Annotated in this window: 55 protein-coding genes (2 of these 55 running past the window's edge); 21 read left to right on the top strand and 34 right to left on the bottom strand. The window is 69.5% G+C overall.

Annotated elements, in window-relative coordinates:
- Positions 1-126: the end of a two-component system sensor histidine kinase CseC gene (gene cseC, locus ABT115_RS12445; RefSeq protein WP_351787474.1), read on the top strand. The gene continues 1,257 nt to the left of window position 1, outside the view; only the last 126 of its 1,383 coding nucleotides appear in the window; the start codon falls outside the window, past its left edge; the stop codon is at positions 124-126.
- Positions 127-281: 155 nt separating this feature from the next.
- Here the strand turns inward: cseC and ABT115_RS12440 are convergent, their stop codons facing one another.
- Entirely contained in the window at positions 282-980 is a 699-nt protein-coding gene (locus tag ABT115_RS12440) for a M23 family metallopeptidase (protein ID WP_351787471.1), read from the bottom strand.
- Between the two features lie 588 nt (positions 981-1,568).
- Complete coding sequence (locus tag ABT115_RS12435; RefSeq protein WP_351787469.1) at positions 1,569-4,097, bottom strand: ATP-dependent Clp protease ATP-binding subunit; 2,529 nt, start codon at positions 4,095-4,097, stop codon at positions 1,569-1,571.
- A gap of 428 nt (positions 4,098-4,525) precedes the next feature.
- Between ABT115_RS12435 and ABT115_RS12430 the strand changes: the two genes are divergently transcribed.
- Positions 4,526-5,134: an SCO3374 family protein gene (locus ABT115_RS12430; protein ID WP_351787466.1), complete on the top strand. Its 609-nt coding sequence runs from the start codon at positions 4,526-4,528 to the stop codon at positions 5,132-5,134.
- On the opposite strand, the gene ABT115_RS12425 is transcribed toward ABT115_RS12430, so the two are convergent.
- From ABT115_RS12425 to ABT115_RS12375, 11 genes are all read right to left on the bottom strand, one after another.
- Positions 5,113-5,448: a histone-like nucleoid-structuring protein Lsr2 gene (locus ABT115_RS12425; RefSeq protein ID WP_351787463.1), complete on the bottom strand. Its 336-nt coding sequence runs from the start codon at positions 5,446-5,448 to the stop codon at positions 5,113-5,115. The two genes, ABT115_RS12430 and ABT115_RS12425, sit on opposite strands and share 22 nt — an antisense overlap.
- Before the next feature lie 144 nt (positions 5,449-5,592).
- A complete protein-coding gene (locus ABT115_RS12420) occupies positions 5,593-6,096 on the bottom strand; it encodes an amino-acid N-acetyltransferase (protein WP_351787555.1) in 504 nt (167 codons plus the stop codon).
- 63 nt (positions 6,097-6,159) lie between these two features.
- A complete protein-coding gene (locus ABT115_RS12415; RefSeq protein WP_351787460.1) occupies positions 6,160-6,648 on the bottom strand; it encodes a BlaI/MecI/CopY family transcriptional regulator in 489 nt (162 codons plus the stop codon).
- 110 nt (positions 6,649-6,758) lie between these two features.
- Positions 6,759-6,938 (bottom strand): hypothetical protein, encoded by a 180-nt coding sequence (locus ABT115_RS12410; RefSeq protein ID WP_351787457.1) that lies wholly within the window; start codon positions 6,936-6,938, stop codon positions 6,759-6,761.
- Between the two features lie 116 nt (positions 6,939-7,054).
- Positions 7,055-7,633, bottom strand: a complete 579-nt coding sequence (locus ABT115_RS12405) for a hypothetical protein (protein ID WP_351787454.1) — start codon at positions 7,631-7,633, stop codon at positions 7,055-7,057.
- 138 nt (positions 7,634-7,771) lie between these two features.
- Complete coding sequence (locus ABT115_RS12400; protein WP_114245204.1) at positions 7,772-8,569, bottom strand: type III pantothenate kinase; 798 nt, start codon at positions 8,567-8,569, stop codon at positions 7,772-7,774.
- Positions 8,569-9,612, bottom strand: coding sequence for a carboxylating nicotinate-nucleotide diphosphorylase (nadC, locus tag ABT115_RS12395; RefSeq protein WP_351787451.1), 1,044 nt, complete (start codon positions 9,610-9,612; stop codon positions 8,569-8,571). The genes ABT115_RS12400 and nadC overlap by 1 nt, the downstream gene beginning before the upstream one ends.
- Complete coding sequence (locus ABT115_RS12390) at positions 9,609-11,360, bottom strand: L-aspartate oxidase (protein WP_351787449.1); 1,752 nt, start codon at positions 11,358-11,360, stop codon at positions 9,609-9,611. Before ABT115_RS12390 ends, nadC begins: the two co-directional genes overlap by 4 nt.
- Positions 11,357-12,445, bottom strand: a complete 1,089-nt coding sequence (gene panC / locus ABT115_RS12385; protein WP_502969079.1) for a pantoate--beta-alanine ligase — start codon at positions 12,443-12,445, stop codon at positions 11,357-11,359. Before panC ends, ABT115_RS12390 begins: the two co-directional genes overlap by 4 nt.
- Positions 12,442-13,392 carry a Rossmann-like and DUF2520 domain-containing protein gene (locus tag ABT115_RS12380; RefSeq protein ID WP_351787446.1) on the bottom strand — a complete coding sequence of 317 codons (951 nt, stop codon included), beginning with the start codon at positions 13,390-13,392 and terminating at the stop codon, positions 12,442-12,444. Before ABT115_RS12380 ends, panC begins: the two co-directional genes overlap by 4 nt.
- Positions 13,393-13,621: 229 nt before the next feature.
- Positions 13,622-13,792, bottom strand: a complete 171-nt coding sequence (locus ABT115_RS12375) for a hypothetical protein (RefSeq protein WP_351787443.1) — start codon at positions 13,790-13,792, stop codon at positions 13,622-13,624.
- A gap of 105 nt (positions 13,793-13,897) precedes the next feature.
- Here ABT115_RS12375 and ABT115_RS12370 point away from each other — a divergent pair, with 105 nt between their 5' ends.
- Positions 13,898-15,010, top strand: a complete 1,113-nt coding sequence (locus ABT115_RS12370; protein ID WP_351787551.1) for a DUF5937 family protein — start codon at positions 13,898-13,900, stop codon at positions 15,008-15,010.
- Between the two features lie 90 nt (positions 15,011-15,100).
- Here the strand turns inward: ABT115_RS12370 and ABT115_RS12365 are convergent, their stop codons facing one another.
- On the bottom strand, positions 15,101-15,775 hold the full coding sequence (locus ABT115_RS12365) for a response regulator (protein ID WP_351787441.1): 675 nt from the start codon (positions 15,773-15,775) through the stop codon (positions 15,101-15,103).
- A gap of 49 nt (positions 15,776-15,824) precedes the next feature.
- On the bottom strand, positions 15,825-17,033 hold the full coding sequence (locus ABT115_RS12360; RefSeq protein WP_351787438.1) for a sensor histidine kinase: 1,209 nt from the start codon (positions 17,031-17,033) through the stop codon (positions 15,825-15,827).
- A gap of 96 nt (positions 17,034-17,129) precedes the next feature.
- On the opposite strand from ABT115_RS12360, the gene ABT115_RS12355 reads away from it, so the two are divergent.
- Positions 17,130-18,143 (top strand): SAM-dependent methyltransferase, encoded by a 1,014-nt coding sequence (locus ABT115_RS12355; protein ID WP_351787435.1) that lies wholly within the window; start codon positions 17,130-17,132, stop codon positions 18,141-18,143.
- A 43-nt stretch (positions 18,144-18,186) separates the two neighbouring features.
- Positions 18,187-19,329: an NADH-quinone oxidoreductase subunit D gene (locus ABT115_RS12350; RefSeq protein ID WP_351787432.1), complete on the top strand. Its 1,143-nt coding sequence runs from the start codon at positions 18,187-18,189 to the stop codon at positions 19,327-19,329.
- Between the two features lie 32 nt (positions 19,330-19,361).
- Here ABT115_RS12350 and ABT115_RS12345 read toward each other — a convergent pair whose 3' ends face one another.
- From ABT115_RS12345 to ABT115_RS12330, 4 genes are all read right to left on the bottom strand, one after another.
- Positions 19,362-20,372: a hypothetical protein gene (locus ABT115_RS12345; RefSeq protein WP_351787429.1), complete on the bottom strand. Its 1,011-nt coding sequence runs from the start codon at positions 20,370-20,372 to the stop codon at positions 19,362-19,364.
- A gap of 85 nt (positions 20,373-20,457) precedes the next feature.
- Positions 20,458-21,435, bottom strand: a complete 978-nt coding sequence (locus ABT115_RS12340) for an ABC transporter substrate-binding protein (protein WP_351787426.1) — start codon at positions 21,433-21,435, stop codon at positions 20,458-20,460.
- Between the two features lie 100 nt (positions 21,436-21,535).
- A complete protein-coding gene (locus ABT115_RS12335; RefSeq protein ID WP_351787423.1) occupies positions 21,536-22,210 on the bottom strand; it encodes an ABC transporter permease in 675 nt (224 codons plus the stop codon).
- A gap of 3 nt (positions 22,211-22,213) precedes the next feature.
- Positions 22,214-22,930, bottom strand: coding sequence for an ABC transporter permease (locus ABT115_RS12330; RefSeq protein WP_351787420.1), 717 nt, complete (start codon positions 22,928-22,930; stop codon positions 22,214-22,216).
- A 128-nt stretch (positions 22,931-23,058) separates the two neighbouring features.
- Between ABT115_RS12330 and ABT115_RS12325 the strand changes: the two genes are divergently transcribed.
- The gene (locus ABT115_RS12325) at positions 23,059-24,246 is read left to right on the top strand and encodes an ABC transporter ATP-binding protein (protein ID WP_351787417.1); all 1,188 of its coding nucleotides are present in this window, start codon (positions 23,059-23,061) and stop codon (positions 24,244-24,246) included.
- A gap of 49 nt (positions 24,247-24,295) precedes the next feature.
- Here the strand turns inward: ABT115_RS12325 and ABT115_RS12320 are convergent, their stop codons facing one another.
- Positions 24,296-25,417 carry an alpha/beta hydrolase gene (locus ABT115_RS12320; protein ID WP_351787414.1) on the bottom strand — a complete coding sequence of 374 codons (1,122 nt, stop codon included), beginning with the start codon at positions 25,415-25,417 and terminating at the stop codon, positions 24,296-24,298.
- Between the two features lie 138 nt (positions 25,418-25,555).
- On the opposite strand from ABT115_RS12320, the gene ABT115_RS12315 reads away from it, so the two are divergent.
- From ABT115_RS12315 to ABT115_RS12290, 6 genes are all read left to right on the top strand, one after another.
- Positions 25,556-27,397, top strand: a complete 1,842-nt coding sequence (locus ABT115_RS12315; RefSeq protein ID WP_351787411.1) for a phosphatidylglycerol lysyltransferase domain-containing protein — start codon at positions 25,556-25,558, stop codon at positions 27,395-27,397.
- Between the two features lie 31 nt (positions 27,398-27,428).
- Positions 27,429-28,289: a dihydropteroate synthase gene (gene folP, locus ABT115_RS12310; RefSeq protein WP_502969078.1), complete on the top strand. Its 861-nt coding sequence runs from the start codon at positions 27,429-27,431 to the stop codon at positions 28,287-28,289.
- On the top strand, positions 28,286-28,768 hold the full coding sequence (locus tag ABT115_RS12305) for a nuclear transport factor 2 family protein (protein WP_351787408.1): 483 nt from the start codon (positions 28,286-28,288) through the stop codon (positions 28,766-28,768). The genes folP and ABT115_RS12305 overlap by 4 nt, the downstream gene beginning before the upstream one ends.
- A gap of 193 nt (positions 28,769-28,961) precedes the next feature.
- Positions 28,962-29,321 (top strand): dihydroneopterin aldolase, encoded by a 360-nt coding sequence (gene folB, locus ABT115_RS12300; protein WP_351787405.1) that lies wholly within the window; start codon positions 28,962-28,964, stop codon positions 29,319-29,321.
- Positions 29,318-29,929, top strand: coding sequence for a 2-amino-4-hydroxy-6-hydroxymethyldihydropteridine diphosphokinase (gene folK / locus ABT115_RS12295; protein WP_351787403.1), 612 nt, complete (start codon positions 29,318-29,320; stop codon positions 29,927-29,929). Before folB ends, folK begins: the two co-directional genes overlap by 4 nt.
- 67 nt (positions 29,930-29,996) lie before the next feature.
- Positions 29,997-30,479, top strand: a complete 483-nt coding sequence (locus tag ABT115_RS12290) for a DUF3180 domain-containing protein (RefSeq protein WP_351787400.1) — start codon at positions 29,997-29,999, stop codon at positions 30,477-30,479.
- A 45-nt stretch (positions 30,480-30,524) separates the two neighbouring features.
- On the opposite strand, the gene folE is transcribed toward ABT115_RS12290, so the two are convergent.
- The 6 genes from folE to dacB all read right to left on the bottom strand — a co-directional run bounded on the left by folE (position 30,525) and on the right by dacB (position 38,152).
- Positions 30,525-31,130: a GTP cyclohydrolase I FolE gene (folE, locus tag ABT115_RS12285; protein WP_351787398.1), complete on the bottom strand. Its 606-nt coding sequence runs from the start codon at positions 31,128-31,130 to the stop codon at positions 30,525-30,527.
- A 156-nt stretch (positions 31,131-31,286) separates the two neighbouring features.
- On the bottom strand, positions 31,287-33,317 hold the full coding sequence (gene ftsH / locus ABT115_RS12280; protein ID WP_351787395.1) for an ATP-dependent zinc metalloprotease FtsH: 2,031 nt from the start codon (positions 33,315-33,317) through the stop codon (positions 31,287-31,289).
- A 224-nt stretch (positions 33,318-33,541) separates the two neighbouring features.
- The gene (gene hpt / locus ABT115_RS12275; RefSeq protein WP_266752243.1) at positions 33,542-34,081 is read right to left on the bottom strand and encodes a hypoxanthine phosphoribosyltransferase; all 540 of its coding nucleotides are present in this window, start codon (positions 34,079-34,081) and stop codon (positions 33,542-33,544) included.
- A gap of 101 nt (positions 34,082-34,182) precedes the next feature.
- On the bottom strand, positions 34,183-35,265 hold the full coding sequence (tilS, locus tag ABT115_RS12270) for a tRNA lysidine(34) synthetase TilS (protein ID WP_351787392.1): 1,083 nt from the start codon (positions 35,263-35,265) through the stop codon (positions 34,183-34,185).
- Between the two features lie 198 nt (positions 35,266-35,463).
- Positions 35,464-36,597, bottom strand: coding sequence for an Rv3626c family coenzyme F420 biosynthesis-associated protein (locus ABT115_RS12265; protein WP_351787389.1), 1,134 nt, complete (start codon positions 36,595-36,597; stop codon positions 35,464-35,466).
- Positions 36,598-36,646: 49 nt separating this feature from the next.
- Positions 36,647-38,152 (bottom strand): D-alanyl-D-alanine carboxypeptidase/D-alanyl-D-alanine endopeptidase, encoded by a 1,506-nt coding sequence (dacB, locus tag ABT115_RS12260; protein ID WP_351787386.1) that lies wholly within the window; start codon positions 38,150-38,152, stop codon positions 36,647-36,649.
- Positions 38,153-38,238: 86 nt separating this feature from the next.
- Between dacB and ABT115_RS12255 the strand changes: the two genes are divergently transcribed.
- Positions 38,239-38,733: an inorganic diphosphatase gene (locus ABT115_RS12255; RefSeq protein WP_003968257.1), complete on the top strand. Its 495-nt coding sequence runs from the start codon at positions 38,239-38,241 to the stop codon at positions 38,731-38,733.
- A gap of 307 nt (positions 38,734-39,040) precedes the next feature.
- Complete coding sequence (locus tag ABT115_RS12250) at positions 39,041-40,756, top strand: threonine/serine exporter family protein (protein ID WP_351787383.1); 1,716 nt, start codon at positions 39,041-39,043, stop codon at positions 40,754-40,756.
- 26 nt (positions 40,757-40,782) lie between these two features.
- Here ABT115_RS12250 and ABT115_RS12245 read toward each other — a convergent pair whose 3' ends face one another.
- Complete coding sequence (locus tag ABT115_RS12245; protein WP_351787380.1) at positions 40,783-41,496, bottom strand: DedA family protein; 714 nt, start codon at positions 41,494-41,496, stop codon at positions 40,783-40,785.
- Positions 41,497-41,870: 374 nt separating this feature from the next.
- Here ABT115_RS12245 and ABT115_RS12240 point away from each other — a divergent pair, with 374 nt between their 5' ends.
- The 3 genes from ABT115_RS12240 (at position 41,871) to gad (ending at position 45,422) form a co-directional block, all read left to right on the top strand.
- Positions 41,871-43,181, top strand: coding sequence for an ion channel protein (locus tag ABT115_RS12240; RefSeq protein WP_351787378.1), 1,311 nt, complete (start codon positions 41,871-41,873; stop codon positions 43,179-43,181).
- Positions 43,182-43,304: 123 nt separating this feature from the next.
- Positions 43,305-43,928, top strand: coding sequence for an NAD(P)H:quinone oxidoreductase (wrbA, locus tag ABT115_RS12235; protein ID WP_351787375.1), 624 nt, complete (start codon positions 43,305-43,307; stop codon positions 43,926-43,928).
- A 69-nt stretch (positions 43,929-43,997) separates the two neighbouring features.
- Positions 43,998-45,422 carry a glutamate decarboxylase gene (gene gad, locus ABT115_RS12230; protein ID WP_351787374.1) on the top strand — a complete coding sequence of 475 codons (1,425 nt, stop codon included), beginning with the start codon at positions 43,998-44,000 and terminating at the stop codon, positions 45,420-45,422.
- Between the two features lie 3 nt (positions 45,423-45,425).
- Here the strand turns inward: gad and ABT115_RS12225 are convergent, their stop codons facing one another.
- From ABT115_RS12225 to ABT115_RS12210, 4 genes are all read right to left on the bottom strand, one after another.
- Positions 45,426-46,067 (bottom strand): PadR family transcriptional regulator, encoded by a 642-nt coding sequence (locus ABT115_RS12225; protein WP_351787372.1) that lies wholly within the window; start codon positions 46,065-46,067, stop codon positions 45,426-45,428.
- 18 nt (positions 46,068-46,085) lie between these two features.
- Positions 46,086-46,637, bottom strand: coding sequence for a DinB family protein (locus tag ABT115_RS12220; protein ID WP_351787369.1), 552 nt, complete (start codon positions 46,635-46,637; stop codon positions 46,086-46,088).
- A gap of 92 nt (positions 46,638-46,729) precedes the next feature.
- Complete coding sequence (locus ABT115_RS12215) at positions 46,730-48,187, bottom strand: aldehyde dehydrogenase family protein (RefSeq protein WP_351787366.1); 1,458 nt, start codon at positions 48,185-48,187, stop codon at positions 46,730-46,732.
- Between the two features lie 54 nt (positions 48,188-48,241).
- Complete coding sequence (locus tag ABT115_RS12210; protein WP_351787363.1) at positions 48,242-49,105, bottom strand: Sco1979 family transcriptional regulator; 864 nt, start codon at positions 49,103-49,105, stop codon at positions 48,242-48,244.
- A 344-nt stretch (positions 49,106-49,449) separates the two neighbouring features.
- On the opposite strand from ABT115_RS12210, the gene ABT115_RS12205 reads away from it, so the two are divergent.
- Positions 49,450-49,941, top strand: coding sequence for an ATP-binding protein (locus ABT115_RS12205; RefSeq protein WP_351787360.1), 492 nt, complete (start codon positions 49,450-49,452; stop codon positions 49,939-49,941).
- A 70-nt stretch (positions 49,942-50,011) separates the two neighbouring features.
- On the opposite strand, the gene ABT115_RS12200 is transcribed toward ABT115_RS12205, so the two are convergent.
- The 3 genes from ABT115_RS12200 to ABT115_RS12190 all read right to left on the bottom strand — a co-directional run bounded on the left by ABT115_RS12200 (position 50,012) and on the right by ABT115_RS12190 (position 53,992).
- Complete coding sequence (locus tag ABT115_RS12200; protein WP_037690973.1) at positions 50,012-50,254, bottom strand: DUF397 domain-containing protein; 243 nt, start codon at positions 50,252-50,254, stop codon at positions 50,012-50,014.
- A 327-nt stretch (positions 50,255-50,581) separates the two neighbouring features.
- Positions 50,582-52,735 carry an FUSC family protein gene (locus ABT115_RS12195; RefSeq protein WP_351787357.1) on the bottom strand — a complete coding sequence of 718 codons (2,154 nt, stop codon included), beginning with the start codon at positions 52,733-52,735 and terminating at the stop codon, positions 50,582-50,584.
- A 66-nt stretch (positions 52,736-52,801) separates the two neighbouring features.
- On the bottom strand, positions 52,802-53,992 hold the full coding sequence (locus tag ABT115_RS12190) for a DUF2786 domain-containing protein (RefSeq protein WP_351787354.1): 1,191 nt from the start codon (positions 53,990-53,992) through the stop codon (positions 52,802-52,804).
- Positions 53,993-54,142: 150 nt separating this feature from the next.
- Between ABT115_RS12190 and ABT115_RS12185 the strand changes: the two genes are divergently transcribed.
- The 3 genes from ABT115_RS12185 to ABT115_RS12175 form a co-directional block, all read left to right on the top strand.
- Positions 54,143-54,355 (top strand): hypothetical protein, encoded by a 213-nt coding sequence (locus tag ABT115_RS12185; protein ID WP_351787351.1) that lies wholly within the window; start codon positions 54,143-54,145, stop codon positions 54,353-54,355.
- Between the two features lie 70 nt (positions 54,356-54,425).
- Positions 54,426-55,433, top strand: a complete 1,008-nt coding sequence (locus ABT115_RS12180; RefSeq protein ID WP_351787348.1) for a DUF1259 domain-containing protein — start codon at positions 54,426-54,428, stop codon at positions 55,431-55,433.
- A 232-nt stretch (positions 55,434-55,665) separates the two neighbouring features.
- Positions 55,666-55,965: the 5' portion of a cytochrome P450 gene (locus ABT115_RS12175; RefSeq protein WP_351787346.1), read on the top strand. The gene runs 906 nt beyond the window's last position; the window shows 300 of its 1,206 coding nt (coding positions 1-300); the start codon lies at positions 55,666-55,668; the stop codon falls past the right edge of the window.

Genomic DNA, 55,965 nt, shown 5'->3' with positions numbered 1-55,965 from the left:
TGGCTGCCCGAGCACGCACCGACGAACACCGGCAGCTTCCCGGTCCTTCGCCTGTCCGAACAGCGCACGCCGGACAGCTGCCACGGGGAGCGCACGGAGTCCGGCCGCAGGCAGTCCGGCGGCTGAACCGGATACGGGAGGAGGCTCCCGGCGCGCGCCGGAAGCCTCCTCCTACACGGCTCATGCCCGGGGCGCAAAGCCGTCCTCGAAGTCGCCTTCGATCTGGTCACCCGGGCGCACGGCCCGCGGTCCGCCGAGCAGCGGGGCGTGCCGGCCGTGGGTCAGACCGTGACGCCTTCCTTGTGCAGGAACGAGACCGGGTTGATCGCGGAACCGTAGTTCGGCGTGGTCCGGATCTCGAAGTGCACGTGCGGGCCGCTGGAGTTCCCGGTGTTGCCGGAGAGGGCGATCCTCTCGCCCGTCTTCACACTCTGGCCGATGTGCACATCTATCTGCGACAGGTGGGCGTACTGCGAGTACACGCCGTTGCCGTGGCTGATCACGATGGCATTGCCGTACGCGGGGCCGTCGCCGCCGCCGTTCGGACCGGCCTTCACCACGGTGCCGCTGTGCGTGGCCTGGACCTCGGTGCCGATCGGCACGGCAAAGTCCTGGCCGGAGTGCTTGTGGGCCCAGCGGGCGCCGTCATTGCCGAAGCTGGCGCTCAGCACGTAGTGGTGCACCGGTGTCTGCCAGGCGGCAGCCTTCCTGACGGCCGCCTGCTTGGCCGCCGCAACTTCGGCCTTGGCCGCCTTGGCCGCCTCGGCCGCCTTGCCCTGCATGGCCGCCTGCTTGGCGACCGATTCGGCCGCGCCGGTATTGATCAGGCTCGCGGCGTTGGGGGAACCCGCCGTGCCGGCCGCGAACGCAGCGCCCGCGCCGAGAACCATCGCCGTTCCCAGACCGGCTGCCACCACGGCGCCACGGACACGGGACAGGGACGGGCGGCGAGAGTGCTGGAACGAGACGCGCTTCGACATAAGCGGAGAACCTCCGGGGATGACTGGACCCGACGCTTCCGCCGGGCTGGCCATCCCTTGGTAACCCGCACTCCCTCCGATGCTCAAACACCCCATCTACGAACAAATGCCGTAGAAGAAGTCTCGAGAGTCCGCCGAAAAGGGTTTGGCACGCACCGCTTACGAACTTGTCGGAACTCTTTTTTCGGACAGGTTTAACCCCAGCTCAAAACGGCTTGAATCGGACTAAACATAGCGATTCGGGCTTCCCTCTCTCCGCTCCGGAAGCCCTTCCCTGCCCAGAGGCAAAGGCCCTTGCTGTGATCACGACGCTTTCACCTATGACCCCTAGTAGGCCCCGAACGGGCTGTGCGCCTTATCACTTCCGGGGAACCAAAGGCCGTCCGATTCGGGACCTTCGGCCTGCACCCCGACTGCGGCCGACCCGGCGACCAGCTCAGCTGACCGCGCAGCACCGCGGCGCGGGCGGCACGGGCGGCACGGGCGGCACGGCGGCATGGCGGCATGGCGGCATGGCAAAAGGGGCTGCCCCGGACCGTTCTCACGGTTCCGGGGCAGCCCCTTCAGATGCTCAGTCGCTCGGCGCCGTTACACGTCCTTCGACATGTTCGGGCCTGCGCCGCCTGCCGCCTGCTCGATCGGGGGGACATCGGGCAGAGCCGACTTCTCCTCGCCGCGGAAGGTGAACGCCTTCTCCTCACCCTCGCCCTCGGTGCCGACGACCACGATGTGACCGGGGCGCAGCTCACCGAAGAGGATCTTCTCGGAGAGGATGTCCTCGATCTCGCGCTGGATCGTCCGGCGCAGCGGCCGGGCGCCCATGACGGGGTCGTAGCCCTTCTTCGCCAGGAGCGACTTGGCTTCCGAGCTCAGCTCGATGCCCATGTCGCGGTCCTTCAGGCGCTCGTCCACCTTGGCCAGCATGAGGTCGACGATCTGGATGATGTCTTCCTCGGTGAGCTGGTGGAAGACGACCGTGTCGTCGACACGGTTGAGGAACTCGGGGCGGAAGTGCTGCTTGAGCTCTTCGTTGACCTTGTTCTTCATCCGCTCGTAGCCGGTCTTGACGTCGCCCTGGGCGGCGAAGCCCAGGTTGAAGCCCTTGGAGATGTCCCGGGTCCCGAGGTTGGTCGTCATGATGATGACCGTGTTCTTGAAGTCCACGACCCGGCCCTGGGAGTCGGTCAGGCGACCGTCTTCCAGAATCTGGAGCAGGGAATTGAAGATATCGGGGTGGGCCTTCTCGACCTCGTCGAAGAGGACGACGGAGAACGGCTTGCGGCGCACCTTCTCGGTGAGCTGGCCGCCCTCTTCGTAACCCACGTAGCCGGGCGGAGAACCGAAGAGGCGGGAAACCGTGTGCTTCTCGCTGAACTCCGACATGTCGAGGGCGATCAGCGCGTCCTCGTCGCCGAAAAGGAATTCGGCGAGCGTCTTGGAGAGCTCCGTCTTACCGACACCGGACGGGCCGGCGAAGATGAACGAGCCACCGGGGCGCTTCGGGTCCTTCAGGCCGGCTCGCGTACGGCGGATCGCCTGCGAGAGGGCCTTGATGGCGTCCTTCTGGCCGATGACGCGCTTGTGGAGCTCGTCCTCCATGCGCAGCAGACGGGAGGACTCCTCCTCCGTCAGCTTGAAGACCGGAATACCGGTCGCGGTGGCCAGGACTTCGGCGATCAGCTCGCCGTCGACCTCGGCCACGACGTCCATGTCGCCGGCCTTCCACTCCTTCTCGCGCTTGGTCTTCGCGGCGAGAAGCTGCTTCTCCTTGTCGCGCAGGGACGCGGCCTTCTCGAAGTCCTGCGAGTCGATCGCGGACTCCTTGTCGCGGCGTACGCCCGCGATCTTCTCGTCGAACTCACGGAGGTCCGGCGGCGCGGTCATCCGGCGGATACGCATCCGAGAACCGGCCTCGTCGATCAGGTCGATCGCCTTGTCCGGCAGGAAGCGGTCGGAGATGTACCGGTCCGCCAGCGTCGCGGCCTGGACCAGCGCCTCGTCCGTGATGGAGACACGGTGGTGGGCCTCGTAGCGGTCGCGCAGACCCTTGAGGATCTCGATGGTGTGCGGCAGCGACGGCTCCGCGACCTGGATGGGCTGGAAGCGGCGCTCGAGAGCGGCGTCCTTCTCCAGGTGCTTGCGGTACTCGTCGAGCGTCGTGGCACCGATGGTCTGCAGCTCACCGCGGGCCAGCATGGGCTTGAGGATGCTGGCGGCGTCGATCGCGCCCTCGGCGGCGCCCGCACCCACCAGGGTGTGGAGCTCGTCGATGAACAGGATGATGTCGCCACGGGTGCGGATCTCCTTGAGGACCTTCTTCAGGCGCTCCTCGAAGTCACCGCGGTAGCGGGATCCGGCGACCAGCGCACCGAGGTCGAGGGTGTAGAGGTGCTTGTCCTTGAGGGTCTCGGGCACCTCGCCCTTGACGATTGCCTGCGCCAGTCCTTCGACGACCGCCGTCTTGCCGACGCCGGGCTCGCCGATGAGAACCGGGTTGTTCTTGGTACGGCGGGACAGCACCTGCATGACCCGCTCGATCTCCTTCTCGCGCCCGATGACCGGGTCGAGCTTGGATTCGCGAGCGGCCTGGGTGAGATTCCGGCCGAACTGGTCGAGCACCAGGGACGTGGAGGGCGTGCCTTCCGCGGGGCCGCCCGCGGTTGCCGCCTCCTTGCCGCCCGAGTAGCCGGAGAGCAGCTGGATGACCTGCTGCCGCACCCGGTTCAGGTCGGCACCCAGCTTCACGAGGACCTGGGCGGCGACGCCCTCGCCCTCGCGGATCAGGCCGAGCAGGATGTGCTCGGTGCCGATGTAGTTGTGGCCGAGCTGGAGGGCCTCGCGGAGCGACAGCTCCAGGACCTTCTTGGCCCGGGGGGTGAAGGGGATGTGCCCGGACGGAGCCTGCTGGCCCTGGCCGATGATCTCCTCCACCTGCTGGCGGACCGCCTCGAGCGAAATCCCGAGGCTCTCCAGGGCCTTAGCGGCGACACCCTCACCCTCGTGGATAAGGCCCAGGAGGATGTGCTCGGTGCCGATGTAGTTGTGGTTGAGCATCCGGGCTTCTTCCTGAGCCAGGACGACAACCCGCCGCGCGCGGTCGGTGAACCTCTCGAACATCGTTAATCGCTCCTCAGAGCGGTCAGGCAGTAAGGGGTCGGTCCCCTCCCTGTCCTTCCGCAGCTTAGTCCCGCAAGCGGGGACCGCTCATTCCAACTGCCGACACCGTCCTTGGCCTCCTGCCCCGAACGCCGACATCTGCTCCAACCCGATGGTGCGAGACGATGTTCCCGCAGGCCAGGCGGATACCCCTTTCGCCAGTACGCCGATGGCGAACGTGAGATGCCCGAGCCTGCGTGTCGCCCCTCCCCACTAAGGATGTCTTACCCGCAATTACAGACAGACCATGCGGCTCATGCCGGTCCCCTCCGCTACGGGCGAACATCTTCGCGCTTCCGAATACGTCTCTACACCCACATTTCAGGCACAATGTGCGCCCGCACGCGAACTCTGCGTAACTCCAGGGGTGGCTCGGCCGTTCTTCCGACATGGCCATCACCGTCCCGCCCACCCTGCCGTCGCTCGCCGACGAGCGGGAGGGCCACGCCGAGTGCGCACGGTGGGCGCAGTGGTACGAGAGCGAACTCGGCTGGGCGACGGAGGGCACCACGCCGGTGCACCTGCTGACCGGGCTGCGGTTCGACGTCCTGGAGGTGCCTGCGGCCGCCGGTCACGCGGCACTGCGGCGGGTGGGCCGCACCGGACCGGTGGCGCTGGCCGGTGCGCGGATGAGCCTGCTGGTGGCAGCGGGAAGCGCCGACGAGCTGCCCGGGCTGCTCGACTGGCTGGAGTGGGGCGGGGTCCCCCTCTCGCTGACCGCCATCGGTACGGGCGGTCGAATCACTGCGCCGACGCCGCCCGGTCGGGTGGCGGGCCGGTCAGGGGCCGCTGTTTGGTTGCGGCCCCCCGGGCTGCGGCACGAGGGAGAGCCGGAACTTCCGGCCCTCGTCGGCCTCGGGAGCAGGGGTGGGGATGCTCCCGATCTCGTACGGCTCGTGGACGCGGTGGCGACGGAATGCCACCGGGCCCGGTTGATGCGCGCCCGAACGGGGCGGTCGACCGATGAGGCGACAGCTCAGCCGTTGGCCTTCTCGTAAGCCTCACGGATCTCCGCGGGAACACGGCCGCGGTCATTCACATTGTGGCCGTTCTCGCGCGCCCACTTACGGATCTCCGCGGTGTCCTTGTTGCCGCCCGTACCAGCGCGGCCCTTGCCGCGGCCGGCCGCCGCGCGGCCACCTGTACGCCGGCCACCCTTGGTGTACGGCTCAAGAAGGCCACGGAGCTTGTCCGCGTTGCTCGTGGTGAGGTCGATCTCGTACGTCTTGCCATCCAGAGCGAACGTGACCGTCTCGTCCGCCTCGCCACCGTCGAGGTCGTCGACAAGAAGGACCTGAACCTTCTGTGCCACCGGATTTCCTTTCATCGAAAATGCAGTACGCGGAAAGGAAACCGCTTTTCCCCGAAAAACACAAACCCCCGGGAGAGGTTCAGGATCCCGAGAAGACGGGAAACGTGCGCGATTCGGACATAGGGTTACGGCCTCTTCTGGCGGTCACAGGTGCAGAAGCATCCGGCTGTTACCCAAGGTGTTCGGCTTCACTCGTTCGAGACCCAGGAACTCTGCTACGCCCTCGTCATAGGAACGCAGCAGCTCGCTGTAGACATCTCCGTTGACCGGTGTCTCTCCGATCTCCACGAAGCCGTGCTTCGCGAAGAAGTCGACTTCGAAGGTGAGACAGAAAACCCGCCGCACACCCAGCCAACGGGCGGTCTGCAACAACTTGTCCAGTACTTGATGCCCGACTCCGGCACCCCTGATGCCGTGATCGACTGCGAGAGTACGCACTTCGGCGAGGTCTTCCCACATCACATGCAGTGCACCGCAGCCGACGACCCTGGCGTCATCGTCGCGTTCCGCGATCCAGAACTCCTGGATGTCCTCGTAAAGCGTCACCGTTGCTTTGTCGAGCAGGATGCCTTCACGCACGTACCCGTCGAGGAGACGGCGCACCGATGGCACATCGCTGGTCCTGGCACGGCGGACAGTGATGGCCATGTTTATAACCGACGGCTCGGTACGGAAATCGGTATGCGGAAGCTCTGAGGACATGCCCAGACGCTATCGCCCGGTCTCCGACTCCGCGTCATCGGCCGCTTCTCCGGCCGGTTCATCAGTCGGCTCATCGGCCACTTGACGGGTCGCTTCATCCGCCCCTCCGTCGGACGGCAGCTCGGGGGCCCCGTGCAGGTTGGGCAGAACGATACGCATGGCGTCGCGGAGGGCCTCACGCTGCTCTGCGGACATCATGCCGAAGAAGGCGACAAGAGCGGCGGCGGGGTTGTCGCTGTGCGACCAGGCTTCGTTCATCAGTGCGGCCGAGTAGGCGGCTCGGGTGGAGACCGCCGTATATCGATATGCGCGGCCGTCGACTTCCCTGCGCACCCAGCCCTTCTGATGGAGATTGTCCATTACCGTCATGACGGTGGTGTAGGCGATGGAGCGTTCCCGCTGAAGGTCCTCAAGGACTTCCCGCACGGTGACCGGACGGTTCCATTGCCAGACCCGCGTCATCACGGCGTCTTCCAGATCTCCCAATTGGCGGGGCACAATGTCACTTTAGTGCCAGATGCCGGGAATGCTCGGCTATTTATGCAGCAAAAGGGCGCACGACTCTTGACAAGTCGTGCGCCCTTCGCGCGCTGCGGGATCCGGGGAAGTCAGACGCCGTCGGTATGCGGCGCCCGCTGCGCCGCTTCGGCACGGGCGATCGCCATGTCCACGGCCGCGTCCTCCTTGGCCTTGTTTGGGCCGCCCTGACTCTTGATCATCGTCACGACGAGGCCGATGAAGAAGGCGGCCATCACCACGGGGGGCACGAGCGCGGCTACGTATTCCATGGCGTCCAAAGTAGCAAGGCCGGATACCGGCTTCCGCGCACCCCCTCCGCGTTGCGGCACTAACGGCTGTCCCGCAATTCCCTGGCGGGCGCGACGGGACAGCCCTTAGCCTGCGGCTAGCCCGCGGCCCGCTGCTGTGGCGGCGGGACCGGGCGGCGGGGCGGGAAGACCTCCGAGGGCTTCGGCGCCGGGCGCCCGGATGGCGGGACCGGCCGGGACGGGGCCGCCGGGGTCTTCGGCCGCTCGGGTTCGGCGTCAGCGGCCCGGCCGCCAGGCAGGGCGAGGAGCCGGCTGCGTGGTGCGGGGGCTGTCGGCGGCATGGCACGTCCGGCGAGGCGGGCCCGTGCCGACCGCTCCGCGAGCGCCTGGCAGCGCTCCAGGAGCGCTGCGGCCACCGGCTTGTGGCGCAGGGCGCGCAGCGCGGCGAGGTCATCGGGACAGGGGGCGTATCCGCCCGCCAGGGCGTCCTGGAGCAGCTCCAGATAGCCGCTGACGGAGCCGGGGAGGGCGTTGCGGTAGCGGACGAGGTCGGCGAGGAGGAACGCGCGCAGCCGTCCCGCCTCGCCGACCGCCTCGTCCACGGCGCCCGCCAGTCGCAGGCAGTCCTGGACTTCCTCGTCGGGCAGGGGCATGGGGTGAAGGGCGATGGCGAGGGCGCGTCGGAGCACACGCAGCTCGTCCGCGCTGAAAGCCATGCCGCCGCGTGATCCGTAAGGCGTGGGCATAACGCGACAATACGTGCTAAATGGACAAAATCGGCTTAACTGGCAGTCGGCGGCGCGTCGGCGGTCCCCGTGCCGCCGAACCTCACCACAGGTGCCGCCCCGCATCCGCTACATCCGGGACACGTTCCGCTCGTACACCAGACGCAGGCCGATGAGGGTGAGCCAGGGCTCGTGCTCGTCGATGACGGAGGACTCGCCCAACACCATCGGCGCAAGGCCGCCCGTCGCGATGACGGTGACGTCGTCGGGGTCGGCCGCCAACTCCTTCTTCATCCGCGCGACGACACCGTCGACCTGGCCCGCGAAGCCGTAGATGATGCCCGACTGCATCGCCTCGACGGTGTTCTTGCCGATCACGCTGCGCGGCCGGGCCAGCTCGATCTTGCGTAGCTGGGCGCCCTTGACGCCCAGTGCCTCGACCGAGATCTCGATGCCGGGGGCGATGACACCGCCGGTGTACTCGCCGCGGGCGGAGACCGCGTCGAAAGTGGTGGCAGTGCCGAAGTCGACGACGATCGCCGGACCGCCGTACAGGTCGACGGCGGCCACCGCGTTGATGATGCGGTCCGCGCCGACCTCCTTCGGGTTGTCCATCAGGATCGGCACCCCGGTCTTGATGCCCGGCTCGACAAGGACCGCGGGGACGTCGCCGTAGTAGCGGCGGGTCACCTCGCGCAGCTCGTGCAGGACGGCCGGGACCGTGGAGCAGATCGCGATGCCCTCGATGCCGTCGCCCAGCTCCTCGCCGAGCAGCGGGTGCATGCCCATCAGGCCCTGGAGCAGCACCGCGAGCTCGTCCGCGGTGCGGCGGGCGTCAGTGGAGATCCGCCAGTGCTCGACGATCTCCTCACCGTCGAACAGGCCGAGGACGGTGTGAGTGTTGCCGACGTCGATGGTGAGCAGCATCAGAGGCCGGCCCCGTCGGTGTCGCGGAAGTCCAGGCCGATGTCGAGGATCGGCGAGGAGTGGGTGAGCGCGCCGACCGCCAGGTAGTCGACGCCCGCTTCCGCGTAGGCGCGTGCGGTGTCGAGCGAGAGCCGGCCGGAGGACTCCAGGACCGCGCGGCCGCCTACCAGGGCGACTGCCTCGGCCGTCTGCAGCGGCGTGAAGTTGTCCAGCAGGATCAGGTCGGCGCCCGCGCCGAGGACCTCGCGGACCTGTTGCAGGGTGTCGACCTCGACCTCGATCGGTACGTCCGGGAACTCGTCCCGTACCCGCTTGAAGGCCTCGGCCACGCCGCCCGCCGCGACGACGTGGTTGTCCTTGACCAGCGCCGCGTCCGACAGCGACATGCGGTGGTTGACGCCGCCGCCGCAGCGCACCGCGTACTTCTCCATGGCACGCAGGCCCGGGGTGGTCTTGCGGGTGTCGCGGACCTTGGCCTTCGTGCCTTCGAGCACATCGGCCCAGGCGCGGGTGGCGGTCGCGATGCCGGAGAGCCTGCACAGCAGGTTGAGCGCGCTGCGCTCGCCGGTGAGCAGGTCGCGGGTGCGGGTGGTGACGGTCAGCAGCTTCTGGCCGGGGGCGACGCGGTCGCCGTCCTCGACATGTCGCTCCACCTCGAACTCGTCCGTGCAGACGACGGACAGGACGGCCTCGGCGACGCGTAGACCGGCCACGACGCCCGCCTCACGGGCGATGAAGTCTCCGGTGGTCACCGCGTCCTCGGCCACGGTCGCAACCGTGGTGACGTCGGCACCGCCGTCAAGGTCCTCCTTGATGGCGACGTGCGCGATGTCCTCGACCAGGACCGGGTCCAGGCCCGCGTCGGCGAGGAGCTGGGCGAGACCGGGGTCGAGGCCGCACTCCAGGGGGCCCGGCTCGTAGAGCTCGTCCCCGCCGCAGCCGCAGCCGTCCCCGCAGCCGCCCGCGGACGGTGCGGGCGCACCGATCTGGATCAGCGGTACGTCCACAGGTGTGGGGGGCGGATTCTCTTCGGACGTGCTCACGGTGACGGCTCCTCGGTGACGTCGGCGGGGTGAATCAGTGGTGCTGCTGCGCAGTCTGGTGCCTGCGTCGGGCGTACGGGCCCGAATGCCTCGGTCTCCGTCCGACGGAGGACCAGTTCACGCTCCGGGGTGAGCCGGACGACGAGGTGGCGGCGCCAGTTCTCGTCGTCCGGCTCGGGCCGGTCCTCGCGCCAGTGACAGCCACGGGTCTCCTCGCGCAGGCAGGCGGCGGCGACCAGGACGCGCGAGACGAGAAGCAGGTTGGTGGCCTCCCATGCCTCGACGCCGGGTACCGCGGCCTTGGCCCCGGCGGCGGCCCCGGCGGCCCCGGCAGCGCTGTTGTGCAGGGCCTCCAGCTCCTCGGCGGCGGCGGCCAGGCTCTCGGCGGAACGGAGGACTCCGGCTCCCCTGGTCATGATCCGCTGGATCGTGCCGCGTGCCTCGGGGGCGAGCAGCGGCGAGGGGGCGGGAAGGGTGCCGACTGTCGCGGCGCCCGCGCTGGGCCGGTCCTCGACGATGTCCGCCGCGATGCGCTCGGCGAAGACGAGGCCCTCCAGGAGGGAGTTGGACGCCAGCCGGTTCGCGCCGTGCACGCCGGTGCAGGCGACCTCGCCGCAGGCGTACAGACCGGGCACGGTCGTGCGTCCCCGCAGGTCGGTGCGGATGCCGCCGGAGGCATAGTGCGCGGCGGGGGCGACCGGGACGGGTTCGGTGATCGGATCGATGCCGTTGGCGCGGCAGGCCGCCAGGATGGTGGGGAAGCGCTGTTCCCACATCTCGGCGCCGAAGTGGCGGGCGTCGAGATACATGTGCTCGGTGCCGTGCAGCTGCATCTGGCGCGTGATGGCCTTGGCGACGATGTCGCGCGGGGCCAGTTCCGCCAGTTCGTGCTGCCCGGCCATGAAGCGCGTACCGGACGCGTCGACGAGATGGGCGCCCTCGCCCCGTACCGCCTCGGACACCAGGGGCTGCTGCCCCTCGGAGCCGGCGCCGAGGAAGAGGACCGTCGGGTGGAACTGGACGAATTCGAGGTCGGAGACCTCCGCACCGGCCCGCAGCGCCAGCGCCACGCCGTCGCCGGTGGATACCGCCGGGTTGGTGGTGGCGGAGAAGACCTGGCCCATGCCGCCGGTGGCGAGAACCACCGCGGGGGCGCGGACCGCACCGACGCCGTCGTGCTGGCCCTCGCCCATGACGTGCAGGGTGACGCCCGCGGTACGGCCTTCGGCATCGGTCAGGAGATCCAGGACCAGTGCGTTCTCAACGGTGTGCAGGGCGGCTTCGCGGACCGCTTCGACCAGGGCGCGGGAGATCTCGGCGCCCGTCGCGTCACCGCCCGCGTGGGCGATACGGCGGCGGTGGTGGCCGCCCTCGCGGGTCAGCGCTATGTCGCCGCTGTCCGTGGTGTCGAAGTGGGCGCCGGTCTCGATCAGCCGACGTACGGCGTCGGGGCCCTCGGTGACCAGGGTCCGTACCGCGTCCTCGTCGCACAGGCCCGCGCCCGCGACCAGGGTGTCGTCCAGATGCTGCCCGGGGGTGTCGCCGTCGCCGAGGGCCGCCGCGATGCCACCCTGCGCCCAGCGGGTGGAGCCGTCGTCGAGGCGGGCCTTGGTGACGACGACGGTGGCGAGGCCCGCGGCTGCGCAGCGCAGCGCGGTGGTGAGACCGGCCACGCCGGAGCCGACCACCACGACGTCGGCGTCGATGGACCAGCCGGGGGCCGGGGCGGTCAGCCGTATTCCGGTCACGTGGTGGCTCCGAAGGTCAGCGGGATGTTGTCGATGAGGCGGGTCTTGCCGACCTTCGCGGCGATGGCGAGGAGCGCGTCACCGGTGGAGCAGTCGTCGGGGATCTCGGTGAAGTCCGCCGGGTCCACGAGCGCGAGGTAGTCCAGGGCCAGCGGCGGCTGTTCGGCGGCCGCGTCGTCAAGGATCAGCTGCGCGGCGACGCGTACGGCCGCGGGTCCGTCCACGGGGCGGGCCAGCGCCACTGCCTGGGTGTCGGCGGCCGCGCGGGTCTCGCCGAGCGCGGTGAGCGCGGCGGCCCTGCCGGTGCTCGCCGCGGTGGTCTGCGCGCGGGCGTGCAGCGCCTGCTGGGCGGCGAGCCGGTCGCGCGCCGCGAACAGGGCCCGGGACAGGGCGAGGGCGGTGTGCCGTTCCTCGGCGTCCAGGAAGCGGTTGCGGCTGGAGAGCGCGAGGCCGTCCGGTTCGCGGACCGTCTCCACGCCGACGATCTCCACTGGGAAGTTCAGATCGCGCACCATGCGGCGGATCAGCGCCAACTGCTGGGCGTCCTTCTGCCCGAAGAACGCGGTATCGGGGCGGGTGAGGTGCAGCATCTTGGCGACGACGGTCAGCATCCCGTCGAAGTGCCCGGGGCGAAAGGCCCCTTCGAGCCGCTCGCCCATCGGGCCCGCGGAAATCCTGACCTGCGGTTCGCCGCCGGGGTAGACCTCGTCGACGGAGGGCGCGAAGACCGCGTCCGCCCCGGCGGCGCCCGCGACGGCGAGATCGGCTTCGAGGGTACGGGGGTAGCGCTCCAGGTCGGCGGCCTCGCCGAACTGCAGCGGGTTGACGAAGACGGTGACGACGACCTGGCCGTCCGGGCCCGCGGCCGCGCGGGCGGTACGGATCAGGGTGGCGTGGCCCTCGTGCAGGGCGCCCATGGTCATGACGACGGCGCGCTGCCCCTTGAGGGGAGCGAACGCGGCGAGTTCGGCGGCCGTACAGAGAAGGGTGGCCGCGGGGGCGGTGCCGGGTGGGGCGGCGGGGTGGGGCGCGCCGGGCGTGTGGGTGGTGCCGGGCATGGCGGGCATGCCGGTCCTGTTTGTCATCGGGGCTCCTGTGATCCGGTGCCGCCCGTGGTGCCGGGGCCGTCGGCCAGGACTCCGAGCAGGTCCTCGGCCAGTTCCGGCTTGAGCATGCCGTGGGCGAGTGCGCGGTCGGCGGTGGCGCGGGCCATCGCGACATAGCCGGCCACGGCCTGCGGAGCGTGCCTTTGCAGCTCGCCGATGTGCGCGGCGACCGTACCCGCGTCGCCGCGGGCCACGGGGCCGGTCAGCGCGGCATCGCCGGAGCGCAGGGCGTTGTCGAGCGCGGCGCCGAGGAGGGGGCCGAGCATCCGGTCGGGGGCGGCGACCCCGGCCGTACGCAACAGCTCCATCGACTGGGCGACCAGGGTGACCAGGTGGTTCGCGCCGAGGGCGAGCGCCGCGTGGTAGAGCGGGCGGGACTCCTCCGCGATCCATTCGGGCTCGCCGCCCATCTCGATGACCAGCGCCTCGGCCGCGAGCCTCAGCTCCTCGGGGGCGGTCACGCCGAAGGAGCAGCCGGCCAGCCGCTGGACGTCGACGGAGGTGCCGGTGAACGTCATCGCCGGGTGCAGGGCGAGCGGCAGGGCACCGCCCCGCAGAGCCGGGTCCAGCACCTTCGTTCCGTACCGCCCCGACGTGTGGACGATCAGCTGTCCCGGCCGCACCGCGCCGGTCTCGGCGAGACCCTCGACCAGGCCGGGCAGGGCGTCGTCGGGGACGGTCAGCAGCACCAGCTCGGCACGCGCGAGGACCTCGGCGGGCGGCACCAGCGGCACGTCGGGAAGCAGCGCGGCAGCCCTGCGCACGGACGCGTCGGAGACGCCCGACACGGCTACCGGCCGGTGCCCGGCGAGCTGCAGGGACGCGGCGAGAGCGGGGCCGACGCGGCCCGCGCCCACGACGCCGACTGTGAGGCGGGCGGGGCGGTCCCTCGCGTCGAGGGGCTCCTTGGGGGTTGTTTCATTCACGCGGCGATGGCCTTCCGTTCCAGTCCGCGGGGGGTACCGGACGATTTCTCTGCATGCTACGCCAGCGTTTCGTCCGAGTTCCTGGCTGTCCACAGCCTGTGGGAAAAGTATGGGCGGGGGCATGGCCCCGGGCCCAGGTGAGGCCGGAAGTTGTGCGGGCCCGAGCTGCGCTCTGCGTAATGCGAGCTGCGCTCTGCGTAATGATCGTCCTTCGCCGAGTCTTCCGCCCTCAGGCGCCGGACGGGCTGGAATCGCCGGGCCGGGCGGACCACGTGCGGCGGCAGTGATCACGGATGGCCCGCAGCACGGACCAGTCGTACCGGCCCGGCAGTGGCGGCTGCAGTTCCCCGTGCTGAGCTGCGCGATGGCTGTCGATCATGTGCTGCTGAATGGCGTCCATGGCCTCAGCGTGGGCCTCTCCCGGCTCGTCCGGCCCGTCGATTGACGATCACCGTCAAACGGCGCGTGGCCTTCTGCGCTCACCCCGCACCATGGAGGGGTGAGCGTGCACATCGATATCGCGGGGCTGGCGCCCGAGCGCATCATTTTCGAGCCCTCCCCCCTCGCCGAGCTGGGGCTGGCCCTGCACGCCCTCTCCGAGCCGGGGCACCACCCGGGCCTGCACGGCTGGGCTACGGCGACCGCCAGCGCGCTGGAGCCCGATCTCGCCGACCGGCTGCACGAGGCCGACTTCCTGTGGCGCAACACGTTCTCGGACGTCTTCCTGCCGTTCGCCGGAGTCCGTGGCGGCAACGGCAGGACGGGGGCGAATCTCGCCGAGGACCTGGACATCCTCGACCGGCTGGACGACGAGCGGTTCGCCGCCGCCGCCCTGGAGTTCACCTGCTCCAGGCTGTACGCAAAGGGCGCGCCCTCCCCGCTCAGCAACGCGACGATGCGTGCCCGCGCCCTGGACCTGGCGGCGACGCGCGGCCCCCAGCAGGTGGAGTTCACCAAGCAGCTGCTGGCCGACCCCGCCTCCGTACGCCGCTGGATCCGGCGCCTCTTCGAAGACTGCGACCAGGCATTCTTCGCCGACACCTGGAGGCGGGTACACGTCCAGCTGGTCGCCGACGCCCGGCACAAGACGGATCTGCTGCGCCGCAAGGGGCTCGGCGAGGCGATAGGCGCGGTGTCCACGGCACTGTCGCTCGACGAGGCCGGAATCCGGATCAGCGCTGACAAGCTGCTCGAGGGCCGGACCAACGCGGCCGACCCGGCCGCCGGCCCCGGGCTCACCCTCATCCCGTCCGCCTTCGGCTGGCCGCACCTGAATCTGCTGCACGCGCCGGGCTGGCGCCCGGTGATCCACTACCCGGTGCACCACCCCGAGCTGCCCTCCCCCGCCTCCGTGGAGCTGCTCCAGCTGCGGATGGAGGCGCTGGCCCACCCGATGCGGATGCGTCTGTGCCGACACCTCGCCCGTTCCGCTTTCACGACCGGCGAACTCGCCGATTCGCACAACATCACGGCGCCCGAGGTCTCCCGGCATCTCACGGTGCTGAAGAAGGCGGGCCTGGTCACCACCCGGCGGCGCGGCCGGTACGTGCTGCACCAGCTGGACCTGACCGTGGTGGCACGGCTCGGCAGCGACTTCCTGGGGGGCATCCTGCGCTGAGCGGCTGTCGGGTGGCCTCCGAGCGGACGTGCTTGATCCCCGTCCGGTCCGGGCACGCCGCACCCAGTGCCGCAGCGCGCTGTCTTGGTGTCAGCCCGCCCCGCCGCCGGCCCGGACCAGCCCCGTCTCGTACGCGAGGACGACGACCTGCACCCGGTCGCGCAGGCTCAGCTTGGTGAGGATGCGGCCCACGTGCGTCTTCACGGTCGCCTCGGAGAGCACCAGGCGGGCCGCGATCTCGCCGTTCGACAGGCCCTGCGCGACCAGCAGCATCACTTCGCGTTCGCGTTCGGTGAGCTTGCCGGTGCCCTTGTGCTGCGGTTCGCTGTTGCCGCTCGGCAGCAACGGTGAGAAGCGGTCGAGCAGCCGACGGGTGGTGGACGGGGCGACGACGGCGTCGCCGCTGTGCACGGAGCGGATCGCGGCCAGCAGTTCGGCGGGCGGCACATCCTTGAGCATGAAGCCGCTGGCCCCGGCCTTCAGCCCGGAGAAGGCGTACTCGTCGAGGTCGAACGTGGTCAGGATGAGCACCCTGGGCGCATCCGGCTGCGCACAGATGCGACGGGTGGCCTCGACCCCGTCCAGCCTCGGCATCCGGACATCCATCAGCACCACATCGACGGGGGTGGCGCGCAGGATCTCGATCGCCTCCGCGCCGTCGCCGGCCTCGGCCACGACCTCCATGTCCGGCTGGGCGGCGAGCACCATCCGGAAGCCGGTGCGCAGCAGCACCTGATCGTCGACGAGCATCACGCGGATTGCCATGAGGTGTCCTGTCTCCTGTCTGTCCGGCAAAATTCCGAAAAAACACGCTCTAGTCGGCCGGCTTGAGCGGCAGCAGTGCGCTGATCCGGAACCCGCCGCCGGGCCGCGGCCCGGCGTCCAGCGTGCCGCCGACCATGCCGACCCGCTCGCGCATACCGATCATTCCGTGGCCCGCGCCGTCGGCGCCGCCGTCCTCGTACAGCTCGTGCGCCACACCCCGCCCGTCGTCCTCGACCAGCAGCCCGAGCCCGTCGTCGAAGTAGACCAGCCGCACACTGGCCCCGGCGTCCGGGCCGCCGTGCTTGCGGGTGTTGGTCAGGGCCTCCTGCACGATGCGGTACGCGGTCAGCTCGACCCCGCTGGGCAGCGGGCGCGGGGTGCCCTCGACCTTGAAGTCCACTGCCAGCCCGGTCTGCCTGACCTGCTCGATGAGGTCTTCGATCTGCTCGACGTCGGGCTGCGGGACGTACTCCCCGCTCTCCCTGGTGTCACCGGTCCGCAGCACCCCGAGCAGCCGCCGCATCTCGGCGAGAGCCTGCCTGCCGGTGCTGGAGATGGTCTCCAGGGCCTGCCGGGCCTGGTCGGGCGCCGCGTCCATGACGTACGCCGCACCGTCGGCCTGCACCACCATCACCGAGACGTTGTGCGCGACGACATCGTGGAGTTCGCGGGCGATACGGGCCCGCTCGGCGGCCACCGCGACCTTCGACTGCGCCTCGCGCTCCCGCTCCAGCCGGGCCGCGCGCTCCTCCAACTGGCTGAAGTAGGCGCGCCGGGTCCGCATCGAGTCGCCGAGCACCCAGGCGAGCACGAACGGCACGGTCATCACCATGACCACGAAAATCTGCTGGGGCCAGCTGTTCTCCGGTACGTCCTGCGGCCAGCGCAGTTGGGAGAGACCGGCCGCGCTCAGGCTGCAGATCAGTGCGAGCCGGGACGCCCAGCGCGCCCCGACGGTGGCCACGGTGAAGGTGATCATCAGCATGGCGAAGTTCGCGACGTTCGGTCCGACACCGAACACGAGTTGTGCGACGCCCAGCGCCACGGCGAGCAGCAGCATCTTCTCGGGTGCTCGTCGGCGCAGCGCGACGACACAGCAGAGGCCGATGACGATCGGTGCTGCGGCGATGCGCTCCGTGCCGGTCCGCTGGGCGTGGTCAGTCACCATCGACATGCCGGAGAGCCCGAGGAGGAAGACAGCCCAGAAGCTGTCGACGCCCGTCGGGTGTCTGCGGATGAAGTCGTAGAGGCGCTGCACGCGACCCAGCGTAGGGACAGGCGGCAGGTGCATGGGTCAGCCGAAGGGCCGATCCAGCTGCTGGGACCGTACTCCCCAAGGTGGAGACTTGGAATCGTGACCGATGAGTGGCGTGGCTGGCAGGAGGCGACAGAGACCGCTTTGTACGGAGTCGGGGGGTTCTACCGGAGCCCCGAAGGGCCGGCGGGCCACTTCCGTACCTCCGTCCACGCATCCGCGCTGTTCGCCTCCGCCGTCGCTCGGCTGCTGGTCAAAACGGCACGGGAGCTGGGCACCGAATCTGTCGACCTGGTGGACCTGGGGGCGGGACGGGGCGAACTACTGACAGGGGTACTGGCGGCGCTGCCTGCCGTGGGCGCCGAGGGTCTCGCCGTACGGGCGTACGCCGTGGAGATCGCCGCTCGCCCGGCCGGTCTGGACCCCGGGATCGAGTGGTGCGCCGAACCGCCGCCGGGGACGCACGGCCTGTTGTTCGCCAATGAGTGGCTGGACAACGTCCCGGCCGACGTCGCCGAGACCGACGCGGACGGCGTGGAACGGTATGTCCTCGTACGGACGGCGGACGGTACGGAACGGCTGGGGGAGCCGGTGACCGGGGCCGACGCCGAGTGGCTGCGCCGCTGGTGGCCGTCGGCCGGACCGGGCAGCCGCGCGGAGATCGGCCGCCCGCGCGACGAGGCCTGGGCACGGGCGGTGTCCACGCTGTCCGAGGGGCTCGCGGTGGCGGTGGACTACGCCCACGTACGGGAGGCACGGCCCCCCTTCGGCACCCTGACCGGCTTCCGGTCCGGCCGCGAGGTGCGGCCGGTGCCGGACGGCAGCTGCGACCTCACCTCGCACGTGGCGCTGGACGCGTGCGCGGCGGCGGTGGACACCGGGGTCGGCGCACCGCCCGAGGTGCTGACGCAGCGCGAGGCGCTGCGCCGCCTCGGCATCAACGGGGAGCGCCCACCACTGACCCTGGCGTCGACCGATCCCGCCGGATACGTACGGGCCCTCGCCTCGGCGGGCGAGGCAGCGGAACTGATGGCCCAGGGCGGCCTGGGCGACTTCGGCTGGCTGATGCAACGGCGCGGGCCGGAGAACCGGTTCCGACGGCCTCTGAGCTGAGACTGAGGCGCGGAGCCCCATGCGCTCAGGGAATACTGGCCGTATGACGGAGACGACAGTCGGCATCGGCGGCGCAGCGGAGAGCACCGACATGGTGCTCAACATCGGCCCCCAGCACCCCTCCACCCACGGCGTGCTCCGTCTGCGCATCGTCCTCGACGGCGAACGCATCCAGCACGCCGAACCGGTCATCGGCTACATGCACCGCGGCGCGGAGAAGCTGTTCGAGGCCCGCGACTACCGGCAGATCGTGATGCTCGCCAACCGCCACGACTGGCTGTCGGCGTTCTCCAACGAGCTGGGCGTCGTGATGGCCGTCGAACGCATGCTCGGCATGGAGGTCCCGGAGCGCGCGGTCTGGACACGTACCCTGCTGGCCGAGCTGAACCGGGTCCTGAACCATCTGATGTTCCTCGGTTCGTACCCGCTCGAACTCGGCGGGATCACTCCGGTGTTCTACGCGTTCCGCGAGCGTGAGGAGCTGCAGGCCGTGATGGAGGAGGTCTCCGGTGGCCGGATGCACTACATGTTCAACCGGGTCGGCGGCCTCAAGGAGGACCTTCCCGCGGGCTGGCTCGGCCGCGCCCGGGACGCCGTCGCCTCGGTCCGGTCCCGGATGGACGTGTACGACGACCTGGTGCTCGGCAACGAGATCTTCCGGGGCCGCACCCGCGGTGTGGGTGTGCTGTCCGCCGGGACCGTCCACGCGTACGGGGTGTCCGGGCCGATCGCCCGCGCCTCGGGGGTCGACTTCGATCTGCGGCGCGACGAGCCGTATCTCGCGTACGGGCAGCTCCAGGACACCCTCAAGGTCGTCACCCGCACCGAGGGCGACTGCCTGGCCCGATTCGAGTGCCTGCTGGAACAGACGCACAACGCCCTGGATCTGGCGGACGCCTGCCTGGACCGGTTGGCCGGCCTCGCGCCCGGCCCGATCAACCAGCGGCTGCCCAAGGTGCTGAAGGCCCCCGAGGGCCACACCTACGCCTGGACCGAGAACCCGCTCGGCATCAACGGCTACTACCTGGTGTCCAAGGGCGAGAAGACCCCGTACCGGCTGAAGCTCCGCTCCGCCTCGTACAACAACATCCAGGCGCTCACCGAGCTGCTGCCGGGCACGCTGGTCGCCGACATGGTGGCGGTCCTGGGCTCGCTCTTCTTCGTCGTCGGCGACATCGACAAGTAGGCCGGCAGCCGACCCGCGCAGCGCCTGCGTGCCTACGAGATCGCGCTCCGCAGCTCCGCCACGTCCAGCTGCTCGGTCTCGTCGTGCGCGGTCAGGTCGATGACCTTGCCAGCGGTCCCGTTCCCGGCCGTGCCGGTGCGGTGCGCGGCCAGCGCCTCCTCGCCCACCACGTCCGCGAGATCCTCGTTCTGCGCGGACTCGATCGCGGCGCGCGTCTTCTGCGTACCGAAGAAGTCGAAGCTGCCCTGCGGCACCGGATGACGGCGGGACGCAGCGTACGGGGCGACGGCGCTGGCGGCCGGCACGGTGCGCGCCGCAGGCAGCGCGGCGGACGTCCGGGCCGCGGGAAGGACGATCGGCGGGCAAAGGTGCTGCGCCCCGGACTCGTCCGCGGCCGCCGCGTGCTTCCCCTGCCGCTCCTCCGCCTCCCGGGCCCGCTCCGCGAGATCCCGATTCCTGGCCTGCTCGGCGGTACGGCGCGCCTCCTGGAGTGCCCCGTTGCGTGAGAGGTCCTCCAGCGCCTGGGCGGCACGCAGATAGGCAGACGGTGTCGGCGTACTGCGTGCGGCAGGCAGCTCCCGGGGCGCGGCGGCTTCGAGCGCGAGCTGCCTGCGGCCCTCCAGCGCACTGGCCCGCTCGGTCTCGGCGTTGGCGTACCGCCGCAGCAGCGCGGCGTGCTCCCCGCGCAGACCGGCGAGCTCCACGCGCTTACGGCGCAGCTTGGTCTCCAGCCGTACGCGCATCTCCCGCGACTCCTCCAGGTCGGCCTCGAGTTCGGCCATGCGCTCCTCGGCCCGCAATTCGTCGCCGGCGCGAGCACGCGTCAGCTCCGCGACACGACGGCCCGCTTCCCGGTCCCAGCTGCGCATCAGACACGCACCGGTCACGGCAGCGGCCGCCGCGGCGGCCACCAGACCGCGCAGGACCAGGGGCTCGGCGAGCAGCCAGGCGCCCGCGGCACAGAGGATCGAGACTCCGGCGACGGCCGAAGGCGGAAGAATTCTGTGCAGAGGTGGCGAATGGCGATGACGTCCACGTGGCATGGCCTGAAATTTACCGTGTGTACGGGCCGCTTGGGGGGCCGCCCGCCAATCTGTTCCCGGCCGGTTACCTGGCAGCCCCCAATCTTTACTTCTTGATGAGGCCCTTCGACTGCAGATACTCCTTCGCCGCGTCGGCGGGCTTTGCACGCTCGGCGTCGACCTTGCGGTTCAGTTCCGCCAGATCCTCGGTCGTAAGGGCCTTGGTGAGCTTGCCGAGTGCGTCGGCAATGCCCTGGGAACCCGCGTCCTTGGCATTGACGACCGGCAGAACGTTGTCCGCGTTCTGGAGCTTCTTGTCGTCCTCCAGGAACACCAGGCCGTAACTGTCCAGCACCGCGTCCGTGGTGGTGGTGAGGACCAGTTGGTCCTTGCCGTCCTTGACCGCCTGCTTGGACTGTGGCGTACCGACTCCCTTGGGGTCGACACCGGTGACATTGATGCCGTACGTCTTCTTCAGGCCCGGTGCGCAGAACGGCCGCACTTCGCACTCGTCACCCGCCGCGATCTTCACTTCGGCCTTTGACCTGCCGAGATCCGAAAGCGTCTTGAGCTTGTTCTCGGTGGCGAATTCCCTGGTCACCGCGAAGGCGTTCTGGTCGACGGCACCGCCACCCGGGAGCACCTTCAGCCCACGCGGGGTGGCCAGCTTCTCCAGCGCCGCGACCGTGGTGGCCGCGTCACCGGAGGCGACCGGCTTCTTCTCGGCCTCCTTCGCCCCGTTCACCTTGGCATTGAGGAATTCGGCGAGCGTCGCGGCATATTCGGGGACGACATCGATCTCGCCCTTCTCCAGGGACGGTTCGTACAGTTCCCGGTTGGCCACCGTGGTGACCGAGGTGCTGTATCCGGCGTCACCCAGGATCTGCGCGTACAGCTCCGCGAGCACCTTGGACTCGGTGAAGGAGGCTGCGCCGACGACGAGCGACCCCTTCTCGCCGGAGCCGCCGGATGATGCCGAGCCCCCCTTGTCCTTCTCCAGGCTGTCGCCACCACAGGCGGCGAGCGAGCCGGTCAGCGCGACCATGCCGATGACCGCGCCCGCTATTCGCGAGGTTTTGCTCATGAGTTGTTCTCCGTCCGCAGCAACAGGGTCTGTCCGAAATGGGATCCGGGGATCGAGGGGCTGTGCCGGCGTGGGCCCGACGCGCGGTCGCGCCGCACCGTCATGCCGTCCTGCGGCGGCGCAGCGGTGACAGCATCCGGTCCAGGCCCACCAGCACCGCCTCCACCAGCAGGGCGAGCACGGCGACCAGCAGCGCTCCCGCGACCACCTGCGGCGTGTTGTACGTGTTGAACCCGGCGGTGATGATCCGGCCGAGACCGCCCTGGCCGACCATTGCGGCGATCGTCGCCGTGGCGACCACCTGGACCGCGGCCGAGCGCAGCCCGGTCATGATCATCGGGTAGGCCAGCGGGAGTTCGACCCGCACGAAGAGCTGGCCCCCGGACATTCCCATGCCCCGTGCCGCCTCGGCCACCGACCGGTCGACCTCTGTCATCCCGACATAGGCGTTGGTGAGCAGTGGCGGCACGGCGAACAGCACCAGCGCGATGATCGTCGGCAGATATCCGGCGTCGCGCAGCGGCGAGACCATGAACAGGGCCAGCACCGCGAAGACCGGGATCGCCCGCCCCACATTGGAGATGTTGACGGCCAGCGCGCCCCCCTTCCCGATATGCCCGAGGTACAGCGCGATCGGCAGGGCTGTGGCGCAGGCCAGGAGGAGCGCGACGCCGCTGACGTACAGATGCTCGCCGAGCCGGTGGGCCACCCCGCTCTCCCCCGACCAGTTGGCGCCGGTGGTGAGCCAGGTCCAGGCCTCGCCGAGAACTCCCATGGCTCAGACCGCCTTTGCCATGGCGCCCGCACCGGCACCCGCGTGAGTGGCGCGTATTCGGGTCCAGGGGGTCAGCAGCCGCTGGAGGCCCAGCAGCAGCAGATCAGCGACAACCGCAAGCAGTACGCACAGGACCGAGGCAGTGAGCACCTGGGCCTTGAAGAAGCTGGGCAGAGCATCCCCTATGAGGTTGCCGAGGCCGCCCCTGCCGATGATCGATCCGACCGTCGTCAGCGCGATGGTCGAGACCGTCGCGATCCGCACCCCGGCCAACAACGCGGGCGTGGCAAGGGGCAGTTCGACTTCCCACAGCAGCCGGAGCGGCCCGTACCCCATTCCCTTCGCGGCTTCCTTCGCTTCCTGCGGGACCGCTTCGAGGCCCGCCAGGATGTTCCGTACGAGAATGGTCAGCGAATACAGCACCAGGCCGGTGACGACCAGTGCCGCGGAAAGTCCGAACAGCGGCAGCAGCAGCGAGAACATGGCGAGCGAAGGCACGGTGTAGAGCACCGTCGTCAGCCCGAGGACCGGTCCGGTGAAGCGGCGGTTGCGGCGGGCGAGCAGCGCCAGCGGAAAGGCCACCAGGAGTCCGATCAGCACCGAGACCGCGGTGATCCAGATGTGTTGGAACGTCGCATCGGTCAACTCCTGGCTACGGGACCGGAGATACTCCCCGCAGATCCAGTCGTTCGTCACCATGCAGTTCTCTGCGGCAGCCATCCGTCCCCCCTCCGAATACCGCCTCGTACCGATGTTCTGGTGACCCTATCCTCGACCACTGACAATCACCGAGGCCTGCGTATTCCAGCAACATGTCCTTCACAGAACACGCGCGACAATGGGGAGCCATGATCCGTTTCGAGCATGTCACCAAGCGGTACGCGGATGGCACCACCGCCGTCGACGACCTTTCCTTCGAGGTCGCCGAGGGTGAACTGGTCACGCTCGTCGGACCGTCGGGCTGCGGCAAGACGACCACCATGAAGATGGTGAACCGGTTGATCGAACCGACCGAGGGCCGGATATTCCTCGACGGGGACGACATATCCGCCATCGACCCCGTCCAGCTGCGCCGCCGTATCGGCTATGTGATCCAGCAGGTGGGGCTCTTCCCGCACCGTACAGTCCTGGAAAACACCGCGACCGTTCCTCATCTCCTCGGCTGGAAACGGGGAAAGGGCCGTGAGCGCGCGGCGGAACTCCTCGACCTTGTCGGACTCGATCCTTCCGTCTATGGCGACCGCTATCCGGAACAGCTCTCCGGCGGTCAGCGTCAACGCGTCGGCGTGGCACGGGCGCTGGCCGCCGATCCCCCTGTGCTGCTGATGGACGAACCCTTCGGCGCCGTCGACCCGGTCGTACGGGAACGGCTGCAGAACGAATTCCTGAAGCTCCAGGCGCAGGTCCGTAAAACCGTGCTGTTCGTCACGCACGACATCGAGGAAGCGGTCCGGCTCGGTGACCGTATCGCCGTCTACGGGCAGGGTTCCATCGAGCAGTTCGACTCCCCGGCGACCGTGCTCGGCGCCCCCTCCACCCCCTATGTCGCGGACTTCGTCGGTGCCGACCGCGGCCTCAAGCGACTCTCCGTGACCCCCATCGAGGAGGGTGACCTCGACCATCCGCCGGTCGTCCACCTCGACGACTCCCTGGCGAGGGCGACCGAGCGGCTGAGGGCCGAAGGGGCGCGCTGGGCCGTCGTGCTGGACGGCGAGCACAATCTGCACGGCTGGATCGCCGCCGACGGCTTCACCACCGGGACCAAGGGCACGGTGCGCGCCCACGCCCGCAGGATGGAGGCGTGGCTGCCCGTCGGCGCCCCGCTCAAGCAGGCGTTCGCCACCATGCTCCAGCACGACGCGGGCTGGATCGCCGTCATCGACAGGGAGAGCAACGGACGCTTCCTCGGCGTGCTCACCCCGGCCCGGCTCCATGAGGCATTGCGCCGCTCGATCGACGCGGACGCCCAGGACGTCCCGCGTGCCGACGTGGCTGTCGAGACGGTGGAGAGCGTCACCAGGACAGCCGCACTGTGAGCCGGGAGCCGGGACGCCGCCGCCCCTGAGCTTAGTGCCGGTCGCAGCACTAGTTCTCGCTGAGTCGGCTGCTCATCCAGTCCAGCGCCGAAGGGATCTCCCGTCGCCAGGTGTTGAAGTTGTGCCCGCCGCTTTCGAGCACGATCGACGAGACCTGGGCGGGCGGCTTCACCTTGGCGATGAACTGCCGCGTGGCGCGGTAGTTCCCCTCGCCTTGCTTGGAGGTCGTGACGAGGAAGGACGAGTCGGGCTGCGGCAGATTGTCCAGGCTCCACATCAGATCGGAGCGGTCACGCGCCCCCTGGTCGCCGTGGAAGAGGTCGCCGGTCGTCGGGTCCTCGGCCGCCTTGTAGTACGCGGAGAGCCCGGCGCTCGCGGCAAATCGGTCCGGGTGGTGGAACCCGATCTTCAGCGCACAGTAGCCGCCGGTCGAATTACCCATGATTCCCCAGTTACGGGCCGACTTGCCGACCCGGTACGCATCCGAGACCGCCCGCGGCAGATCCTCGGCGAAGAAGGTCTCGGTCTGCGGTCCGTCCTTGATGTCCACGCACTCGGTGTCCCGCGGCGGCGCAACCGTCGGTCGGAGCATCACCAGGATCATCGGCTGCGCCCGGCCGGCCCTCACCCGTTCGTGTGCCGTTCGCGGGTACTGAAGACCCTTCAGAAGATTCTCCGAGACGCCCGGGTAGCCGGTGAGGACGACGACCGCGGGGAATTTCCGGCGGGCGAACGCCGGCTGGAAATACTCCGGCGGCAGATACACATACGCCGAACTCTCGATCTTCGACTTCCGCCCCGCGATCACGACCTTGTCGATCCGGCCGCCGATCGTGGGCCGCGCACCACCCGGCACGTCAGGCCGTTCTATCCCGACCTGCACGATGTTCTTGGATGCCTGCGTTCCGGCCGCGTGGTCCGTGACCACGCCCAGATCCTGCTTCTGGCCGAACAGATCGGCCCAGGAGCCGTAGAAAAGGAACGAGTTGTTGGCCACCAGAGCGACGGAGACGAAGACCGTCACCTGAGTCGCCAGCAGCAGTCCGACCCTGCCGAACACCGCGGAAACACTGCGCCGGGCCAACCGCGGCCAGAGCCAGACCGTGGCCGCGAAGAACACCACGGCCAGCATGATGGCCAGGGCCAGAAATGTCCTGCTGGTAAGACCCATGGGGGTGAGCTTTCTTGTCTGGAAAATTCCGGTCGGCGGATGAACCCTCGCCCCGGAAGCCTCGTCCTACAGATCGCACATCGTCCAAAGGGCCTCGGCCGAAGGACTCAAGAATCTCTCGCGGAACCACGGGAAGCGATGTCTGTCACGCTAGATGGGGATAAATCAGGATCGGTTCCGAAGCCTGTACGCAAATTCGTACGCGGCCCGCGCCCCGAATCCGTACCGGCGCTGGTCGGTACCGCCTGCACCGCCGTCGGCCTGATCGATATCGCTGCGGGCGTCTTTCCCCGCTTCCGGCACAGCCGGATGCACACTCTCGCCGAGGTGCTCCCCGGCGCCCTCGGGCCGTTCACCGCAGCCCTCTCGCTGAGCGCAGGCGTCCTGCTGCTGCTCCTCGCCCACGGCCTCAAGCGGCGCAAGCGGCGGGCCTGGCGGGCGGCCGTCGTACTGCTGCCGGCCGGTGCGCTGGCACAGTTGGTCTACCGGCACTCGGTCACCGGCACGCTCGTCTCACTGGCGCTCTGCCTGCTGCTGGTCCGCCACCGCGGTGAATTCGCCGCACTTCCGGACCCCAGGAGCCGCTGGCGGGCCCTGGCCAACTTCGTTCTCCTCGGTGCGGGTTCACTGGGCCTGGGCCTGATCATCGTCAGCGTCCACCCCGGCCGGGTCGTGGGGAGCCCCAGCATCGCCGACCGACTCCAGCACGTGCTGTACGGGCTGTTCGGCTTCGAGGGCCCCGTCGAGTACGCCGAAGTCACCTCCTGGACCGTGGCGTACTCGCTCGGCGCCCTCGGTCTGCTGACCGCCGTCACCACCATCTACCTCGCCTTCCGCCCCGAGCACCCGGCCGCCCGCCTCACCCAGGACGACGAGGCCCGGCTGCGCGCCCTGCTGGAGAAGCACGGCGGCCGCGACTCGCTCGGCCACTTCGCGCTCCGCCGCGACAAGGGCGTCGTTTTCTCCCCCAGTGGCAAGGCCGCCGTCTGCTACCGCGTCGTGTCCGGGGTGATGCTGGCGAGCGGCGACCCGGTAGGCGACGTGGAGGCCTGGCCAGGCGCCATCGAGCGCTTCATGGACGAGGCCAAGGCCCACTCCTGGACCCCTGCCGTAATGGGCTGCAGCGAGACCGGCGGCGAGGTCTGGACCCGCGAGACCGGACTCGACGCACTGGAACTCGGCGACGAGGCGGTGGTGGATGTCGCGGATTTCTCGCTCGCCGGGCGTGCGATGCGCAACGTACGCCAGATGGTGAAGCGCATTGAACGTCTCGGCTACGAGACCCGGGTCCGGCGTGCCCGCGACATCGGCGAGGCCGAGCTGACCCGGATCCGGCGCGCCGCCGCCGACTGGCGCGGCACCGACAACGAGCGCGGCTTCTCCATGGCGCTCGGCCGGATGGGCGACCCAGCCGACGGGGACTGCATCATCGCCACCGCCCACAAGGCCGACGAGCACACCGCCGACTCCCCGTACGGCGATCTGAAGGCTGTGATCCACTTCGTCCCGTGGGGCAGGGACGGCATGTCGCTCGATCTGATGCGCCGCGACCGCGCCGCCGACCCGGGCATGAACGAGCTGCTGATCGTCGCCGCCCTGCAGGCCTCATCCCGGCTCTCCGTCGAGCGCGTCTCGCTGAACTTCGCGATGTTCCGCTCGGCTCTCGCCCGCGGCGAGAAGCTGGGCGCGGGACCGGTGCTGCGGATCTGGCGCGGACTGCTGATCTTTCTGTCGCGCTGGTTCCAGATCGAGTCGCTGTACAAGTTCAACGCCAAGTTCCGGCCTCGCTGGGAGCCTCGTTTCGTCGTCTACCGCACCGCCCGTGATCTGCCCCGCATCTCCCTCGCGGCCATGCAGGCCGAGGGTTTCGTGAGCCTCGCGCTGCCCCGCCCCTTCGCCCGCCGATTCCCGGCCCGTCTGCCGCGCCCCTGCGCCCACACCCGGGCGCCGGGGCAGGAGCACCACGCCCGCGCGGCGTAACAGCACGCTGTACGGGGCCTACGCTGGTCGCATGAGTACGTTGCGTGGACGAGGCACGGTCCAAGGTCTGCCGGAATGGGACCGCTGCGCGGTCATGGGTGTCGTCAATGTGACTCCGGACTCCTTCTCCGACGGCGGCCGCTGGTTCGACACCACGGCCGCGGTCAAACACGGCCTCGACCTGGTCGCCGAGGGCGCCGACCTGATCGATGTCGGCGGCGAGTCGACCCGCCCCGGCGCCAGCCGGGTGGACGCGTCGGAGGAGTTGCGGCGCGTGGTTCCGGTGGTCAAGGGCCTGGCGTCCGAAGGGGTCACGGTCTCCGTGGACACCATGCGGGCCCGTGTCGCCGAGGAGTCGCTCGCGGCCGGAGCCGCCCTGGTCAACGATGTGAGCGGTGGCCTCGCCGACCCGGACATGGTCGGGGTCGTCGCCGCGGCCGGCGCGCCGTTCGTCGTGATGCACTGGCGTGGCTTCAGCGAGTCCATGAACAGCCGGGCGGTGTACGAGGACGTCGTCGCCGAGGTCGTCGCGGAGCTGCGGGAGCGGATGGACGCCGTGGTCGCCAGCGGCGTCGCCCCGGAACGGATCGTGATCGACCCCGGTCTCGGCTTCGCCAAGGACGCCGGCCACGACCTCTCGCTGGTCGCCCACCTCGACGAACTGGGTGCCCTGGGCCGCCCGCTGTTGGTCGCCGCCTCCCGCAAGCGCTTCCTCGGCCATGTGCTGGCCGGCGAGGGCGCCGCACCGCCGCCCGCCCGCGAACGCGACGCCGCCACTGCGGCGGTCTCCGCGCTCTCCGCCCGCGCCGGTGCCTGGGCCGTCCGGGTCCACGAGGTACGGGCCACGGCCGATGCCGTACGGGTCGCGCGCGCCGTCGAGGGAGCCGCGTGAGCGGGCCCCGCGACGAGCACGCGGAGGCGGCCGCCGACATCGCGGCCGTCGAGCAGGCCAACACCGCCTTCTACGAGGCGATGGAGCGCGGCGACCTCGACGAGCTCTCCGGGCTCTGGCTGCCGGGCGAGGACCTCACCGTCTCCTGCGTCCACCCCGGCTGGCCGGTGCTCACCGGCCGCGGTGAGGTGTTGCGCAGTTACGCCCTGATCATGGCGAACACCGAGTACATCCAGTTCTTCCTGACCGATGTCGGGGTCTCGATGACCGGCGACACTGCCTTGGTGACCTGTACGGAGAACATCCTCAGCGGCGGCCCCGCGGAGGACGGCAACGCGCTCGGGCCGCTGGTCGGCCAACTCGTCGTGGCCACCAATGTGTTCCGGCGCACGCCGGACGGCTGGAAGCTCTGGTCCCACCACGGCTCGCCCGTCCTCACCGAATCCGGTGAAGACGAGGACGAGGACACCTCCTCCTGACCGAAGCATCCGCCCGACGGGGGGTTCAAAATCCGGGACTGCGGGTAAAAGCGGCTACCGGCCCCGCAAGGCCGTGTCCATAGCCCCTCGGGCGAGCCCTGTCAGTGCTCGCAGGTAGATTCGAAGAAGAGCACCCAGCCGTCCGCACGCGGCCCCGTGTCTCTACGCCCAACGACAGTCAGGAGTGATTCGCGTGGATCGTGTCGCGCTGCGCGGCCTCAAGGCCCGTGGACACCATGGCGTCTTCCCGCGGGAACGGGAAGAGGGCCAGACGTTCATCGTGGACCTGGTGCTCGGCCTCGACACCCGCCCAGCGGCAGCCGCCGACGACCTGACGAAGACCGTGCACTACGGCATCGTCGCGGAGGAAGTCGTCGAGGTGGTGCAGGGGGAACCGGTGGATCTGATCGAAACGCTCGCGGAGCGCATCGCGCAGAAGTGCCTCAAGCACGAAGGAGTCGAGGAGGTGGAGGTGGTGGTGCACAAGCCGGATGCGCCGATCACCGTCCCCTTCGACGATGTGACCATCACCATCACCCGGAGCCGAATATGACTGCATTTTCTGCCGAGGGGCAGAGCGACCCGACCGTACAGCCGGTTCCCGCCTCCGTGGTCGAGCAGGTGGACGCCGCCGACATCACCCTCTCCAACCCCAAACGCGCCGTGATCTCCCTGGGCTCCAATCTCGGCAACCGCCTGGAGACCCTCCAGGGCGCCATAGACGCCCTGGAAGACACCCCCGGTCTGCGGGTCAAAGCGGTCTCGCCGGTGTACGAGACGGAGCCCTGGGGCGTCGCTCCCGGCTCCCAGCCCTCGTACTTCAACGCGCTGATCGTCGTGAAGACGACGCTCCCTCCGTCCTCCCTCCTGGAGCGCGGCCAGGCCATCGAAGAGGCCTTCGACCGGGTCCGTGAGGAGCGCTGGGGCCCGCGCACCATCGACGTCGACATCGTGGCGTACGCGGATGTCGTCTCCGACGACCCGGCGCTCACCCTCCCCCACCCCCGGGCCCATGAGCGCGCCTTCGTGCTCGCCCCGTGGCACGACATCGACCCCGAGGCCCAGCTGCCCGGCGTCGGCCCCGTCGCGGAGCTGCTGGCCGGTACCGGCCGTGAGGGCGTACTGCCCCGGGCCGATCTGGAACTCCGTCTGCCCGAGTAGTCGTTAGGCTCAACGGAAACGGACCACTGGCGACACTCACCACTGGCGGCGAAGGGCGGATCACTCGGTGAAGCAACTACGGCTCGGGGTACTGGTCGGCCTCTTCGCCGCGGCCGGGGTGCTCTCCTGGGGCGGTGCCCGCCTCTGGGACTCCTTGGGCAGCCTGCCGAGCGTTCCTCTCGCCGCGCCGATCGTGCTCGCGGTGATCGCCGCCATTCTGCTCGCGACGGCCCTGTCCATCCGTTCCCGGCTGCGCGCCCAGCGTGAGCGCCGACCGGGAGCCAAGGGTGTCGAGCCACTGATGGCGGCCCGTGCAGTCGTGTTCGGCCAGGCCAGCGCGCTGGTCGTCTCCCTGGTCTCCGGGATGTACGGCGGCACGGGCGTCTTCCTGCTCGGCTCCCTCGACATTCCGGCCCGCCGCGATCAGGCGATCTACGCGGGCTTGGCGGTCCTGGCCGGCATCGCGGTGGTCGCCGCGGCCCTCTGGCTGGAGCGCATCTGCAAGCTCCCGGAGGACGAGGACAACGACAAGAGCTCGGCGGCCGCATAGCGGTCACCGAGCTCTCCCCTCACAGCCGCTCCGGAGCTGAGGTCGTCAGCTCGCCATGATCAGGCTCATGGCCTCGGCACGCGTCGCGGGTTCGCGGAGCTGGCCGCGTACCGCCGAGGTCAGCGTCTTCGCACCCGGCTTGCGGATGCCGCGCATCGACATGCACATGTGCTCGCACTCGACGACGACGACGACCCCGCGCGGTTCCAGGATCTCCATGAGCGAATCGGCGATCTGCGTGGTGAGCCGCTCCTGGACCTGCGGGCGCCGGGCGTAGACATCGACGAGGCGGGCCAGCTTCGACAGACCGGTGATCTTGCCGCTGGTGGCCGGGATGTACCCGACATGCGCGACGCCCCGGAACGGCACCAGGTGGTGTTCACAGGTGCTGAACACCTCGATGTCCTTGACCAGCACCATCTCGTCGTGGCCGAGGTCGAACGTGGTCGTCAAGACGTCCTCGGGCTCCTGGTAGAGGCCCGCGAATATTTCCTTGTACGCCCGTGCCACCCGCCCCGGCGTCTCGCGCAGTCCCTCACGGTCCGGGTCCTCGCCCACGGCGAGGAGGAGTTCGCGCACAGCGGCCTCTGCCCGCTTCTCGTCGAACTCACCGATCGGACCCTGGCCGTCCGACGTCACCGGGTCGGTCATCTGTGCCTCGTTTTCCTCTGAGCTATCACCCGCACATACCTCCGCACGGGCGTACGAAAAAGCCGCGCCCCCACAGGCTAGAACCTGCGAGGGCGCGGCATCCATTCCGGGCCCGGTGCGGCCCCGTGACAGGGGCCACACCGGGGTCGCAGGACCTCAGCTCTCGGAGCGGTCCTCCGGCAGCACCTCGGTCGCCGGGACGGAGTCCGTGGGGATGACCGAACCGTTGGCCGTGGCGGCACCGTTGGTGAGGGCGAGCTCCTTCGGCGAGAGCACCGGCGGCCGCGTCGACGGGGTGCGTCGGGCGGAACCGGTCCATGCCGGACGGGACGGGCGCTTCACGATCGGGGCGAAGATCTCGGCGATCTCCTCCTTGCCGAGCGTCTCCTTCTCGAGGAGCTGGACGACCAGGGCGTCCAGCACGTCGCGGTTCTCGACGAGGATCTCCCACGCGTCGTTGTGCGCGGTCTCGATGAGCTTCTTGACCTCTTCGTCGACGAGGGCCGCGACCTCTTCCGAGTAGTCGCGCTGGTGGCCCATCTCACGGCCCACGAAGGGCTCGGTGTTGTCGCCGCCGAACTTGATCGCGCCGAGCCGCTCCGTCATGCCGTACTGCGTGACCATCGCGCGGGCCGTCGCAGTGGCCTTCTCGATGTCGTTCGCAGCGCCGGTGGTCGGGTCGTGGAAGACCAGCTCCTCGGCCGCGCGCCCGCCCAGCATGTAGGCCAGCTGGTCGAGCATCTCGTTGCGCGTCGTGGAGTACTTGTCCTCCTCCGGGAGCACCATCGTGTAACCAAGGGCGCGGCCGCGGGAGAGGATCGTGATCTTGTGGACCGGGTCCGACTGGGGAGAAGCCGCCGCGACCAGGGCGTGTCCGCCCTCGTGGTACGCGGTGATCTTCTTCTCCTTCTCGGACATGATCCGGGTCCGCTTCTGCGGACCTGCCACGACGCGGTCGATGGCCTCGTCGAGCATCTTGTTGTCGATCAGCTTCAGGTTGCCACGCGCCGTGAGGAGCGCCGCTTCGTTCAGCACGTTCGACAGGTCGGCACCGGTGAAGCCGGGCGTACGACGGGCAACGGCGCCGAGGTCGACGTCCTTCGCGACCGGCTTGCCCTTCTGGTGCACCTTGAGAATCTCGAGACGGCCCTGCATGTCCGGCCGGTCGACCGCGATCTGCCGGTCGAAACGGCCCGGTCGCAGCAGCGCCGGGTCGAGGATGTCCGGCCGGTTCGTGGCGGCGATCAGGATGACGCCGCCCTTCACGTCGAAGCCGTCCATCTCGACGAGCAGCTGGTTCAGCGTCTGCTCGCGCTCGTCGTGACCGCCGCCCATTCCGGCGCCGCGGTGCCGGCCGACGGCGTCGATCTCGTCGACGAAGACGATCGCCGGGGCATTCGCCTTGGCCTGCTCGAAGAGGTCACGGACCCGGCTGGCGCCGACACCGACAAACATCTCGACGAAGTCGGAACCGGAGATCGAGTAGAACGGGACGCCCGCCTCGCCCGCGACGGCGCGCGCGAGCAGCGTCTTGCCCGTACCGGGAGGCCCGTACAGCAGAACGCCCTTGGGGATCTTGGCGCCGACGGCCTGGAACTTCGCCGGCTCCTGGAGGAACTCCTTGATCTCCTGGAGCTCCTCGACGGCCTCGTCCGACCCCGCCACATCGGCGAACGTCGTCTTCGGGGTGTCCTTGGTGATCAGCTTGGCCTTGGACTTCCCGAACTGCATGACCCGGGAGCCGCCGCCCTGCATCTGATTCATCAGGAACAGGAAGACAACCACGATCAGGACGAAGGGCAGCAGCGAGAGCAGGATCGAGATGAACGGGGACTGCTTCGACGGCGCGACAGTGTAGCCCTTGTCGATCTTGCCGCTCTCGAACTTCTGCTGCAGCGTGTCGGCCAGCTGGACACCCTGGTCGCCGATGTAGCTCGCCTGGAACTTGCTGCCGGATTCGCCCGGAAGCTTCTGCCCCTTGTTCAACTCGATCTTGATGATCTGTTCGTCACCGGTGGTCAGCTTGGCCTGCGCCACCTGGTCCTTGCTGATCGCCTGGACCACCTTGCCGGTGTCCACCGATTTGTAGCCGCCCGACGAGCCGACGACCTGCATCAACACGACCACGGCGAGGACGGCCAGCACGATCCACATGACCGGCCCACGGAAGTATCGCTTCACGTCCATCCATACGGGGCGATGACGCCCCGTCCCTCCTGCCCGTAGGTAAATGCTGCTGTGAGAAAAGACTGTTCTTCGGACGGTACCCCAGCATTGTCGCCTGTGACCGCCGGGTGCGTCTGTCAAAACCCGCCTTCAATGGCTCAACGGCGGGAATCCGGTGAAAGGTTCCCAGCCGTCCGCCCGGTCGGGCCGGGCACCCCGGCCGGGCGTCAGACGCCGGGAGGCGGTCAGCCCCCGTATACGTGCGGGGCGAGCGTGCCGACGAAGGGGAGGTTGCGGTACTTCTCCGCGTAATCCAGCCCGTATCCGACGACGAACTCGTTGGGGATGTCGAAACCGACCCACTTGCAGTCGAGCGCGACCTTGGCCGCGTCCGGCTTGCGCAACAGGGTGCAGATCTCCAGGGACGCCGGCTCACGCGAGCCGAGGTTCGACATCAGCCAGGACAGCGTCAGGCCCGAGTCGATGATGTCCTCGACGATCAGGACGTGCTTGCCCTTGATGTCGGTGTCCAGGTCCTTGAGGATCCGGACCACTCCGGAGGACTGGGTGCCCGCGCCGTACGACGAGACGGCCATCCAGTCCATGGTGACGGGGGTGGACAGCGCGCGCGCCAGGTCCGCCATCACCATCACTGCGCCCTTGAGGACGCCGACGATGAGCAGGTCCCTGCCCGCGTACTCCGCGTCGATCTTCGCGGCCAGCTCGACGAGCTTCGCGTCGATCTCTTCCTTGGTGAGGAGCACCGACTGAAGGTCGGTGCCCATGTCCTTCTCGTTCACCCACGTCTCTTTCTCTGCCTGCCGGAAACCGGGGTGGTGCCCCGGCCCCTGGGCGGTCGCTCGCCTGCGTGTCAGCCGCTCGTGCTTCAGCTCTGCCGAATCACCAGTCTGCCACCCTGCCGCATGGCTTCGACCCGGCCAGGCAGGTTGATGGCCCGCTGGCCGCGCCAGCCAGTGATCAGACGGTCGACTTCCTCGATGTGCCGGGCGAAGAGCGAACCGGCCGGGGAGCCTGCCTCCACGGCGGCCCGGCGCAGTACCCGGCGGCGTACGGCGGGCGGCAGCGCGTACAGCTTGGCGCACTCCAGCCGGCCCGCGTCGTCCCGTACGGCGTGGTCGGCCTCGGCGGCCCAGGTGTCCAGGGCGTCGGCGTCGTCACGGGAGAGCTGCGCCGTACGGGCCAGGGCCTCGACGACCCCTTTGCCCAGGGCCTTCTCCAGGGCCGGCAGGCCCTCGTGGCGCAGCCGGGAGCGGGTGTAGGCGGGATCGATGTTGTGCGGGTCGTCCCAGACGGGCAGCGACTGGACGAGGCAGGCCTTGCGGGCGGTCTGCCGGTCGAGCTGGAGGAAGGGGCGGCGGTAGCGGCCGGCCGGGCCGGATGCGGCTGCCATGCCGGAGAGCGAGCGGATGCCGGAGCCGCGGGCGAGGCCCAGCAGTACCGTCTCCGCCTGGTCGTCACGGGTGTGGCCGAGCAGGACGGCGGCGGCGCCGTGCCGGTCGGCCGCCGCGTCCAGGGCGGCGTAGCGGGCGTCGCGGGCCGCGGCCTCGGGTCCGCCCTCCTGGCCGACCTGCACGGCGACGGACTCGACCGGGTCGAGGTGCATGGCGGTGAGGCGGTCGACGACCTCGGCGGCCCGGGTGTCGGATCCGTCCTGGAGGCCGTGGTCGACGGTGATGCCGCCGGCCCGGACGTCGAGTTTGCGGGCCTCGAAGGCGAGGGCGGAGGCGAGTGCCATGGAATCGGCGCCGCCGGAGCATGCCACCAGCACCAGCGGGGTGCCGGGGCGTTCGGGGAGTGCGACGCGCTGCCTGCCCGCACCGGCTTCGGCGAGCTCGGGGTGCGGGGTGCGCCGGGTGTGCTCGGCGCTCCGGGCGTTTTCTGTGAGTACGTCGTGGAGTACGCGGCGAACCGCCAGGCGTATCGCCGCGACCGCAGGATGGGGACCCATGTCCGGTGCCCTTCGTGAAGTTTTGGGAGGTGCCTCGGAGTGCCGGGACAGGAAGAGTGCCGTCACTCAGAGTGCATCGATGGTGACAGAGGCAAGCCGTCCATCGAGCATTGCACGCCTTCCCATGCCCCTAGGGTCCCTCGGATGGGTGATTACCGGCGCGTTCGTGTCCGTCGCCCGCCGTCCGGCCCGGCGTGATCAGGACTCTGCCCTACGGTGCACCCTCGCGATCCAGTCCGTCGGCTTCGCGATCTCCGCCTTGGTCGGGAGGGTGTTCGGCGAGGTCCAGACACGGTTGAAGCCGTCCATGCCGACCTCGTCGACCACGGCACGGACGAATCGCTCGCCGTCGCGGTACTGACGCAATTTGGCATCGAGTCCGAGAAGCTTGCGCAGCGCCTGGTCGAGGCGGCTCGCACCGCGCGCCCTGCGCTGCTGGAACTTCTCCCGGATCTCGCCGACGGAGGAGACGACCTCGGGGCCGACGCCGTCCATCACGTAGTCGGCATGGCCTTCGAGCAGGGACATCACGGCGGTGAGCCGGCCGAGGATCTGGCGCTGAGCGGGTGTCTGGACGAGTTCGACCAGGCTGCGGCCGCCGTCCTCGCCGTCCTCGCCCTCGGGGCGGCCTCCGGCCAGGGACTGGGCGGCCTCGCGGAGCCGTTCCAGCACGGTCATCGGGTCGACGTCGGTCTCTTCGAGGAATGACTGGATTTCGCCCTGCAGATGGTCGCGGAGCCAGGGCACACCGGTGAACTGGGTGCGGTGAGTCTCCTCATGGAGCGCCACCCAGAGCCGGAAGTCGTGCGGGTCGACGTCGAGTTCGCGCTCGACGTGCACGATGTTCGGGGCGACGAGCAGCAGCCTGCCGCCGCCGTCGGCCGAGGCCGGGAGCTCACGGGTGACGGGGGCGAACGTTTCGTACTGGCCGAGGACCCGGGAGGCCAGGAACGACAGCAGCATCCCCACCTCGACGCCGGTCACCTTGCCGCCGACCGCGCCGAGCACGGCGCCGCCGGGGCCGTTGCCGCGCCGGTCCTGCATCTTGCCCAGCAGCGGGCGGAGCAGTTCGCGGAAGCCCGCGACATTGGCCTTGATCCAGCCGGGCCGGTCCACGACCAGGACCGGGGTGTCCTCCGGTTCGGTCCCCTCGGGGATCAGCCGGGTGAAGGAACGGACATGCTCCTCCGCGGCCCCGGCATGCCGACGCAGCTCCGCGACGACCTCGCGGGCCTCCTCGCGGCTGATCTCGGGTCCCGGCCGCACTAGTCGGGTCGCGGTCGCGACCGCGAGATTCCAGTCGACCATCTCGGCACCACCGATGCTCGTCATGTGTCAACCGTACGTGCTCGGGTGCGTCCGCGGTGTGGAGTCGACCGGCTCATCGGGTGGGGGCGGCGAGGCTGGTGGCAAGGGCGTCGAGGGAGGACTGGGCCTGGGACGGGGACGTCGTACCGGATGCCAGGAAGGCGAAGGCGAGCAGTCGGCCCTGCTCGTCGACGACCGTCCCGGCGAGGGTGTTCACACCGGTGAGGGTGCCGGTCTTGGCGCGGATCAGGCCGGTGCCTGCGGACTTCTGGGTGTAGCGGTCGCTGAGGGTGCCGGTGAACCCTGCCACCGGGAGGCCGGTGAGGACGGGGCGCAGTTCGGGGTGATCCGGGTCGGCCGCGCGGGCGAGCAGGCCGGCCAGCAGTCCGGCGGTGACCTTGTCCTTGCGGTTCAGTCCGCTTCCGTCGGCGAAGTTCGCGCCCTTCAGCGGCAGGTGAAGCTTCTTGAGCTGTGCGGTGACGGCCCGCCGGCCGCCTTCGAAGTCGGCCCGTTCGCCCGCGGCCAGGGCGGTCTGCCGGGCGAGCGCCTCGGCGATGTCGTTGTCGCTGTTGGTCAGGGTCCGTTCGACCAGGGCGGAGAGCGGGGCGGAGAGGTGCTTGGCGACCGGCCGGGACTTGGCGGCCGGCCGGCCGGGCGCCGGACCGGACCGGGTGGCGATCCCGGCGTCGTCGAGCAGCTCGCCGAAGGTCCGGGCGGTGTCACGGGCCGGGTCGTCGCTGCGTGGGGCGGGCCCGCTGTCGGAGCTGTCGAGCCTGCCCTCGTCGGTCATCAGGGCGCTGACGGGCGCGATGTTCTCGTTGGGGCCGATCGGATGCCGTGCCGGGCCGGAATAACGGGAGGTGTCGTACGTGAGGCGGACCGACTTCACACCCCGGTCCTTCAGGGCGCGGGCGGTGTCGGCGGCCAGCGCGCGCAGGGCGGCCTTGTCGAGGGTGGGGTCGCCGCCGCCGACCAGGGTGATGCTGCGGGAGTCGGGGGACGCCCGGACCGTCGTGGCGATGCGGTGGTCGGGGCCGAGCGCGCTCAGGGCGGCGACCGTGGTGGCGATCTTGACGGTGGAGGCGGGCGTCATGGGCGTGTCGGCGCCCTGGCCGTACAGCCGCTCGCCGGTGGCGGTGTCGATGACGACGGCGGTGCGCACGGTACCCAGAGCGGGGGCCTTCAGCAGCGGGCCGAGGGTGGCACTGAGGGTGGCCGCTTCGCCGTCCGGGGCGTCGCGGGCGTCCGGGGCGGCGTTGTCGACGACGGAGGAGAGGGGCGCGAGGACGGCCGGGGCGCTGGGCGCGGGCTTCGGTGCAAGTGGTGCACCGGGTTCGTGATGTACGCCACCTGTGGGGATCCGGGCGGCGGCCCAGTCCTGCTCGGCCTTACGCTGACCCGAGTCCCAGGGGCCGGCGGCAAGGACGACGCCGGCTGCGAGCGCCAGGCCGAGGCCGGCGGAGACAGCCGTGAACTGCCGATCGTTCAGTCCCTTCAACCTGATCACGCTGCCCGGCCGGGTGAGCCTGCTCAGCTTGTCGAGCGGATCGACCGACGGTCTTTTCACCGGCTCGTCCACCGTTGACCAGCCCCTTTCGCGAGCACACATCTGCGTGGGGGACACTTAATCACCAGTCGTATGTCTTGATCATGGAGGAGCCACCCGTGGAGTTCGACGTCACCATCGAGATCCCGAAGGGTTCGCGGAACAAGTACGAGGTGGACCACGAGACCGGTCGGATCCGCCTGGACCGTCGACTCTTCACTTCGACCAGCTACCCGGCGGACTACGGCTTCGTCGAGAACACCCTCGGCGAGGACGGCGACCCGCTGGACGCGCTGGTCATCCTGGACGAGCCGACCTTCCCCGGCTGCCTCATCAAGTGCCGCGCCATCGGCATGTTCCGGATGACGGACGAGGCCGGCGGCGACGACAAGCTGCTGTGCGTGCCGGCCTCCGACCCCCGGGTGGAGCACCTGCGCGACATCCACCACGTGTCGGAGTTCGACCGCCTGGAGATCCAGCACTTCTTCGAGGTCTACAAGGACCTGGAGCCCGGCAAGTCCGTCGAGGGCGCCGACTGGGTTGGCCGCGCCGAGGCCGAGGCCGAGATCGAGGCCTCCTACAAGCGCCTTGAGGCACAGGGCGGCGCGCACTGACCCAAGGGGTCGCGGCCGGATTCCGGCCGAGGTACATCGCACGGTTCCGTTCATGGTTCCGTGCCAGAGCTGGGCGGCACTCCTTCCGACGGGGTGCCGCCCGTCTCGTATGCCCGTCGGCTCCGCGTGCCCTGTCCGTTCCGCGCGCCCTGCCCGTTCCGCGCGCCCTGCCCGTTCCGCGCGCCCTGTCCGTTCCGCATGTCTGTCCGTGCCGTGGGTCCGCCCTCATCGCATCCGCACCCTTGTCCGTGGCCATACTGGGCAGAAGCGCAACCGAAGACGCGCAGCCGATGAGGAGCGAGGTCGAGTGGTGGCGGAACCGGGCGGTCCGGAGGACCAGAAGCCCCAGTCCGACGAGGCGCGCAGCGCCTTCGTCCCGCCGGCCGGGGTGGGGAGGCCCGCGGCTGCCTCCGACGACGACCATCCGACGTCGGAATTCGCTGTTCCGGCCGGTCTGACGGCCGAACTCCAGGGGTCGGGGAAAGGTTCCGTTTCGGGCTCCGGATCCGGTTCCGGTCCGGCCTCCGGCTCGGACACGATCGGCTCCGCCTTCGCCCCGCCGCGCGTCTACGGCGCCCAGCACCCGCCGCCCGCCTTCACTCCGGCGCACGGCACCCCGTTGATCCGGCTGACCGAGGAAGCCCCTTGGCAGGACCGGATGCGCACGATGCTGCGGATGCCGGTCGCCGAGCGCCCGGCACCCGAACCGATGCAGAAGTCCGACGAGGTGGGTCCCGCGGTGCCGCGCGTGCTCGACCTGACGCTGCGTATCGGGGAGCTGCTGCTCGCCGGCGGTGAGGGCGCCGAGGACGTCGAAGCGGCGATGTTCGCGGTGACCCGCAGCTACGGCCTGGACCGCTGCGAGCCCACGGTCACCTTCACTCTGTTGTCGATCTCGCACCAGCCGTCGCTGGTCGACGACCCGGTGACGGCGAGCCGCACCGTACGCCGTCGCGGCACCGACTACACCCGGCTGGCCGCCGTCTTCCGGCTCATCGACGACATCACCACCGAGGATGTCGAGGTCTCACTGGAGGAGGCCTACCGGCGCCTGGCGGAGATCCGGCGCAACCGGCATCCGTACTCCGGCTGGGTGCTGACGCTGGCCGGCGGCGGTCTCGCGGGGGCGGGATCGGTACTGGTGGGCGGCGACGCGCTGGTGTTCGTGGTGGCCGCGATCGGCGCGATGCTCGGCGACCGGCTCGCCTGGCTCTGTGCCGGGCGGGGGCTGCCGGAGTTCTACCAGTTCGTGGCGGCGGCGATGCCGCCCGCCGCAATGGGCGTCGCGCTGACCCTCACCCACTGGTCGGACGTACGGCCCTCCGCGGTGATCACCGGTGGGCTGTTCGCCCTGCTGCCGGGGCGGGCCCTGGTGGCGGGCGTGCAGGACGGGCTGACCGGCTACTACATCACCGCCGCCGCGCGCCTGCTCGAAGTCATGTACCTCTTCATCGGCATCGTCGTCGGTGTGCTGCTCGTGCTGTACATGGGGCTTCAGCTGGGGGCCCAGCTCAACCCCGAGGCCGGGTTCATCGCCCACGACCGGCCGGTGGTGCAGATCCTGGCTTCGATGGCGCTCTGTTTCGCCTTCGCGATCCTGCTCCAGCAGGACCGGTCCACGGTGCTCGCGGTGACCCTCAACGGCGGTGTGGCCTGGGTGATCTACGGGGCGATGGCCAGGACCGGCAACATCTCGCCGGTGCTCGCGACAGCGACGGCGGCCGGCCTGGTGGGCCTGTTCGGGCAGCTGTTCTCGCGCTACCGGTACACCTCGTCACTGCCGTTCATCACGGCGGCGATCGGCCCGCTCCTGCCCGGCTCGGCAACGTACTTCGGTCTGCTGGGCGTGGCACAGGGCAATGTGAACGCCGGGCTCGCCTCGCTGTCGACTGCGGCAGCGACAGCGCTGGCCATCGCGATCGGGGTGAATCTGGGAAGCGAGATCTCCCGGCTGTTCATGCGGGTGCCGGGGGCGGTCGGCGGGGCGAATCGCCGCGCGGCCAAGCGGACGCGCGGCTTCTGAGGCTGCCGCCGGTACGGCTCGGCCTCTCAGCGCTTGGCGTGGCGGCCGCGCTGACCGGAGGCCGGGCCTCCATCGGCGGCCGGGCCGTGGTCCTCGCCGCCGCCGGGCGCTGGTTCCTTCTTCGACTTGGAGCGGGCCCGCAGGTACTCGATCGCGATCGGCAGCACCGAGATGAGCACGATCAGGATGAGTATCGCCTCGATGTGCTCGCGCACGAAGTCGATCTTGCCGAGGCCCGCGCCGAGCAGCGTGACCCCGACGCCCCAGAGCACACCGCCGATGATGTTGAACGTGATGAACGAGCGGTAGTTCATCCGGCTCACACCGGCGATGATCGGCGTGAAAGTACGCACGACGGGCACGAAGCGGGCCAGGATCAGCGACTTCGGTCCGTACTTCTCGAAGAACTCGTGTGCCTTCTCGACGTTCTCCTGCTTGAAGAAGCGGGAGTCCGGGCGCTTGAAGAGCGATGGACCGACCTTGCGGCCGAAGAGATACCCCACCTGGTCGCCGATGATCGCCGCCAGCGCCACCAGGGCGCAGACCAGCCCGAGCGGAACCTTCAGCTGGCCCGTGGTAACCAACAGGCCCGTGGTGAAGAGGAGCGAGTCACCGGGAAGGAAGAAGCCGATCAGCAGTCCGGACTCGGCGAACACGATGAGGAGAACGCCGGGAAGTCCGAAGGTGTTGATCAGATAATCCGGGTCCAGCCAGCTCGGTCCGAGCGCAAGCGTATTCAAGGGTCCGGGCTCCTGGATCGATCGATGGTGGCTGCGTGGCCGCTCAAAGCTATCAACGCCGGATGACACCCCCGGGTTCCAGTGCTCCCTGCGGGAATGCACACCGGGCGAACCGGGATAAAACAACCCTCCAGGAGGTGCCACACGATGGGCACTGAGGATAACGACGGCGGTCAGAGCACACAGTCCGGTCAGAGCACACAGTCCGAGATTCCGGTCGTCACCTCAATGACGTACCCAGCCGGTCGAAATCACCGTCGTCGCAACGGCGGTGACTCGCGTGAAGCCTGAGTCCTGACGTGACGTGAGGCACAAGCCCGCAACGCCGCCACCCCGTAGGGGTTACACAGCTTTTGTATCGTTATGGTGATCCGATGGCCACAGATTCACCCAAGGCGGTTTCCGCCGAGACCGCTCTCGCCGGAACCGCTCTCGCCGAGACCGCTCCCATACGTCGGCTGCTGCCCGTCATCGTGCCCGCGCTGGCCGTCGGCGTCGTCTCGGCCCTCGTCCTGCTCGGTGTCAGCGTGCTCGCGGAGAAGCTGCAGGACGTGCTCTGGGTGACGCTTCCCGACGCGCTCTCCATCGGCCGCGACTCCACGCTCTGGATCATCGCGATGCTCACCGCGAGCGGGCTGGTGGTCGGCCTGCTCATCCGGGCGGTACCCGGACACGGCGGTCCCGATCCGGCGACCACCGGGCTGGTCGATCCGCCGTTGGCGCCGAGCGTGGTCCCGGGGCTGCTGCTCATCACGGTCCTCACCCTGGCGGGCGGGATCAGCCTCGGTCCGGAGAATCCGATCACGGCCGCCAATATCGCTCTGGCCTTCTGGCTCGGCCGACGGTTCGCGCCCGGCACACCGGCGATGATGTGGATCCCCCTCGCCGCGGCCGGCACCATCGGCGCACTCTTCGGCACCCCGGTCGCCGCCGCACTGATCCTCTCCGAGGCCCTCGCCTCCCGCGGTCGGCCCGGTGCGCTCTGGGACCAACTCTTCGGCCCGCTCGCGGCGGGCGCCGCCGGTGCGCTCACCATGAATCTGCTGGCCCGCCCCAGCTTCGACCTGCCGCTTCCGGCCTACACCCAGCCGAGCTGGGGCGATCTGCTCCCCGCGGTCGTCATCGCCATGGCGGGCGCGCTGCTCGGCCTTGCGGCGGTGTACGCCTTCCCGTATGCGCACCGGGGCTTCCGGGCCCTGAAACACCCGGTCCTTGCCCTGACCCTCGGCGGACTGCTGCTCGGCCTGCTGGGCGCGCTGGGCGGCAGCCTCACCCTGTTCAAGGGACTCGACGAGGTGATGGAGCTCGCCGCCGACCCGAACGGCTGGTCGGCCGGGCAGTTCGCGGTCATGGCCCTGGTGAAGACGGCCGCGCTGGTGATCGCGGCGACCTGCGGCTTCCGGGGCGGACGGATCTTCCCCGCCGTCTTCGTGGGTGTCGCCCTGGGGCTGTGCGCCCATGCCCTGGTCACGTCGGTGCCGGTGGCGCTGGCGGTGACCTGTGCGGTACTGGGCGTGCTGCTGGCCATCACCCGGCAGGCCTGGCTGAGCCTGTTCACCGCGGCGGTGCTGGTCGGCGACGTGGCGGTGCTCCCGATACTATGCATCGCCTCGCTGCCGGCCTGGCTGCTGGTGACCGGGCGGCAGCAGATGCAGCTGCACGAGGACGGTACGCCGCTGAAGTGAGCCCGCTTGCCGGGCCCCTGGTCCCCGCCGCTCGACGCGCCGGATGTCCCTGCTTTCCGTATCGTCGCATCCATATTGATACGTCTCGATACGTCCCTTCAGGCTCTGCCGGAGGTTTCCGCGATGCCCACGTCCGTCAACGTCGCCGTCATCTACTACTCCTCGACCGGCACCGTCGCCACGATGGCCAAGGCCATCGCGCAGGACGCCGAGAAGGCCGGTGCGCAGGTGCGGCTGCGCAAGGCCGGTGAGCTCGCCCCGCAGGCGGCCATCGACGCCCATCCGGCCTGGGCAGCCAACGCGAAGGCGACAGCGGACATCGCCGAGGCGTCGAAGGACGACATGATCTGGGCGGACGCCGTGATCTTCGGTACGCCGACCCGGTTCGGCAATGTCGCCGCCCAGCTCAAGCAGTTCATCGACACCCTCGGCGGCCTCTGGCAGGCGGGCCGTCTCGCCGACAAGGTCTACAGCGGCTTCACTTCCACCAGCACCGCGCACGGTGGTCAGGAGTCCACGCTGCTCGCGCTGTACCACACGGTCCACCACTTCGGCGGCATCCTCGTCGCCCCCGGCTACACGGACCCGTCGAAGTTCGTCGACGGCAATCCGTACGGCACCTCGCACGTCGCGGGGCAGGGCGACATCCCGGTCGGCGTGCAGACCCTGACCGCCGCCCGGGTCCAGGCCGAACGGGTCGTGAAGTTCACCCGGGCCATCAAGGACGGCCTCGCCGCCGAGAGCTGAACCACCGCCCACCGACAGGACCGTCGCGGGTCACGATGACCGCCGAGAGCCGAGAAGGGCTGTTCGCCGATGCCTCTCCACAAAGGTTCACCCCACGGCACGGAACCGTCGAAGGAACGCCGCAGGCTCGCCCTGAACCCGTTCTTCGGGGAGGCCGACCCGACAGCCGGGATGGAGTTCGCACCTCCCCGACACCGGCTGCCCGACGGGCCGATGCCGCCCTCGACCGCGTACGGCCTGGTCCATGACGAGCTGATGCTCGACGGCAATGCGCGGCTCAACCTCGCCACCTTCGTCACCACCTGGATGGAACCCCAGGCCGGGGTGCTGATGGGCGAGTGCGGCGACAAGAACATGATCGACAAGGACGAGTATCCGCGCACCGCCGAGCTGGAACGGCGCTGCGTGGCGATGCTCGCCGATCTCTGGAACGCCCCCGACCCCTCGGCAGCCGTCGGCTGTTCGACCACGGGCTCCAGCGAGGCCTGCATGCTCGCCGGCCTGGCGCTGAAACGCCGTTGGGCGGCCAGGAACACCGACCGCTACCCGGCGACCGCCCGGCCGAACCTGGTCATGGGCATCAATGTGCAGGTCTGCTGGGACAAATTCTGCAACTTCTGGGAGGTCGAGCCGCGCCTGGTCCCGATGGAGGGCGACCGCTTCCACATCGACCCGCAGGCCGCGGCAGACCTCTGCGACGAGAACACCATCGGCGTCGTCGGCATCCTCGGCTCCACCTTTGACGGTTCGTACGAGCCGGTCGCGGAGCTCTGCGCGGCCCTGGACGCCCTTCAGGAGCGCACCGGCCTCGATATCCCCGTCCATGTGGACGGGGCATCCGGTGCGATGGTGGCGCCGTTCCTGGACGAGGACCTGGTGTGGGACTTCCGGCTACCTCGGGTCTCCTCCATCAACACCTCGGGGCACAAATACGGCCTGGTCTACCCGGGCGTCGGCTGGGCACTGTGGCGCTCGCCCGCCGAACTGCCCGAGGAACTGGTCTTCCGGGTCAACTACCTGGGCGGCGACATGCCGACCTTCGCGCTGAACTTCTCCCGGCCCGGCGCACAGGTGGTGGCGCAGTACTACACCTTCCTGCGGCTGGGCCGGGAGGGCTACCGGGCCGTTCAGCAGGCGTCCCGGGACGTCGCCGTCGGGCTCGCGGAGCGGATCGAGAAGCTCGGGGACTTCCGGCTCCTTACCCGGGGCGACCAGTTGCCCGTCTTCGCGCTGACGACCACGCCGGATGTGCGGGCGTACGACGTCTTCGACGTGTCTCGGCGGCTGCGTGAGCACGGCTGGCTGGTACCCGCGTACACCTTCCCCGCCAACCGGGAGGATCTGTCGGTACTGCGGGTGGTGTGCCGCAACGGCTTCACGTCGGACCTTGCCGAGCTGCTGCTCGAGGACCTCCGGCTGATCGTGCCCGAACTACGCCGCCAGCCACACCCGTTGAGCCACGACAAGCAGGCGGCGACGTCCTTCCACCACTGAGAGCTACTTGTCGTCGCCGGGATCACGGACACCCGTCGCGTACGGGTTCTCCTGCCCCTCGGCGAGCACACCGACGAATGGTTCGCCCTCCCCTGCGAACGTGTACGCCCCGCCCTCGATACGGGCGATCAGCCCGCGCGTCCACTCGGCCCCGGCATCCGCCGAATGGACCCACATGTTCATGATTTCGCCGATGTGGCCGATCGACTCGGGCCCGGCCTCCGGCGTGTAGTACTCGGTGACCGATGCCCGCCAGGCCGTCAGACCGGCCACCCGCTCCTTGAGCAGCGCGATCGCCTCGGACCGCTCCAGGTCGACGATGCCGCCGAGGCCCGCCGACAACACGTCCGGCTTCTGGTCGAACGAGGTCAGCGCCGCGCGCAGCAGCGTGAGGTACTCCTCGTTGCCCTTCTCGGTGATCTCGTACTCGGTACGGGGCGGGCCGCCCGCCGTACTCGGGGCGGTCTCGTGGGCGACCAGCAGCCCCTGCTTCGCCATCTGCTTCAGTGCGTGGTAGACCGACCCGGGCTTGGCGTTGGACCACTCGTGCGCACCCCAGTACTCCAGGTCGTTGCGGACCTGATAGCCGTGCGCCCGGCCGTGCTGACGCACAGCGCAGAGGACCAGCAGCCGGATCGCGGACATGTCACGCAGCCTTTCTATTCAACTTTGACCAGAGTATCCCCCCGCCTCGGCGACCAGCTCCAACGCGGTGCGGCCGTCCAGGGACTCCCGGATGATGTCGGCATGCCCGGCGTGCCGGGCGTGCTCCTCGACGAGGTGGAGCAGCATCCAGCGCATCGAGACCCGGCCCTCCTTGGGGAACCAGGGCCTGTCGGGCAGCGGGAAGGTGTCGTCCATGCTGGGCACGGAGTGGATGAACTTCTCCACCTCGGCCGCGACGCCGTCCCAGAACTCCAGCATCCCTTCCACGCTCTCGTCGCCGACGAGCCGGAAGCTGTCCGCCCAGGTCTCCTCGGTGCGTGATGTCTCGCTCGGCCGCTGCTGGGCCATCCGCAGCCAGTTGAGCTCGGCCTCCGCCGCGTGCTTGAGCAGCCCGGACAGGGAGAGCTCGCTCGCGCTGGGCCGACTCGCCGCCTGCTCCTCGGTCAGACCGATGAGGGAGCGCCGGATCGCGCCGCGCTGCGCCTCGACGAAGGAGAGGATCGCGCCGCGCTCGTCGCCGAACGCTTCTGCGGGAACGTGAGTGACCATGATGTCCGCCTTTGGTATCCGTGCCAGTTTCTTCCTGACACCGACCGAGCTACGGATCCTTGCGGTCGACTTCTGTCCTCAACCCATCGGTGTCAGAAAGGGAATGCCGTCCGGTCGTGCTGGATGGACATCCACTTCTGGGTGGTGAAGGCGTCCACGGTCGCCTCGCCGTTCAGCCGGCCGATACCGGAGGACTTCTCGCCTCCGAAGGCCACCAGCGGATCGTCCTGGACGGTGGAGTCGTTGACGTGGAACATCCCGCTGACGACTCGCTGCGCGAACCGCACCCCGCGTTCGGTGCTACGGGTGTGCACCGCGCCGCTCAGCCCGTACGGGGTGTCGTTGGCGATCCGTACGGCATCGTCCTCGCCGTCGACCGTCACCAGCAGCACAACCGGGCCGAATATCTCCTGGGACAGCAGCGGGGAGTCCTCGGGAAGCCCGGTGAGCACGGTCGGTTCGACGAGATTGCCGCGGGTCCGGCCCCGTACGAGCGCGGTGGCCCCCTCGGCGAGTGCCTGGTCGACCAGGGCGGTAAGGGCCTCGGCCTGGAAGGTGTTGATGACCGGGCCGATCCGGGTCTCCGGGTCGCGCGGGTCGCCGGTCCTCAGCGCAGCCACCCTGGCGGTGAACTTCTCGGTGAACTCCCGCTCGACGTGGCGGTCCACCAGGATGCGGTTGGCGGCCATGCAGACCTGCCCCTGATACACGAAGCGGCTGAAGACGGCCGCGTCGACCGCGTAGTCGATGTCCGCGTCCTCCAGCACCACCAGGGCGCTGTTGCCACTGAGTTCGAGGATCGTCCGCTTGAAGTGTCCGGCCGCGGTCGCGCCGACGTGGCGGCCGACCCGGTCCGTGCCGGCGAAGGAAATCACTTTGGGTACGGGGTGCTCGATGAACGCGTCCCCTATTTCGGCGACATCGGTGATCAGCACATTGAGCAGTCCGGCGGGCAGCCCGGCGTCCTCGAAGATCTTGGCGATCAGCCCGCCGCCGACGACCGGGGCGTTCTGATTGGGCTTGATGACGACCGCGTTGCCGAGCGCGAGAGCTGGTGCGACGGACTTCATCGCCGCCAGGAAGGGGAAGTTGAAGCGGCTGATCACCCCTACGACACCGACAGGCTGCCGGTAGAGGCGGTTCTCCTTGCCATCCACCGGGGAGGGCAGGATGCGGCACCGGGGGCGCAGTGCCTGCTGGATCGCGTCGCGCAGGAACTCCTTGGCGAGGTGCACCTCGTACTCCGCCTTGAGGCGGGTGCCGCCCAGCTCGACGACGATCGCCTCGACGATGTCGTCGTGCAGCTCCTCGGTGATACGCAGGGCGCCTTCCAGGACGCTGCGGCGCTCGTACGGGCCGGTGGTGGCCCAGGACCGCTGGGCGCGCTCGGCGGCGCGGTAGGCCAGGTCGACCTCCTGCGCGGTCGCGATGGTGATCGCGGCGAGTTTCTCCCCGTTGTAGGGATTGAAATCGATGACGTCCCACGAGCCGGTTCCGGTCCGCCACTCACCGTCGATGTACTGGCCGGCCAGCTCGTAGAAGAAGGACATGCGATCCCTTAACTCAGGTGCAGACTCCTGTCGAACCGTCATCGTACTGATGAATCACGTGAGTTGGAGAAGACCACGGAGTAGATCGCGGCTCTCCTCGGGACCCGGGCTGTCCTCGTGCAGTCGCACCATGGCCTTTTCGTACTGCGCGACTTCTTCGGCCTTGTCCAGATAGAGCGCACTTGTCAGCTGCTCCAAATAGACAATGTCCGACAGATCGGATTCCGGGAACCGGAGCATCGTAAAAGAACCGCTCTCCCCGGCATGCCCGCCAAAACTGAAGGGCATCACTTGAAGAGTGATGTTGGGCTGCTCCGACATTTCGATCAGATGCCGCAATTGTGCGCGCATCACTTCACGGTCGCCGTACGGCCGGCGCAACGCCGCCTCGTCCAGTACGGCGTGGAAACGGGGTGCACGCTCGGAGACGAGGGCCTTCTGGCGCTCCAGCCGCAGCGCAACCCGGCGGTCGATCTCGACGGCCGGGGCGTCGCCCATGCCCCGGGTGACGACCGCGTGCGCGTAGGACTCGGTCTGCAACAGACCGTGAACGAACTGAACTTCGTACACCCGGATGAGAGATGCCGCTCCCTCCAGACCGATGTACGTCTGGAACCAGCCGGGCAGCACATCTCCGTAACTGTGCCACCAGCCCGCGACATTGGCCTCGCGGGCCAAGCCGAGCAGGGCATCGCGCTCCACCTCGTCCGTGACACCGTAGAGCGTGAGCAGGTCCTCGACGTCCCTGGCCTTGAAGCTCACACGTCCCAACTCCATGCGGCTGATCTTCGATTCGGAAGCCCGGATGGAGTAGCCGGCCGCCTCGCGGGTGATCCCCCGCGAATCGCGCAACCGCCTGAGCTGCGAGCCCAGCAGGATGCGCCGCACCACAGATCCACTCGACTCGCCTGCCGCCACCGATCCGGCCCTCCCTGTCGCTTCCTGGACACCGGGGCCCCCCAGAACCCCAAGTGCCGGATTCTGCCACCAAAACGCTTCAGTCCGTACTCGTTCGATTACGGAAATGAGAAGACTCCCGGAAAGCTACGAAAATACACGCAGGAAGAAATGACCAAGAACCGGCATGGGCTCGGACAGGCCAGGCACGTGCACGTGCATCTGCCCTTGCATCTGCCCTGCGCATTCGGAACCATGGTCCTCGCGCACCTGCGTGCTCGTTCGTGTTGTGCCGCCGTACCCCCGTAGTACCGATACAGCCGCGAATCCCGGGAGTGCCTCGCATGGGGACGAATGGATCGACGATGCTCGAGCCGTTACGGCAGGGGCTTCCCCCCATCGATCCCTCAGCCGCCTCCGGATCGGCTACCTGCACCCTGCCTGCCCGCTACGAAGCCGTCGGCGGGGCACGGAAGTTCACCAGGACAACGCTGAACGGTTGGGGACTGGGCGAGCGCTTCGACGACGTCGCACTGGTCGTCTCCGAACTCGTGACCAACGCCCTGCGGCACGCCCTGCCCGCGGACACCGCACCGGAGTCTCAGGAACCGCCCGTACGGCTGCACTTGATGCGCTGGAGTTCACGCCTGGTGTGCGCCGTGCGCGACCCCAGCCAGGAGAGCCCCATGGCCTCCGAGGCTGCCGACTCGGCGGAGTCCGGCCGCGGCCTCTTCCTGGTGGAGTCCTTCAGCGACTCCTGGGGCTGGCACCCCTCCCCCGTTCTGGGAGCGGAATACCCGAACACCGCGGCGATACCGCGCGGCAAGGTGGTCTGGGCACTGTTCCGGCTGTCCTGACGACACGTGACCTGCGCGGCGACCGCGCGGGCTGTCGGCAGGTGGCCGGACACCGCCCTGCAGGACGCCGTCAGCCGCCCGCTATGAGGTGGTCGAACTCCCCGTCCTTCACCCCGAGCAGCAGCGCCTCTATCTCGGCCGGCGTATAGACCAGTGCGGGCCCGTCCGGGTGCCGTGAATTCCGCATCGCCACATCCCCGTCGGGCAGTTTCGCGAACTCCACGCAGGATCCCTGGGAGTTGCTGTGTCTGCTCTTCTGCCAGACGACTCCGCGAAGCTCTGTGGCCGCCATGCCGTTGTACACGTGGTGCACAGGACGCTCCCCGAGTTGCAAGGTGCAAGTGTCAACTGTCCCGGATCATAGCTCTGTTCAAATATCCCTGCATGAGCAGATGCATAAGCGGATGCACGTGCACGTGGGGTATTCCCGCGATTACAGGTCCGTACACAGAGACAGACGTACGGGGCACCTGTTTGGCTCCGCCTGCGCCAAGTCGGGCAACCCACCCCGCGGGCGGGCGCGCTGGTGACTTCGCGCGGCCTTTTGTCGACGAGGGGGAATTCCGCATGCACAAAGTCGTGCGATCCCGTCGGGTCTGCCGGACCTGCCGTCCCCTTGGCTGCCCGCTGTAGCGGACCTTCAATCAGCTCGGTCCGAGGGAGGGTTCGGCTTCGACGTCCCGTCCAGTCCCCGGGAGAACTCCTCCAGGGCTTCGAGAAGGAGGCCTGCCCCGTTCCGTACGACCGGGTCCGCCTCCGCTTCGCCCGTCCGCTGCTGCGCGTCCCACTGCGCCAGCGCCTCACGTACCTCCGCCCAGTCCGGTACGCGCCGCTCCCGCACCTCCTTCGCGCCCTGTTCGGTGGCCCGGCGCAGCGCTTCGGCCAGGCGCGCGGCGGCCGGCACGGGAGTGGCGTCGTCGCACGGGAAGTGGGCCTCCAGCAGCATCGCGACCCGGCCGAGCTGTGCGAGGGCGTGCTGGGTTTCGGCGGCGGCGGCGCGGGAGAGGCCGCGGCTGCGTACCGGTTCGTGCTGGGCGGTGGCCAGCGCCTCCTGCCAGGCTACGCGGGCCTCGCGGGTGTCGAGCAGGGCGGAACGGACGTCGTCGTGACCGCGCTCGGCCGGTTCGGCGTACTGGTCGACGACCGAGGCGGCGTACCGCCCGCCCGCCTTCAGCCAGTCGCCGAGCCTGCCGCGAAGCCTCGGGGTCTCCCAGGCCGGGTAGACGGCGTACGAGATCATCGCGAGGAGGCCGCCGACGAGGGTGAGGACGACCCGTTCGAATACGGTCTGCGACCAGTTTTCGCCCGCCATGCCGAGCAGGAAGACGACGTACGCGGTGATGCACACCTGGCCGACCACGTACCCGGTGCGCATCAGCAGATACATCAGCAGGGCGCAGAGCACGGAGAACATCGCGGACCAAGCCACCCCGGGACTGGTGGTCCGGACGATCGCGGTGGCGAGCGAGACACCGACGATCGTGCCGCCGAAGCGGGCCACGGCACGCCCGTACGTCTGGGAGAACTCCGGCCGCATCACCATGAGGGCCGCCATGGGCGCCCAGTAGCCGTGACCGAACGGCAGCGCGGCGCCGATGAGATAGCCGACGGCGACAACGGCGGAGACCCGGACGGCGTGCCGCAGGATCGGTGAACCGGGGCGCAGTTCGGCTCGCATCGCCCGCACGACGACGGGGACCAGTCGCAGGAGGGTGGGGCGGCGGCGGTGCGGGGCGGCGGGCACCTCCTCCCCGGCGGCCTTGATGGTCTCGGCGGCTTTCTCGGCCTCGGCCTGCTCCTCCTTCGTCCCCTCGCCCTCGGCCGTCTCGATGACATCGGAGAGCAGCGCGCCGAGCCGTTCGGCGGCGCGGCGGGGCGGGCCGGTGAGGAGGATGTCGGTGTCGGGGGTCTTCAGCGCGGCGACGGCGGACGGGGAGAGCTTCACCGGGTCGCCGTGGCGGATCGCACGGGCCGCCGAGTCGAGCACGGATCCGGCGGCGGCGAGGAGCTCGCGGACCCGGTCCCGCTCCGGCCCCTCGGACGGGACGCCCATCGCCGGGTCCGCGAGCGAGGCGAGCACCGGTCGGATCCGTTCGGCGACACCGCGGGAGCCACGCAGCTCGGGCGGCCGGTGGCGGGCCTGACGCGGGGTGACTGCGGCTGCGTTCCGGGCCGTCATCAGCGGCACCGGGTCGAAGCCCGCGAGCGGGTCGTGACGCAGCCGGCGGGCGTAGTCGGCCTCGGCGGCCAGGGCGTCGGCGAGGGCATCGCGCTGGGCACCCCATCTCCGTACCGGGAACAGGACGACCAGCGCGGCCTGCACCACACCGCCGAACAGGATCACCGCAGCATGCACGAACGAGTTCGCGACGGAGGTGGGCAGGGTGACCGTCACCAGCATGATCGCTACGTTGGACGACGCGATGAGGCCGCCCGTCGTCCCCGCCGCCCAGGCCAGGCCCGCGAGGAACGTCCAGAGCACCAGAAGGGCCAGGAACAGCGGCATGTGGGCGCCGGTGAGATAGCCGAGCAACGTCGATACGGCGAGGCTCGCCCCGGAGACCAGGGCGAGGACGGGCCGCGGGCGCCAGCTGCGCTGGAACGTGGCGATGGCCGCCTGGAACGCACCGAATGCGGAGCTCGCGGCGACCACCGGATCGAAGAGCGCGAGACCGATCCCGAGGACGAGGGCGAGACCGGCCGCGCCGCGGATCGCGATGAGCGGTTCGAGACGCCGCCGCTCGATCCTCAGCCCCGAGCGAGCAGTCTCCTTCAGCGCCCGGAGCCAGCTCATGCCCAGAGCCTAACCGTAATATCCGATAAGACCCGAGTTATCGGAATTCATAATGCTTCTGAGCTTCTACCGTTTCCCGCGCCTGCCATGGATCTCCGGCCCGTTCCCGCCCATCCTCGCCCGGTCCGCGGCGGCCGTTCCATGGGTCCATCCGTCGAGGTCCGTGGCGCCCCGGACACGCGTGGTCGTGGTCTCGGGGAACATCCGCTCGGCGGCGTCCGTGACAGCCATGTCGCGGGCGGCGAGGACCGGGAGCAGATGGGGTGCCGCCACCCTTGCGGCTTCGGATTCGGTCTCGGCTTCGGCTGCCGCGGTGACGCGGGCGCTGTCGGCGAGAAGCCGGCTGCCCAGGCGCTGGGCGTACGCCATCAGGAAGGACTGCCGGAACGTCTTGGTCCGCTTACGTCCTCCGGCCCGCTGGCCCGCCTCCGCCTTCGTCATCGCCACCGTGCCCTGGACCAGCAGGGAGGTGTACAGCAGTTCCACGGCCTCCAGGTCCGGCTCGAAGCCGACCACTGTGGAGAAGCCGATGTCGCTGTTCCATACCGCTCGACAGCGGTTCGCGGAGGCGATCGCGTCGAGCAGGATCGCCTTCGCCGTCTCGTAAGGGGCATCAACCCCGATCCGGCACGCGCCCGGCGCCTCCTTGCTGCAGGCGCGGGCGGCGAGCAGGGCCTCGTCGATGGAATGCCGGGCCATCAGCTCCTGCGCCTTGGTGGTGAGAGCCTCCGCCTCCTCGGGGAAGCCGGTCGCCTCCGCCTTGGCGAGCAGGGCGCGGATCCGGGTCAGCATCCGGGGTTCGTCGTGCGCGACCGGCAGGTGCGGACCGCGCGGGGAGGTGCCTGGCGGCGGAGCGACCGGTTCGATGGCGGGGATCCTGAGCAGCAGCCGGTAGAGGCTGAGGAGGGCGGAGGCGTAGGAGAAGCGGTCGGGCCGGTTCCGGGGCCGCGCGGCGGGGAGCCCGTCGAGCTGGGGACGCCAGCGGGGCGGCAGCCGCTCGTACCGTCCGGTCTCCGATGCGATCAGCCCGGCGGCGAGGCCGACCGCGGTCTCGCCGAGTTCGCGGCGGACGATACGTACGACATCGGCGGGCTGCCAGCCGCGCTCCCAGGCGCGGCGGACGAACTCCTCGCCGCGTCGGAACAGTTCCGCGTCGGCTGTCGGATCTGCGGCCAGGAGGGAGGCTCCGGTGTCGAGACCGGCATCGCCGTCCGAGTAGAGCGCTGCCGCGAATGCCTGGTCGATCACCTGTTTCATGAGGTCAGGGTAGGCAAGGGCGGGGCGGCCGGGTACGCCTGGCCCCGCTCCGAGGACGGGCTCCGCCGGACGTGATCGCGGGGCACGGAAACGGTTCGACCGAGGAGATGACTTCCCCGCATACATCCGCCGCATACGCGGGCGCCACCGATGCCGGCCTCGCCGTCCGCACCGGTGGCGGTGCCGGTGCAGTGGCAGCTGACGGGCGGGGCGGCCGGGGTGTGTGCGGTGGTCGCTGCCGGGGCGGAGCTGCTGTCAAGAGCGCTGCTCGGCGCCGCTCGACGCCGGCTCGTCGAAGGTCCGGACGGGGTGTACGGGACCGGGTCGGACAGCGCGCTTAGTCCATCCAGCCCCACCCACTGACAATGCGTCTGTTTTCTACCTTTCACCCGCATTTCACGTGGTTTCATCTCGCCATGGAGGCGAATAAGTGATGACTGGAGACCGACAGCAGGACACGAATACACGGGCGATCACATCGCGGCGACGCGTACTGGCCGCAGCCGCACTCGCGCCGATGCTGACCGCCACCGGGCCGGCCGCCGCTCGCGCCGTACCCACCGGGACGACCGGGCCGGGGCACGGCAGGCGGGTCAAGCCGGTGCAGACCGTCCTGGCGGACTGGGCGGGCGTGGCGAGAGCGCTGGGCCGCACCGGCAGCGTGCTGCGCGGAACGACCTACCACACGGCCTTTCCCCGGCGGGACCTTAACGTGATCTCGGACGGCGTCATCGTCACACCGGGGCTCGCGCTGGGTGCGCATGTGGCCTTCGTCCGTTACGCCGACGGCAGCACGATGCTGATGGGCGATGTGGTGGTCACTGAGAACGAACTGCAGTGGGTGACCGACGCCTGGCAGGCGCACGGAATCGAGCAGACCGCGCTCCACAAGCACCTGCTCGCCCAGACCCCCGAAATCTGGTGGACCCACGTCCACGCGCACGGCCACGACGCGGTGGCCCTGGCCCGCGGCCTACGCGCCGGATTCGACCGCACCGGGACCCCGCCCGCTCTCCCGCCCGGCCCGCCGGCTCCGGTCGATCTGGACACCGCCGGGATGGAGGCGGCGCTGGGCGCCAAGGGTTCCACCGAGGACGGGATCTACAAGATCATCTTTGCCCGCCGCGAGACCATTGCGGACGGCCATCTGATCCTGCCCCTCGGCCTGGGATCGACCAGTGCGTTCAACTTCCAGCCGTTGGGCGGCGGCCGGGCCGCGCTCAGCGGTGACTGCGCCATGCGCGCCGATGAGGTCCAGAACGTGCTGAAGGCATTGCGGCGCGGCGGGATCAAGCTCGTCGAGCTGCACAACCATCACCTGGCGGAGGACCCCCGCCTGTTCTTCGTCCACTTCTGGGCCGTGGGCGACGGCGTCGAGCTCGCCCGGGCGGTGCGCCCCGCGGTGGACGCCACCAATGTCGCACCACCCGACAGCCTCTGAGAGGCCGGCCGTTCACTCCGGTCCCGGCGAATGCGCCGAGCCCGCCGTACCGGCCGACCGGGGTCGCTGGGCCGATTGCGCCGGTCCAGCGACCCCGGCTGTCGAATCCGTTCTACATATAGACCAATCGGACCAAAGCGGCGCGTGCCTGCGCGGGTGACCGGGCACCCATGTCCTGTCCAGCCCGCAGATTCCTCGAAACACCCGTCAGATCCCCCCTCTGGAGCTCCGCATGGAACCAGCCGCCGGCGCACGGTACTGCCCGTTCGACTATGCCGAGGCCCTCGAATTTGACCCGGTGCTCAGGCACTTGATGACCGAAGAACCCGTCTCCCGCATCCGGCTGCCGCACGGCAACGGCGAGGCATGGCTCGTCACCGGCTACGACGACGTGCGCACGGTGACCACCGACCGGCGCTTCAGCCGGAGCGCCATCATCGGCCGGAACTTCCCGCGCATGACCCCTGAGCCGATCGTTCAGGACGAAGCGATCAACGTGATGGACCCGCCGGGCAGCAGCCGCCTGCGCAGC

The organism is Streptomyces sp. NPDC001832 (assembly GCF_040297265.1).
Lineage (GTDB): Bacteria > Actinomycetota > Actinomycetes > Streptomycetales > Streptomycetaceae > Streptomyces.
The sequence above is the reverse complement of the archived record's forward strand: the minus strand, read 5'-3'. Positions and strand labels throughout refer to the sequence as shown.

Bases quoted from the DNA above. Each gene is read 5' to 3' on its own strand.
- ABT115_RS12215 (WP_351787366.1), bottom strand. From the start codon at position 48,187: ATGTCCTTCTTCTACGAGCTGGCCGGCCAGTACATCGACGGTGAGTGG.
- folE (WP_351787398.1), bottom strand. From the start codon at position 31,130: ATGACCGACCCGGTGACGTCGGACGGCCAGGGTCCGATCGGTGAGTTC.
- ABT115_RS12410 (WP_351787457.1), bottom strand. From the start codon at position 6,938: ATGGAATACGTAGCCGCGCTCGTGCCCCCCGTGGTGATGGCCGCCTTC.
- ABT115_RS12325 (WP_351787417.1), top strand. From the start codon at position 23,059: ATGATCCGTTTCGAGCATGTCACCAAGCGGTACGCGGATGGCACCACC.
- ABT115_RS12440 (WP_351787471.1), bottom strand. From the start codon at position 980: ATGTCGAAGCGCGTCTCGTTCCAGCACTCTCGCCGCCCGTCCCTGTCC.
- ABT115_RS12190 (WP_351787354.1), bottom strand. From the start codon at position 53,992: ATGAAACAGGTGATCGACCAGGCATTCGCGGCAGCGCTCTACTCGGAC.
- ABT115_RS12240 (WP_351787378.1), top strand. From the start codon at position 41,871: ATGGCCACAGATTCACCCAAGGCGGTTTCCGCCGAGACCGCTCTCGCC.
- ABT115_RS12430 (WP_351787466.1), top strand. From the start codon at position 4,526: ATGGCCATCACCGTCCCGCCCACCCTGCCGTCGCTCGCCGACGAGCGG.
- ABT115_RS12335 (WP_351787423.1), bottom strand. From the start codon at position 22,210: ATGGGAGTTCTCGGCGAGGCCTGGACCTGGCTCACCACCGGCGCCAAC.
- ABT115_RS12195 (WP_351787357.1), bottom strand. From the start codon at position 52,735: ATGAGCTGGCTCCGGGCGCTGAAGGAGACTGCTCGCTCGGGGCTGAGG.
- hpt (WP_266752243.1), bottom strand. From the start codon at position 34,081: ATGGGCACCGACCTTCAGTCGGTGCTCCTCACCAAGGAAGAGATCGAC.
- ABT115_RS12365 (WP_351787441.1), bottom strand. From the start codon at position 15,775: ATGGCAATCCGCGTGATGCTCGTCGACGATCAGGTGCTGCTGCGCACC.
- ABT115_RS12345 (WP_351787429.1), bottom strand. From the start codon at position 20,372: ATGCCACGTGGACGTCATCGCCATTCGCCACCTCTGCACAGAATTCTT.
- ABT115_RS12315 (WP_351787411.1), top strand. From the start codon at position 25,556: ATGTCTGTCACGCTAGATGGGGATAAATCAGGATCGGTTCCGAAGCCT.
- ABT115_RS12400 (WP_114245204.1), bottom strand. From the start codon at position 8,569: ATGCTGCTCACCATCGACGTCGGCAACACTCACACCGTCCTCGGCCTG.
- ABT115_RS12205 (WP_351787360.1), top strand. From the start codon at position 49,450: ATGCTCGAGCCGTTACGGCAGGGGCTTCCCCCCATCGATCCCTCAGCC.
- ABT115_RS12220 (WP_351787369.1), bottom strand. From the start codon at position 46,637: ATGGTCACTCACGTTCCCGCAGAAGCGTTCGGCGACGAGCGCGGCGCG.
- ABT115_RS12405 (WP_351787454.1), bottom strand. From the start codon at position 7,633: ATGGCTTTCAGCGCGGACGAGCTGCGTGTGCTCCGACGCGCCCTCGCC.
- ABT115_RS12375 (WP_351787443.1), bottom strand. From the start codon at position 13,792: ATGGACGCCATTCAGCAGCACATGATCGACAGCCATCGCGCAGCTCAG.
- wrbA (WP_351787375.1), top strand. From the start codon at position 43,305: ATGCCCACGTCCGTCAACGTCGCCGTCATCTACTACTCCTCGACCGGC.
- folP (WP_502969078.1), top strand. From the start codon at position 27,429: ATGAGTACGTTGCGTGGACGAGGCACGGTCCAAGGTCTGCCGGAATGG.
- tilS (WP_351787392.1), bottom strand. From the start codon at position 35,265: ATGGGTCCCCATCCTGCGGTCGCGGCGATACGCCTGGCGGTTCGCCGC.
- ABT115_RS12350 (WP_351787432.1), top strand. From the start codon at position 18,187: ATGACGGAGACGACAGTCGGCATCGGCGGCGCAGCGGAGAGCACCGAC.
- ABT115_RS12420 (WP_351787555.1), bottom strand. From the start codon at position 6,096: ATGGCCATCACTGTCCGCCGTGCCAGGACCAGCGATGTGCCATCGGTG.
- ABT115_RS12330 (WP_351787420.1), bottom strand. From the start codon at position 22,930: ATGGCTGCCGCAGAGAACTGCATGGTGACGAACGACTGGATCTGCGGG.
- folK (WP_351787403.1), top strand. From the start codon at position 29,318: ATGACTGCATTTTCTGCCGAGGGGCAGAGCGACCCGACCGTACAGCCG.
- ABT115_RS12340 (WP_351787426.1), bottom strand. From the start codon at position 21,435: ATGAGCAAAACCTCGCGAATAGCGGGCGCGGTCATCGGCATGGTCGCG.
- ABT115_RS12435 (WP_351787469.1), bottom strand. From the start codon at position 4,097: ATGTTCGAGAGGTTCACCGACCGCGCGCGGCGGGTTGTCGTCCTGGCT.
- ftsH (WP_351787395.1), bottom strand. From the start codon at position 33,317: ATGGACGTGAAGCGATACTTCCGTGGGCCGGTCATGTGGATCGTGCTG.
- ABT115_RS12185 (WP_351787351.1), top strand. From the start codon at position 54,143: ATGCCGGCCTCGCCGTCCGCACCGGTGGCGGTGCCGGTGCAGTGGCAG.
- ABT115_RS12180 (WP_351787348.1), top strand. From the start codon at position 54,426: ATGACTGGAGACCGACAGCAGGACACGAATACACGGGCGATCACATCG.
- ABT115_RS12225 (WP_351787372.1), bottom strand. From the start codon at position 46,067: ATGTCCGCGATCCGGCTGCTGGTCCTCTGCGCTGTGCGTCAGCACGGC.
- ABT115_RS12320 (WP_351787414.1), bottom strand. From the start codon at position 25,417: ATGGGTCTTACCAGCAGGACATTTCTGGCCCTGGCCATCATGCTGGCC.
- panC (WP_502969079.1), bottom strand. From the start codon at position 12,445: ATGACAAACAGGACCGGCATGCCCGCCATGCCCGGCACCACCCACACG.
- ABT115_RS12265 (WP_351787389.1), bottom strand. From the start codon at position 36,597: ATGACGAGCATCGGTGGTGCCGAGATGGTCGACTGGAATCTCGCGGTC.
- gad (WP_351787374.1), top strand. From the start codon at position 43,998: ATGCCTCTCCACAAAGGTTCACCCCACGGCACGGAACCGTCGAAGGAA.